Below are 44,281 nucleotides of genomic sequence, written 5' to 3' on the forward strand. Positions count from 1 at the left end.
ATTCCATCCATGAACCAATAACACAGTTGCCGGCTCGGGGGCCGGGATGACGAGGGAGGGGAAGCAGCCTTGATCTCATCCGTCACCCCGGTCCACAACCTTAAATCGTCACCCCGGGCGGAGACCCGGGGTCCACCTCGTCAAGGGCTTGTGCGTGCCAAAGCGTGGATCCCGGGTCTCCGCCCGGGATGACGTAAGAAAAGGGGGGGCGGGGATGACGAAAAAAAGGGCCGGGGTGACGCAAGTTATGAGCGCCGCGAACCGGCGTTCAAACCGGCGTTCAAATCGACGTTCAGGCCCCCAGAAGGGCGGGCAGGGCACTGAGATCCCTGATGATATGATCGGGCCGGACCGGTAAGCGTTCGATGGCATCATCCTGACGATTGACCCAGATGGTTTTGAAGCCGAAAGCCGCGGCCCCGGCAATATCCCAACCATTCGAGGACACAAGGCACAGCCGGTGGCGATCAAGATGCAGGCGATCACAGGCCAGTTGATAAACAAGAGGGTGCGGCTTGAAAACGCCGGCATCGCGGGCCGAGAGCAGGGCTTCAAAATGATCAATGATCGCGCAGGATGTCAAAACCGATGTCAGCATGGCGGGGCTGCCATTGGATAAAACGGCCCGGCGCAGGGCAAGGGATGCGGGCAAATCCGCCAAGGCGCACAAAGCAGGGGCCACATCATCAAAAGCCGAAAGCTTTTGATAGCTGGCCATCATTTTATCGCGCCAATCGCCGGGCAGGCCCAATGCCGCCAGGGCATAATCAAGGGCATCTTTGGTGACATCGGAAAAATCGGCAGGCCGGTTCATCAGGCTGCGCAGCCAGCTATATTCAAGCTGCTTGCGTCGCCACAGATCGGCAAGCTCTTGCGCGCCACCCCCAAGCTCTGCCTGCGTTTCCAACAAAGCGCTATCATGATCAACCATGGTGCCGAAAACATCGAACAGGATTGCATCAACGGATAAAGCTCTGCTGGCCATGATGTGCTTCCTTTTGAAAAAGCTTCAGAACCGGCCGTTTAGCCCTTTTTTTCGCTGCTGCTGCGGCCCTTGCCAATCCATCTGAGCAGCCAGCGCGCGGGCCACAGCCATAAAAGCCCGGCAAAGACATAAAAGGGTGTTTGCAGCCAAAGCGATGCCAAAGACAGATGCACCCCGATCTGGATGACCCCAAGAGCATAGATCACCAGCCCGAGCACCAGCCCCAAAATGCCCACAAGGCTGCGATAGGAGGCGCGTTCTAAAGCCATGATGTTTGTGCTGCCTGCTGTTGCATCACATGCCCCATTGCACGCTTTTATCATTGGATCGGCTCAACACCCGATAGCGCGACAGCGCCCAGATCGGGAAATAATGACTATAGCCATGATAGCGCAGATAAAAAACCCGGGGAAAGCCAACGGCATTATACCAGGGTTCTTCCCAACGGCCATCCTTGGTGCGGGGATGATCCAAAAGCCAGCCAATGCCGCGGGCAACGCAGGCATCTTCGGTTTCACCAGCAGCCATCAGACCCAAAAGGGCCCATGATGTTTGGGACGGTGTGCTGGGCGCGGGATCGCGTTTTTTATCATTATAATAGCTATCGCCCGATTCACCCCAGCCGCCATCGGGATTTTGCCGGGCTTTCAGCCACTCCACGGCTTTGCGCACATAAGGTGCGGTCATATCCTCGCCCACGGCATTGAGCGCCGCCAGAACCGACCATGTGCCATAGATATAATTGGTGCCCCAGCGCCCATACCAGCAGCCATCATCTTCTTGCAGCTTTTTGAGATAGGCCACACCGCGCGCCACGGCTTCATGGTTTTGATCATGGCCAAGCTGGCCCAAAAAGCTGAGGCAGCGGGCCGAAACATCCTCGGTCGGCGGATCGAGCAGGGCCCCATGATCGGCAAAGGGAATGTGATTGAGATAATGGTCATCATTATCGATATCGAACGCGCCCCAGCCGCCATTGCTGCTTTGCATGCCGATGATCCATTCTTCGGCGCGATCAATGGCCTCCTTATAGTTTGGATCTTGAGTGCGATGCAAAGCCATGGCCACCACGGCGGTATCATCCACATCGGGATAATGATCATTATTATATTGAAAAGCCCAGCCGCCGGGGCGCAGATCGGGGGCCTTCAGCGCCCAATCGCCCTTCACATCCAGAATCTGTTTGGAGGTCAGCCAATCGCCTGCCGCTTTCACGGTTTCACCCGCCGGGGCTTCCCCGGATTCGAGGAGGGCATGAAGGCTCAGGCTGGTATCCCAGATCGGCGACAGGCAAGGCTGTACAAAGCTTTCGCCTTCGCCATCTGTTACCAGCAGACGGATCGATTTTTTGGCGGTGACCAGGGCTTCATGATCCTTGGGATAGCCCAAAGCCTCCATCGCCATCACCGAATTGGCCATGGCGGGGAAGATCGCCCCCAAACCATCCTCGGCATTCAGCCGTTCGGTAAAAAAACCAAGCGCCCGCTCGATGGCTTTGCGGCGGGTTTTGGCGGGGAAATGCGGCTCCAGCTTTTGCAGAATTTTATCAAGCTGCAAAAAGGCCTTGCCGGTCCAGCGCCCGGTGGGGTTCTGCTGCCAATCCCTGATCAATTCCGGGGGGATGATAAATAATTCCCGGATATGGGTATCGGTGGGATTGATGGCCCGGGGCTTTAAGGCAGCCAAAATCAGCAAGGGCGCGATCACTGTGCGCGACCAATAGGAAAAACGCCACATATTGGCGGGAAACCAGCGCGGCATCAGCATCAGTTCCACCGGCATCACCGGCACCGCACGCCATGGCACTTCGCCAAACAAGGCAAGGGCATAGCGGGTGAACACATTGGTTTTTTCGGCCCCGCCCAGGTTTTTGATCAGCGCCCGCGCTTTTTTCATATGCGGCGCATCGGGATCATCGCCGGTGAGCTTCAGGGCGAAATAAGCCTTGACGCTGGCGGAAATATCCGGCGCCCCCCCATGATAAAGCGGCCAGCCCCCGCCATCTTGCTGAATCGATCGGATATAGCGCGCCAGCTTTCGTTCCAGTTCGGGCTCGCGTTCATCCAGAAAATGATTGAGAAAGATATATTCCGCCGGAATCGTGGCGTCGGCCTCCAGATCGAAAACCAGATGCCCATCTTTTTGCTGACGGGTTTTGAGCGCGGTCAGGGCATCGTCGATCACCTGATCGAGGCGATCATCCACGGCCACTTGTTTTAATGCTTCACCCCTCACGTCGATCTTACTCCGCTTTGGATTTCAGTTGATGGCTGATGGCCCGATCCTGCACTATATCTATGTTGGTTATTTAAGGGCGGTTTGTGCTGTTGAAAAGCCCGACTTTTCTGAAGGCATATATGGGCCGCTTTATGGCCCGAGCGAATGGCCCCTTCGATGGTCGATGGCAGGCCGGTGGCCGTCCAGTCTCCGGCCAGTATCAGATTGGCCCATTGCGTGGCGGCTTTCGGGCGCAAAGCCTCGGCTTCGGGGCTGGCAGCAAAGGTTGCCCGCTTTTCCTTGATCACCCGAAAGGGCGGCAGGGGCTGATCGCCGAGCTGCAAGGCCCGGCTCACTTCACCCCAGCAGATCCGGGCGATCTCATCGGCGGGCCTGCGGGCAACCGCATTGGCCGCTGAAATGGTGACGGAGGCAAGTTCATCGCGCAGGAAAATCCACTGGGAAAGCCCGCCCACAAGGCCGATGATTTCGACCGATGCACCATCCTGCTCCGGATGGACCGCCTTTGCGGGGAGCCGGAAATGGATATTAACGATGGCCTCGCCATCGGGCGGGGTGGAAAGATCGGGCAGCAAGGTGCGGGCAATTGGGGCGGGGGTGGCGCAGATCGCCTGATCCTCGGCCCCGAGCGGGATCAGCTCATCCCCAAGAGAGAGGGCCTGAAGCCGCCCATCAGCCAGATCAAGGCGATTGATGCGGCTGTGGAAGCGAATGGTGGCACCGGCTTTTTGCAGCTTTTCCAGGGCCGGATCGATCAGGCAATGGGCAAGGCTCAGGCGCGCCATGCGGGGCTGGCAATAGGCACCGCCACGGGCAAAGCTTTCGCGTAAAACCCGGCGCAAAAGATGAGCCGAGCCGTCTGCCGGGGCGCAATTCAACACCGCCACCACCAAAGGTTCCCACAAGCGGCGATACAGGGGATGGTTGACCGACAGGCGATCGGTGATGCATTCAGACTTGCGCGCCATCAAAAGGCTGAGAGCCGAAAGATAATCGCGCGGCCGGCTGCCCGGAATCCGTCGCTTGCGATCAAAAACCCAGCCCTGCCAAAGCCCTTTATCAAGGGCGAAGGTCCAGCGTTCACCGCTTTCGAGATCGAAAAAGGGAAAGCGCGCTTCGTTGGGTCCGATCAGTTGATCCATCGCCCCGCTGATCGGATCGCGCCCGCCGATCTCATCGAGATAGGCATGCAAGGATCGATTGCCCGAAAGCATCAGATGATTGCCATTATCGATCAAAAGCCCAAGCTGCTCATCATGAAACGAGCGGCAGCGCCCCCCGGCCCGGGCAGCGGCTTCATAAAGGGTGATCTGATGCCCGTTATCAATCAGACGAACGGCCGCCGCCAGCCCCGCTAAGCCGGCACCGATTATGTGGATATGCGCCATGATCGGCCTCCCAAGGCGATTTTGGCGGCGATCCACAGCTTTTCGCCTTTGCTCATCAGGGGGCCGAAACCGGATCGGTGCGGGGCCTTGAACCCTTTATCGCGCATCCGCAGGAAGATCTGGTGATACACATGCATCATGATCGCCGCCGGGCGCAGATCGCCTTCATGGCACGCCTTGAGCGCTTGCCGGGCGGCGTTGAATTCCGCCTCGGCTTGTTTGGCCAAAGCCTGCCGGGCCAAAGGAAGGCCGGGCGCATGGGCAACGGTTTGAGGGTCGGTGTCATGAATCCCGGCTTCAATCAGCAGATCGCGGGGCAGATAAAGCCGCCCCATATCCGCATCTTCTTCCACATCGCGAATGATATTGGTCAGTTGCAGGGCCTTGCCCAGATGATCCGACAAACGCCGCCCTTCGGCTTCGGGGGCCCCGAAAACCCGCACGCATAGCCGCCCCACAGCGGATGCCACGCAATCGCAATAATCGATAAGCTGATCATAAGATGGCGCCCGGATCGGCCCTTCAGCATCCATTTCCATGCCCCGGATCACGGCGGTGAAATCGTCTTTTAAAAGCCCGAACCCGCCGATGGCGGCCAGAAGCTGGCGATCAAGGGGATCATCGCCCGCCTTGCCATCATAAAGCCCATCAATGTGCTGGCGCCAATCCTTCAGCGCGGCGATCTTTTCGGTACCCAAAAGCGGACCATCGGCAATATCATCCACATCCCGGCAAAAGGCATAGATGGCAAAAAGCGCGGCGCGGCGCTCTGCCGACATCAGGCGCATCGCCCAATAAAAAGATGATCCGGCGGCCCGCACCTGTTGGGCCAGCCGCCGCCGATCTTCCTCTATGCTTGCCTGTGCTTTCGGTGTCACGGTGCTCATGGCTTCATGTTGATCCTGCCCAGACCAAGGCAATTATCCCGTGCGGCTTTGGCAATCAAGGCCCGCCATCCGATTTATGGCTATCTAAGGTGCCATGGCGATCATAATCGCGCCCCTTCCACTGGCTGCCCTTGCCCCGCCAATGATCAAGGGCGGAATGGATCGTCATCATTGCATAAAGCCCGGCAATCAGCCAAAGGCCGATAGCTTCCAAGGGGTTGCGCCGATAATCGCGCAAGGTGGGGCGATAGGCAATGATCATCAAAAGCCAGCTTACCACCCCGCTCAGCAGCAGATCGGGCCGCCCGGTCACAATCCCGACAACTGTGGCGATGGGGGCCAGCAGAAACACCATGGCAAGGCCCAAAATCGTGCCAAGCAATAAAAATGACGAGAAATGTAATTGGCTGAAGGCGGTGCGTTTTACCATCATCCATAAAGGCTTCAAACCATCCGCACCGCGCAAAGAGCGGCTGTCATCCGCCAGCCCCAGCCATAATCGCCCGCCCGCATCGCGAATTTTGGCGGCCAGCGTGCAATCATCGATCAGCGCCCCACGCAGGGCAGCCAATCCCCCGATCTGATCGAGCCGATGGCGGCGAACGAGAATGCAGCCCCCCGCAGCCCCTGCGGTTTTTTGGCTGGGATTATTGATGGCGGGAAAGGGATAAAGCATCTGGAAGAAAAAAATGAAGGCCGGGATCAGCCAGCCTTCCCAGAAGCCTTCGGTGCGCAGCCGGATCATCAGGGAAACGAGATCGCGATCATCGCTTTCGGCCTTCTGTACCAGCCGGGCCAGCACATCGGGGCCATGTTCGGCATCGGCATCGGTGAGCCAGAAATAGCGGGCCTTGTCGCCTGCTTTGGCCACCCCATGGGATAAAGCCCATAATTTCCCGGTCCAGCCCTTGGCCAGTGGCGGTGCGCTGAGGATCGTGAGGGACCGGCCCGTGGCACATTCATCGGCGGCTTTCTGTGCCAAAGCGGCGGTGCCATCCCGGCTGCCATCATCCACCAGAATGACCCGAAAATCCCCCTCATAGCGCTGATTGAGCAGGCTTTTGATCGCACGCGCGATGCTTTGGGCCTCATCGCGCGCCGGGATGATGGCCACAATCGGGGGCAGATTGTTTAAAGGCGCGCCTGTATTTTGGGGCAGGCGCTGATCGGCACGCCAAAAGCCATGATGGCCAAATACCAGATAAGCCCAGGCCAACAGGCTGATCAGCGATAAAATGAGGAGGAGTTCCATCAGCTTCTGGGCTTTTTGGGTAAAGGCTTTTCGGGGCGCGAGACAAGGGTGGAGAGCAGCCCGCCACCGGCTGCCATGGCGATTTGCCAGCGGCTGAGTTTGATCCGCTCGGCCAAAGGATCGCGCCGGGCAAGCTCGGTGGTCAGCGACCGGGCGATATTGTGGATCACCGCCGATTCTGCGGCCAGCCTGCGGCTTTGCAGGGCTTTGGGCAGGCGCGCTGCCTGATCATTTAGTTCATGAACGCTTTCGATCAGGCGGTCGATCACCGCGCGCAAAGCCGGGCTCGTTTTCGCCCTGCCCAGATCCGTATCCACCGCACCCGCTTCGCGCAGATCGCTTTGGGGCAGATAGATGCGGTTCATCTGATGATAATCATCGCCGCAATCCTGCAGATGATTGATGATCTGCAAGCTGTTGCACAAAGCATCGCTGATCGGCCAGAAGGCCTGATCTTCGCCATGCAGATCCAGCAGATAGCGGCCCACGGGTGCGGCGGATCGATTACAATAATCGATCAGATCATCAAAGCTTTCATAGCGATTTTGCACGGCATCCTGTTTGAAAGCGGAAATGAGATCGAGACAATGGCGCACCGACACCCCGGTTTCCTCGAGGCTTTCATGAAGGCGCCGGGCGGTGAGGGGGGCCTCATCCAAGGCCTCGCCCATGACCGTGGCGGCGAAAATATCGAGCCGGGCGCATTTGTCTTCGGGGGCGAGATCGGGATTATCGGCGATATCGTCGATTGCCCGGGCAAAGGCATAAAAACGCCCCACATGGGGCCGCAAATGCGCCGCAATGAGCCGCGATCCCACGGGAAAATTCTCGGTCTCCGCCGATTTTCCCGATGGGGTTTCCAAAGAGGGTGTTTCCGATGACGGCGTTTCCCGAGGGTGGCCATTTGCGGGGGCTGCCGCCTTGTTATTTTCTGTCATCGCGCACCGATCATTTTCCGTTATGCTTGACCTTTGATTGTTCGATGCCATGAAATCCGCCCGCACTCAATGCCCCATGCGCCATAGGGGCGATCATTGAAAGCCAAGCCATGTTGCCACCCTATCAGCGGCGATCCGCCTTTCCTTCCGCCCGCGAAGATGAGGCCCGCGCCAAAAAGGTGCCCGATACCCCACAAACCCGCTCATCCGCTTATGGGCTGGCTTATAGCGATCTTGATTTCATGAAGCGCGAAGAATTGCGCCCGGTGCGCTTGCAGCTTGAACTGATGAAAGCGGAGTTGATGCTGCAAGAGCATGGGGTGGATGCCACGGTGGTGATTTTCGGCAGTGCCCGATCAAGGCCCGATGATCTTGCCCCCGATGATCCCAGATGTGCCGATTATGCGGCGGCACGGCGTTTGGGGCAGTTGATTTCATCGGCGCAAAATGGCTGCCCGGAACGCCTGCGGGTGGTGACCGGGGGCGGACCGGGGATCATGGAGGCGGGCAATCGCGGGGCCGATGATGCGGGGGCGGAAAGCATCGGGCTGAATATCATCCTGCCCCATGAACAGGCCCCCAATCCCTATATCACCCCCGAATTGTGCTTTCAGTTTCATTATTTCGCGCTTCGCAAGATGCATTTTCTGATGCGCGCCCGGGCTTTGGTGTGTTTCCCTGGTGGTTTTGGCACGCTGGATGAACTGTTTGAAACCCTGACCCTGATCCAGACCGGCAAGATCGAGGCGATGCCGGTACTGCTTTATCGCCGCGATTGGTGGGAGCGGATCATCAATCTGCCCGCCCTGGCGGAAAGCGGGATGATCGCACCCCGGGATCTTGATCTGGTGCGCATGGTGGAAAGCGCGGATGAAGCTTGGGACATCATCAGGGACTTTTGCACCGAGCGGTGCGGCGAAAGCCAGGCCTGATCCGATTTGGATTGCGGCCCCATGGCAGCTTTTATAAGCTGGGACGGGTGTTCAAAAATAATATTGATGGATCAATAAGGATCAAAGCTGATGGGCAAAGGGAAGATTTTTGCATTATTGCTGGTGGTTTTGGGGGCTGTTCTGGCCGTGTCGCCCTTGGGATCGCTGATTTATATGAATGTGCGTGGGGCCGATCCCCTGCTGGCGCAATGGCAGGATTATGAACCGGCGGCTTTTGAGAACGCATTGCAATCTGACGATGCGGTGCTGGTGCAGATCTATGCCTCATGGTGCCCCACATGCGAGGCGCAGCATCAAAGCTTCACGGCCCTTGAAAATAAAGGGCGGGTCCCCGATGCGCGGCTGTTTCGGGTTGATTTTGATCGTGATCGGGCCTTTCTCGAAAAGCATGAGGTCAAAGGCACCGGGCTGCTTTTGCTGTATCGCAATGGGGTTGAGATCGCCCGCCAAGGGGGATTGGTGGATGAGGGCAGAATTTTAAGCTTTCTTGAAAGCCAATCGGTGGATATTTAAATCCTGCCCCCGGATATGGCAGCCGTCAAAGCGCGGCTGTCAGAAACCGTTCCCGGGTTATGTCCCGGGTTTTGGGGGGCGCGATCTGTTGTTTGATCCGCTGGCGGGCAGATTGCATTTCGCTTAGCACATCGCCCGGGGAAAGCCTGTCATAGCGCATCAAGGTTTTGCAAATGGGATCAGACAGCAGATTATCGAGGCTTGCTTCGAGATAAAAGGCTTGATCATCGCTCATGGGTCTTGCTCCTTGATGGTCGGCGCGATTTTTCAAATCCATCCGGTTCAGAGATTTTTGCCTCTCCCCAAACCGGATTGTAGATGGGGTTTCATCAAGCGCTTTGCCAGAGTGGGGGGCTTGATGCTGGCGTCAATTTTTGGTTACTGATCGCAGGCCATAGGCCTTCAATCAGCGATATGTTGGGGGGTTTAGCATCGCCTTGTGACAAGAAAGCGGCAATGCGATGCCAGTTTCACGACAAAAGTTTTTTACTTATTTTTCTTGGCTAAAGGACGCGCGCCAATGGTTCATGCCACAATTTTGAAATTCGGATATCCGCAAAGCCTTGTGCGAAGCTATGATCATTGGATGGTGCAACTTCGTCCCAAACAGGCAACTCTTGGCGCTTTGGTGGTCATCGCGAAGGAGGAAGCCACGGCCTTTTCCGCCTTGTCGCAAGCGGCAGCGGCTGAATTTCATCAGGTAGTGTGCGATGTGGAGCAGGTGCTGGGGCAGGTTTTTGACTATCAAAAGATCAATTGGCTGATGCTGATGATGGTTGATCCCCATGTGCATTTTCATGTCTTGCCGCGCTATGATGGCCCCCGATCATGGGGTGGCCATGGGTTCACCGATCCCGGTTGGCCGGGCTTGCCCGATCTTTCCCATGATCAGCCCGGCGATGGGGCCATTCATCACAGCCTGATGGCCGCATTGTGTGCGGCTTTTTCTGGCCATCAGGCATCGGATGCGCCATCCTGATGCCTCAATCCCCTGATGCTCTCATCCTTTGATGCTTTCATCCTCTGATCCCGCAAATTTATGGCCTTCATGGCCTTTGTCCTTCCTTTATTTTTCCTTTGAATGGACGCCTTTATGCCTCCCTTGTCCTATCGCGCGCTGATCCTTTCGGGCCGCCGATCCTCTGGTGATCCCGTAGCCGATGCGGAAAAGGTGAGCAGCAAGGCCTTTGCCCATGTGGGCGGCAGGCCCATGATCGATCATGTGATCAGGGCGGTTGAAGGATCGGGCCGCATGGCGGATATCCAGATCAGCCTGCCCCAGGATTGCCCGATCGAAAGGGAAGCTCCCGGCCTTGCGGCGCGGCTCGCCAGGGGGGAGTTGTTGCGCCATCAATCAAAAGAGGGGCCGAGCGGCAGCGTTCTCTCGGTTTTGCAAGCGATGAAGCCCGGCGAACGGCTGTTTGTCACCACCGCCGATCATCCGCTTTTGACCAGTGATCTGGTCTGCCGCTTTTTGGATGAGGCCGATAAGCTGGATGCCGATATTGCTGCGGCTTTGGCCCCCCTCGATGTGGTGAAGGCGGCACGTGAAGCCGATCCCGCCGATCTTCCCCCGCGCCGGGGCCGCCGCACCCGGCTGGCCTTCAAGGACGGTGTTTTTTCCGGCTGCAATATGTTTGCCCTGAAAGCCCCTGCCGCCGAGCGGGGCATTGCCCTGTGGCAGCGTATCGAACATGATCGCAAAAAGCCGGTGCGGCTGGTGGCGCGTTTGGGGGTTTGGGGCTTGCTTAATTGGCTGGCCGGGCGGTTGACCCTGGCCGATGCGCTGGGGCGTCTTGGTCGTCGGGTGGATCTGCTGGCAATGCCGGTGATCATGCGCGATGCCGATGCCGCCACCGATATCGATAGCCTTGATGATCTGGCCATGGTGCGGGCGGTTTTCGCCCGCCAAAAAGCGCGGGCCGCAAGCCCTTCAATCGATTCCTCTTCAATCGATGCCCACCCAATCAATTCCTGACCCTAAACTCAGGATGCTTTGGCCTGCAGGGCTTTGATCCGGCTGCGGTCAAAGTCAGCATGGCTCCAAAGCGAGATGGCTGTGCGGGCTTTTTGCAGGTCTACCGGAAAATCCACCTCGCACCAATCTTGTGAGGGCACATCGGCAATATGTATGGCCTGCGTATGGGCGAGGCGATCAATCACCGAAAGATACCATAGCCGATCGCCTTCACCGCTCTCGATGATGCGTTCCACCGCCTCGCGAAACAGCGAAACCCCTGATTTCATGAAGCGGATCATGCCGATGGATTCGGCATCCACCGCCTTCACATCCAATGTTTTCCCGATCCGGCGCAAAAGATTTTTGTGCAAAATGACCTTCATGTCATCGGTATCATAGCGATCCTTGCGCGATGTGGTGAGGGTGATCGGCTGATCGGGCCGGGCCATCAGGCTGCGGGCCACCGGCGCACGAAACAGGGTATCGCCATTGAGCAGGATGAAATCCTCGGTCATTTCATCACGGGCACACCACACACTGCGCAAATTATCGGAACTGGCATAATCGGGATTATGGATTGCGCGAATGGAAAAGGCGGGATCGCCGGATTGATGGCGCGCTGCGATGAAATCGGCGATTTCACGCTCCACCTTCTCTGCCTTGAAGCCGGTCACCACCACGATGTCATTGATCCCGGTTTCCAGCAATTGCGCTAATTGCCAGCCAAGAAGAGAAATGCCGCCGCCCAGATTGAGCAGGCATTTCGGCGTATGTTCGGTAAAGGGCGACAGGCGTTTGCCCTGACCCGCACTGAGAATGATAGCTTTCACGGCAATCCTGTTCTTTTATAAGAGCGGCGATCCATAGGAAACTTTATGACCATTTCATGACATTTACGACAAGTCGGCCCGGTTCGACAACTCATAGAACCGTGAAACTTGTGATATCAATCCGTGATCTCAAGCCGCAAATAAACTTCTAACGCGGAGCATTGGAGGGAAAAAAGGCTTTTTTTATGGCGTCATAATGGCGATTTTCCACGTTGATCCCATCAGATTTGGCGGTGGGATCGATGGTCAGGCGGTAATAATGCCCCGGGCCCTTATGCGAGCCGATGGATGACGATGACCCGCAGCCCAAAATCGGCACCGGACCATCGGGGCCTTTGATGCTGGCCTTTAAAGCCCGATGGGTATGGCCATGAAGGATCAGCCCCGCCCCCGTGCGGGCAATCAGTGCGCGAAAGGCTTTGGCATCGCTCAGCGCCTTGCGCGGGCTTTCCGCTCCGGGCTGGGGCGGATGATGGATCATGATCAGGGTGAACTGGCCTGCCTGATGCTCGGCATTCAGCAGGGCTTCCAAAGCCATCATCTGTTTTTCCCCTAATCGCCCACTGGCCATGGCAGGCAGAGTGGCCACCGCCGACGAAGTGCCGATGATCGATAGTTTGCCCCGGCGGCGCAGATAGGGAAAGTCCATCCGGCCATCATCTCCGGTCATCCATTCGGCCCATTTCGGCAGACCCTTTTCCAAGGCGCCAGCCACATAAGCATCATGATTGCCGGGGATGATGCTGATATGATCGGCAGGGCCCGCCCGCAAAAGCCAGCGTCGCGCGGTTTCAAATTCACCCCCAAGGGCAATATTGGTGAGATCCCCGGTCACGCAGATATGATCGGGTTGATCGGCTTTAAGGTCGTTTAATAAGGCCTCCAGAACCTCGGCGCGATGTTCGTGCTTGCGCTTTCTATGCCATGAAAGATATCCAAGAATGCGCTTGCTGATCAGCTTTTGTGCCGCCACTTTGGGCAAGGGTGCAAAATGCAGATCGGATAGATGGGCGATGGTGATCATGGCTGAGGGTTCATTCCGGGCTAATCGAATAAGATGGGCGCATTGAACAAGATGACGGCGAAGATCGGGCCGCCAGGAACAGACGAAGGACATAAGAGTTTGACGACCGAAGACAAAACCCCGATCACCCTTGATTTTGTGCCTGCCCGATCCCCTGTCAAGCTGTTTGGTTTGAGCGGACGCGAGCGGATCATGAAGATGATCAAAGATCGCCGGGCCGATGGCGTGGTGATAGGGGCGGATGATCCGCAGGCCGCATCCTCAGGCGATTGGCTGATCATGGATGAAGATTGCCTTTATGATGGCCCGGTGATCGATTGGCTTTTGGCCGGGCCTGATCGGGCGGTTGATGCCGATGGCGCGCGCGCCGGGCGCGTCAGTTCAAAAGGCGAGCAACAAGATGCCGTGCGGGCCTGGATAAAGGGCGCGGGCAGCCTGCCCGAAGGTATTGATCTTGCCAGCCCGGACAGCATCGGAGCGGCCTATCGCACGGCCCTGCGCAAGCGTGAAACCCCTTATTGCCTGCGAATATCGGCCATTGGTCGGGAAAAGGCGGAGCAGCGCCTGTTTGCCGGTTCCTATAAAGGGGTGACTGATTTTGTCACCAAATATGTCTGGCCATGGCCGGCTTTTCATCTCACCCGGCTTTGTGCCGCCCTTAAAATCAGCCCCAATATGGTCACAAGCCTTAGCCTTGTTTTGGTGCTGGCGGCCTTCTGGTTTTTTTGGCAGGGCGATTTTGCGTCCGGCCTGTTGGCAGCCTGGGGGATGACCTTTCTTGATACCGTTGATGGCAAGCTGGCCCGCACCACCCTCACCTCATCGAAATGGGGGAATATTTTTGATCATGGGATTGATCTGGTGCATCCGCCCTTCTGGTATTGGTCCTGGGCGCATGGTTTGAGCAGTGGATTGGAGGCAGGCGTGGGCCCGGGGTCGTCCGCCTCATGGCTGGGCTTGTCATCGCTGGATTGGGCGCTTTGGGTGATCCTTGTGGGCTATGTTGCCGGGCGCTTGATGGAAGGGTATTTCATCGCCCGCTTCAAGCTGGAACTGCATATCTGGCGGCGGTTTGATAGCTTTTTCCGGCTCATCGTTTCGCGTCGCAATCCCAATCTCATCCTCCTTAGCCTTGGGCTTTTGCTTGGTGATCCGGCGGCCGGTTTTTTATGGGTGGCGCTGTGGACCATCGCAAGCCTTGCGGTGCATGGGGTGCAGATTGTCCAGGCCGAACGGGCGGCGCGGAATCACCCCTTATCCTCCTGGCTCGATGGGGCCTTGAGGCAGGATTCTTGAGTGATGCGCATCGGTTTTTTATTCAATCATTATGCGGGCCATCAGCTTTTGCACGCCGCCCCCACCGCCTTTGCGCTATCGCGTTTTTATCCCCGGCACCGGGTTTTCATGTTCGTGCGCGGCAAGGCTTTGGCCGATCTGGCAGACAAGATCGCCCAGCGCTATCCCGGCCATCGCGTCGAGATCACGATCATTGATGCGCCCCTGATTGCGCGCCTCGCCGATCCCCTGATCCGGCCATTTGCCTTTGCCGGAAAGCAGGCGGCGCTGGAGGCCAATCTCGATCTGTTTCAGCCTCTCGATGTGCTGGTGGTGCCTGAAAAAACCAGCCTCAGCCTGAAGCGCCATCAAAAACTTGCCCATCTCAAATTCGTTTATACCCATCATGGGGCAGGGGATCGGGCGGATGCCTATTACCCCCAATTGGCGGATTTCGATCTGGTTCTCGCCCCGGGTCGAAAGATCGCGGACCGCCTGATCAGTTCGGGTTTGGTGAAGGCGGAAAACTGCGCCATCGTCGGCTATCCAAAATTTTCCGTGCGGCAGTCTTTGGGGGTCACGCCGCCCGCCTTTGCGCAAAAGCGGATCACCGTGCTTTATAATCCGCATTATAGCCGCCGCGAATCCTCATGGGCGCCATGGGGGCGGGATATCCTTGATTTTTTCCGTCAATCAGATCGCTATAATCTGATTTTCGCACCGCATATCCTGCTGTATCAGCGCTGGCTGCGGCATCGGGCCCGGCCTTTGGGGCGCTGGCGGGGGCAATCGCACATGCATCTTGATACCGGCAGCGATGCGATGATCGATATGACCTATCTGGATGCGGCGGATCTTTATCTGGGGGATGTGAGCAGCCAGATCTATGAATTTCTTCTTCGCCCCCGACCGGCGGTTTTTCTTGATCCCCGTGCGATTGCGGCATGGCATAGGGATGAAAGCTTTGTTATGTGGCAGGCGGGGGACGTGGTGACCCATCTTGCCGATCTGCCCAATGCCCTTGCTCAGGCCCATGATCGCCATGCACGCTATGAAGCCGCGCAGCGCCGGTTATTTGAGGAAACTTTTGATCATGGTGATCAACCCGATGAAGAACGCGCGGCACAGGCCATTGTGGCGCATTTTACAAAGAAAAGCCCCTGATCGGGGGTGGCGGGAAAAAGGATAAAGATGATGCTTCCAGATCATAACCCCCGGAAAAAGCCCTTGCGCCTGATGGATATTGGCCCGGCTGTTTTTGCGCAGATTCGCGGCCATGCCGAAGCTTTTGTGCTGTTTGTGGTATTATGGGCGGTGCTCAGCACCATCGTGGCTTCGCCCATGATGGCCGATCTCGCTTTATGGCAAAAAACCATGGAAACCGATCAGGAAGCGGGGATGGCGATGCTGTCTGATCTTGCCCCGAAACTGATCGTGCAATCGGGGGTGAGCCTGTTTCTGGCGGTAATCATTCCGGTTTTATGGAGCCGCCTGCTGCTGATGGGGCGGGGCATGGTTTTATCGAAAGGCCTGCTGGCGGCTTATGGCAAGGCCCTGATCCGCACGGCGGCGCTTTTGGGCTATCAGTTTCTGGTGGTCATCGGCCTGCTCATCGCCTCGATTCTGGTGATGGCGGTGGCGGGGCTTTTAGGCCTTGGCGAAGGGGCGGCTTCCACCTTGATGGTGATGCTGGTGGTGGCCGGGATGCTGCCGGTTTATCTGGCTTATTGCCTGTCGGTGGTGGCAGTCTCGGTAGGGGCTGCGGATGGCGGGATCGCGGGCTCTTTCAAACGGATGAAAGCGTACTGGAAACCCTATGTGGCGCTGTCGGTGATCGTGCCTTTGGGCTTGTCCCTGCTGGGTGGGGTGATCAGCATTCCGCTGATCGGCGAAGATGGCACGCCGGGGCGGTTGGCCCTTTTGGTGGGGGCGGTGTTCAATGGCATCAGCCTGCTGTTCATCTTTACGGCGGCGGTGGTGCTTCATCGCCATGATCATGCCGATCCCCTTGCCGACTGATGGCGACCTTAAAGCGCCCGCTGATCGGCATTGGCGTCGTGGTTTTGAAAGAGGATTGCGTGCTTTTGATCCGCCGGGGCAAGCCCCCCAAGGCCGGGGAATGGAGCCTGCCCGGTGGCGCGCAGGAATGGGGCGAAACCACCCATGAAGCCGCCCGGCGCGAGGTTTATGAAGAAACCGGCATCGAGATCGAGATTATCGGGCTTTTGGATGTCGTCGATGGCCTGATGCCCGATGGTAAAGGGGATTACGCCTTTCATTATACGCTGATCGATTATCATGGGCGCTGGATGGCCGGCACCCCGAAGGCCGCCAGCGATGCTGCGGATGCCGCTTGGGTCAGGCTCGATCATCTGGATGATTATGGCTTATGGGATGAAACGCGGCGGGTGATTGCGCTGGCGCAAAAAGCCTGAAAAAGCCTGAGCTGGCAGATGGGGTTATAGCCTCAACCGGTGCTTTTGATGGCGGCGGCGATCAGGGCTCTTGCCTCTTTGCTGTTCCAATCGGCCGGGCCGTTGAGCCGTCCCAATTCGCGCCCTTCGCGATCGATCAGCAAGGTGGTGGGCAGGCTGATCACCCCCAGATCGCCCATCAGTTTCATGCTCGGCTCGGCCCATGTTTCAAGGCTGCCCGCTTTGAACTTCACCAAAACATCCTGGGCCTGGCGCACCGGGCTGCGATCGATCGAGATCGGTAATACCCGGAAATCGGGGCCGCCAAAATGCGCATCCAAAGCCGCCAAGGTGGGCATTTCCTCGATGCAGGGGGCGCACCATTCCGCCCAGAGATTGATCAGCAGAACCCGCCCGCGCTCATCGCTCAGGCTTTGGGGGCCATCGGGGCCTTCCATCATCAGATCGGCGGGCAGGGGCACAGGCTCGGTTTGGCCCTCGAATGTTGCCATCTCGCCTGTGGTCAAACGGGCAAGCTGCGATGAAAAAGACACAGAATCTGCATTTTCATTGATCGCGGCGCTTTCGCCCCGCGTGATCATCTCATATGCTGCCCATCCGCCAAGGGCCAAAGCCCCGGCGATCAGAATAAGCCACAAGCCCAGTTTGCTCATCATAACCGATCACAGTTGAAATCCATGGCCTCAGACATTAGCAAAAAAACCGGCACCAATCAAAGCCCTCTCGCAGCATCGACCGCCAGCCAATCCAATGCCTTATGGGGCGGGCGCTTTGCGGGCGGGCCATCGGATATCATGCAAAGGATCAATGCCTCTATCGAGATTGATCAGGCCCTTTTCCGGCAGGATATCGCCGGATCGCGCGCCCATTGCACGATGCTGGTGGCCTGCGGCATTTTGCACGAGGCCGATGGCGCAGCGATCCTTGCCGGGCTCGATCAGGTGGAAAATGAGATTGCGCGCGGCGAGATGCGCTTTGATCCGGCGCTTGAAGATATTCACATGCATGTGGAACACCGCCTGAAAGAAATCATCGGTGAGGCCGCCGGGCGCCTGCATACCGCGCGATCCCGCAATGATCAGGTGGCCACCGATTTCAAATTATGGACCCGCGAAACGCTGGATCGGCTCGATCAGGATCTGGCCGCCTTTCAAACCGTGCTTTTGGATCGCGCCGAAGAACACAGCGCCACCCTGATGCCCGGCTTTACTCATCTGCAATCCGCCCAACCGGTGACCTTTGGCCATCATCTGATGGCTTATTATGAAATGATCCGCCGGGATCGCGGGCGTCTCGGGGATTGCCGGGCGCGGCTGAATGAATGTCCTTTGGGCTCGGCGGCTTTGGCGGGCACGTCCTTTCCCATCGACCGCAGCATGACGGCCGAGGCTTTGGGCTTTGATCGGCCCACGGCCAATTCCCTTGATGCCGTATCGGATCGCGATTTTGCCCTTGAAATGATGGCAGCGCTCAATCTGGCGGCCATGCATTTAAGCCGTTTGGCGGAAGAACTGGTGATCTGGACAAGCGCCGGTTTTGGCTTTGTCAGGCTGTCCGACAGTTTTTCCACCGGCTCTTCGATCATGCCGCAAAAGCGCAATCCCGATGCCGCGGAACTGGTGCGGGCCAAGCTTGGGCGGGTGAATGGGGCTTATCAAAGCCTGTTGATGGTGATGAAGGGCCTGCCTTTGGCCTATTCAAAAGATATGCAGGAAGATAAAGCCCCGGTTTTTGATGCGGTCGAGGCTTTTACCCTGTCCTTGGCCGCGATGACCGGGATGGTCGGTGATCTGAACGTGGTTGAAGATCGGATGAAGGCGGCCGCCGGGGCCGCTTATGCCACCGCCACCGATCTGGCCGATTGGCTGGTGCGGGCCGCCGGATTGCCCTTTCGCGATGCCCATCACATCACCGGCCGGGTGGTTTTTTATGCCGAAAAAAAGGGCGTGGCTTTGGAAGATTTAAGCCTTGATGAACTGCGCGCGGTGGATGCGCGGATCACCGCCGATGTGCTGGATGTTTTGGGGGTTGAGGCTTCAGTGGCTTCGCGCACCAGCTTTGGCGGCACCGCACCGGTGCGGGTGCGCGCGGCTATCGATCTGGCGCGGCGGGCATTGGCCGCAGACAAGGAATGAGGGCGATGGGCCAAGGGATGAACAGGGTGCGCTCCGGGGTGATCGGCCGGGGCGGATTATGGGGGCTGCTGGTGCTGAGCCTGATTTTATCAGGCTGCGGTCGGCGGGGTGAAATTCTGCCCCCCGATGGGGCCCCCGAAGACCCCCGGATCGAGCGGTTTCGCAACGATATGGACCGCGAAGAGCCGCGCCGCGCGCCCCGTCGTTCGCCCCGACCGTCTGTGCCGGAAACGCAAAAGCCCTTGTCGCCCGATAGCGCTGATCCCGATAGATCTGATCCCAATCCCGCCGATCCTGATGCGGCGCTCGAAGATCAGCCCAATTTTGAAAGGGCGCACTGATGGATCATTTTCAGTATAAAAAGGGCGGTCTTCATGCCGAAGATGTGCCCTTGGCGCGCATCGCGGCCGAGGTGGGCACCCCGGTTTATGTGTATTCCACAGCCACTCTTTGCCGCCATTATCAGATTTTCGACGAGGCCCTTTCAGGGACCGATCATCTCACCTGTTTTGCGGTGAAGGCGAATTCCAATCTTTCGGTTCTGGCCAGTCTGGCGCGCCTTGGCTGTGGTGCCGATGTGGTGAGCGGTGGCGAATTGGCGCGGGCTTTGGCGGCGGGGATTCCGGCCCGGCGGATCGTTTTTTCCGGGGTGGGGAAATTGCCGCAGGAAATGGATGCGGCCCTTGATGCGGGCATCCACCAATTCAATGTGGAATCGGAACCCGAGCTTGAAGCCCTGTCGGCGCTGGCCAGTGCCAAGGGGATGAAGGCCCCGGTTTCTTTGCGGATCAATCCCGATATCGATGCGAAAACCCATGCCAAAATTTCCACAGGGCGGGCGGAAAACAAATTCGGCATTGCCTGGAGCCGGGCCCATGAAGCCTATGCCCATGCCCAAAGCCTGCCCGGCATCGCCATTGTGGGCATTGATGTGCATATCGGATCGCAGCTCACTGAGTTGGGGCCTTTTCGTGCCGCCTTTGATCGGGTGGCCGAATTGGTGGCCAGCCTGCGTGCGGCGGGCCATGGGATCGAGCGGATCGATCTGGGCGGCGGCCTTGGCATTCCCTATCAGCCCGATCAACCCGCCCCGCCCTTGCCCAGTGCCTATGGCGCGATGGTGAAAGAGGTGGCATCGGATCTGGGCTGCCAGATTATCACCGAGCCGGGGCGGCTGATCGCGGGTAATGCCGGTGTTTTGCTGACACAGGTCATTTATGTGAAAGACGGCGAGGATCGGCGTTTCGTGATTTTGGATGCGGCGATGAATGATCTGCTGCGCCCGGCTATGTATGATGCCTATCATGGGATTGCGCCGTTGATCGAACCCGGGCCTGATGCCGGGCGGATGACCGCTGATTTTGTTGGCCCGGTCTGTGAAACCGGGGATCGCTTTGCAAAGGATCGCCAAACGACGACGCTGGCGGCTGGCGATCTTGTGGTTTTGCGCTCTGCCGGGGCCTATGGCGCGGTGATGGCATCAAGCTATAATACCCGGCCCCTTGTGCCCGAAGTTCTGGTGCATGGGGCGGATTATGCGATCATCCGGCCCCGGATTGATGTGGCGGCTTTGCTGGCGCAGGATCAACTGGCACCATGGCTTGCCTGACGATTGCTTTCGAGAACCGCTTGAATATCGATTGTTCATGACCGACATTCTATCTGAAATGATAGAAGGCCAACCATAAAGAAGGCCAACCCTATAGAAGGCCAAGCCTAAAGAAGGAATGCCTCGCCGCATGGCACCATCGGCCCACATGAAACGGACCCGCGAGATCCGGGCGCATTTGCGGCGGCGGATCGCCCTGACCCGTGGCTGGCTCTTGCTGGAGGGTTTGTGGCGTGGCCTGTGGCCGGCTGTGGCACTTTTGGGGCTTTATGCGGCCCTTGGCCTGTTTGGCTTATGGCAGCATCTGGGGGGCTGGCTGCATCTGGGGGCTTTTGCCCTGCTTGTGCTGGCCATGCTGGCCCTTGCATGGGGGCCGATCCGCCAGCTTGCCCTGCCCGGTGAACAGGCGGCGCGCCGTCGGCTGGAAGATGATGGAAAAGTGCGCCATCGCCCGATCGATGCGGTGTTTGATAGCCCGGCGCTGGTCACGGGTGGGGCACTTTTATGGCAGCGCCATCGCGAAGCCATGGCAAGGGTTGCGATGGGGCTGAAGGTGCGGGGCCCGCGCCTGTCTTTGGTGGCGGCCGATCCGTGGGCCTTGCGCTCGCTTGTGCTTTTGGCCCTGTTCATCGGCTTTCTTTATGCCGGGTCTGATAGCGGGCGGCGGCTGACGGCGGCTTTTCAGCCGCCCTTATCGGGCGCAGTGGCGCAGGTGGCGATTGATGCCTGGCTCACCCCGCCCGCCTATACCGGCCAAAGCCCGGTGATGCTGGCTCAGGGTGAACTCTTTCCTGTTGGCGGTCCTCGAACCGCACCATCTCAGCCGATCAGCATAGCTGAGGAGGCGGTGCTCACCGTGCGGCTCAATGGCGGGCGGCAAAGCCCGGTCTTGCGGCTGGGGGATGCGGAAAGCCGCTTTGAGCGCATGGGCGAAACCGATCATCAGATCGAAAAAACGCTGGATGGGGCGGATTTAGAGGCCATCGAGATTATGCAGGCCGGGCGACTGCGGGCGCGCTGGCCTTTGGCGATCATCGCCGATCAGCCACCCGGCATTGCTTTTGTCAAACCCCCGTCCCAAAGTCGGCGGCAGGCTTTGCGCATCGATTATCAGATCACCGATGATTATGGGGTGGCGCAGGCCTTTTTGCGGCTCACCCCGATGGGGGGCGATGAAGCCAGCAGCCTCAAGATCGATCTGCGTGGCGGGCAAACCGTCGATGGCCCGCAAAAGCTGGTGGCTTATGAGGATCTCACCGCCCATGCCTTTGCCGGGCAATTGGTGACCGGGATTTTGCAGGCCGAAGATGCCGCAGGCCAGATCGGGGAGAGCGATCCCCTGATTTTCCGCCTGCCCGAGCGCCAGTTCAGCCATCCCGTGGCCAAAGAATTGGTGGCCATTCGTAAAGATATGCTGGCCGCGCCGCCCTTGGCTTTCAAGGAAGCGGATCGGCTTGATCGGCTTTCGCGGGCGGTGGATGCTTTTGAGGGGGATTTCACCGTTTTTTCGGCTATGCGCAGCGCCTTCTGGCGGCTGGCATCGGATCGCAGCGCGCAGGCCGTGGATGAGATCGCCGCCATCTTGTGGGAAACCGCCTTGCGCCTTGAAGATGGCCGGATGTCTTTGGCCACCCGCTCCTTGCGCGATGCTTTGGATCAATTTGAACAGGCTTTGGATGGCGATTTATCCAGCCTTGATGAATCAGCCGATGCCCTGGAAGCGATGATGCAGCAGTTTCTATCGCAAATGGCCCGGCAGCAGGCTGAAACCGCCCCCATGCGCACGGATGGCCGCCAGCAATCGCAGGTGATCGGCAGCGATATGCTGCAACAGATGATCCAGCAGATGCGTGATCTGGCCGCTGCCGGAGATCAGGAAGGGGCGCGTAAGATGCTGGAGCAATTGCGCGATATCATGGAAAATGCGTCGGTCAATCAGATGTCGGCCGAAGATTATGAGCGGATGATGGCCGCCAGCAAAGCCGCCGATACCCTGAAGGGCTTGAGCGAGGATCAGCGCAATCTGCTTGATGAAACAAGCCGCCAGACCATTCGCAATCGCCTGCGCAGCACCTTGGGCCAGCCGGAACAGGATTTCGGTGATCTGGAACAGGCGCAACAGGCGCTTTCAGACCAATTATCCGAAATGCTGAGCATGATGGGGGAACAAGGGCTGGAAGCTCCCAAGGGGCTTGGCCCCGCTGGCCAATCCATGGGTGAGGCGCAAGAGGCTTTGGCTCGGCAATCGGGTGCCGAGGCGATCAAGGGGCAGGCGGAAGCCCTGCAAAAGCTGGAAGATGCCGCCGATGCCATGCAAAAGATGCTGGATCAGGCTTTGGCCCAAATGCCATCGGGCAATGGCCTTGATCCTTTGGGGCGGCCCCAGCCGGGCTTTAATACGCGCGGCTTTGATCTGCCCGATGCCCTTGATGCCCGGCGCGTGGAAGAAATTCTTGAGGAATTGCGCAGGCGAATCAGCGATCCCGATCTGGGGGAAACCGAACGCCAATATCTGCGTCGGCTGTTGCGCCGCTTTTAACCGCGTTTTTCCGGCCTAAGACTTAAAAATTGCGGGCTCAGCGTGTGGGGGTTGGCTCTTCGGTGCTATAATCATAAAAGCCACGTCCAACCTTGCGGCCGATCCAACCGGCTTCCACATATTTCACCAGAAGCGGGCAGGGGCGATATTTGGTATCGGCCAGCCCTTCATACAGCACCTGCATGATCGACAGGCAGGTATCAAGCCCGATGAAATCGGCCAGTTGCAATGGCCCCATGGGGTGATTGGCCCCCAGCCGCATGGCTTTATCGATGGCTTCCACCGATCCCACCCCTTCATAAAGGGTATAGATGGCTTCATTGATCATCGGCAGCAGAATGCGATTGACGATGAAGGCGGGGAAATCTTCGGCGATGGCAACATCCTTGCCCAGATCAGAGACGAATTCCCGCGCGATCTTGTAGGTTTCTTCGGATGTGGCAATGCCCCTGATCACTTCCACCAGCTTCATGATCGGCACCGGATTCATGAAATGCATGCCGATGAATTTTTCCGGTCGGTCGGTGGAAGATGCCAGACGGGTGATGGAAATGGATGAGGTATTGGTGGCCAGCAGGGCTTCGGGTTTCAGCGTTTCGCACAGTTCCTTGAAGATGGCGACTTTGATATTTTCTTTTTCCGATGCCGCTTCAATCACCAGATCGGCATCTTTCATATGGGCAAGATTATCGGTGATGCTGATGCGGGCAATGGCTTTGTCCATCTCATCCTGGGTGATCAATTCACGATTGACCTGTCGTTCCAGATTATGACGAATGATGCCCAGCGCCTGTTCGGCGCGTTCTTTGGCAATATCGGACAGCACCACTTCATGACCGCCAAGCGCAACCACATGGGCAATACCATTTCCCATCTGACCCGCGCCAACGACACCCACTATACGCATTCTGACATCCATTCCTTTGAAACGATGGGCTTCATAAGTCCTGCCCGATCCTGAACCGTTCGGGCTATGAAAACACCTGTTTCCGGTTCTTTCAAGACAAACGCCCCGATAACAAGGTCACCGGGGCGTTATGACTGATTTTTCAGATTCAAGACAGTTCTTTTTCAAGTTCGGGAAGGGCCGTGAACAGATCGGCGACCAGCCCATAATCGGCCACCTGAAAGATCGGCGCTTCCTCGTCTTTGTTGATGGCGACGATGATCTTGCTGTCTTTCATCCCTGCCAGATGCTGGATGGCTCCGGAAATGCCCACCGCGATATAAAGCTCAGGCGCGACGATCTTGCCGGTTTGGCCCACCTGATAATCATTGGGCACATAGCCCGCATCCACGGCGGCGCGGCTGGCCCCGATGGCGGCCCCCAGCTTGTCGGCCACCTTTTCAACAAGGGTGAAATTCTCACCCGAGCCCATGCCCCGGCCCCCGGAAATGATGATATCGGCGCTGGTCAGTTCCGGCCGATCGGATTTCGAGAGTTCCTGGCTCACAAAAGAAGACAGGCCCGGATCGGCGGCGGCATCAAGGGTGACGATTTCTGCCGAACCGCCGCTGGCCTCGGCCTTTTCAAAGGCCGTGCTGCGCACCGTGATCACCAGACGCTGATCCGTTGTTTCCACCGTGGCGATGGCATTGCCCGCATAGATCGGACGCTTGAAGCTGTTTTTGCTTAAAACTTCGACGATTTCGGAAATCTGCGCCACATCAAGGGCAGCGGCCACCCGGGGCATGACATTCTTGCCCGCCGTGGTGGCAGGCGCGATCAGCACATCATAATCATCGGCCACTGCCAAAATCACCGCCGACAGGGATTCCGCCGTGGGATGCTCCAGATGTGCGGCATCGATGTGCAAAACCTTGCTCACGCCATCCACAGCGGCGGCGGCTTTCGCCACATCGCCCGCGCCGTGGCCTGCCACCAGCACATGCACATCCGAAAGGGCCTTGGCGGCGGTGATGGCCGAACGGGTGGCATCATTGAGCGCCGCATTATCATGTTCGGCAAGAACCAGAGCTGTCATTTGATCACTCCTTTTTCCCGCAATTTGCCCACCAGTTCGGCAACGCTTTCAACCTTCACACCGGCTTGGCGTTTGGGCGGTTCTTCAACCTTGGTGATGCTGATGCGCGGGGTCATATCGCAGCTGAAATCATCGGGGGTTTTGGCATCGATGGGCTTGCGCTTTGCCTTCATGATATTGGGCAGAGAGGCATAGCGTGGCTCATTGAGGCGCAGATCGGTGGTGATGATCGCGGGCAAATTGAGCCTGATGGTTTCAAGCCCCCCATCCACTTCGCGGGTCACATCCACATGTTCGCCATCGATCACGACTTTCGAGGCAAAGGTGCCCTGCGCCCAGCACAGAAGCTGCGCCAGCATCTGCCCGGTTTGATTGGCATCATCATCAATCGCCTGCTTGCCCAGAATGACCAGCCCGGGCGCTTCGGCATCGATGATGGCTTTGAGGCATTTGGCCACCGCCAGCGGCTCGGTGGGGCCATCATGCTCGATATGAATGCCGCGATCAGCACCCATGGCCAAGCCCGTGCGGATCGTTTCCTGCGCCTGTTTGGGGCCGATGGAGACAATGACGATCTCTTCGGCTTTGCCCGCCTCTTTGAGGCGAATGGCTTCTTCCACGGCGATTTCATCGAATGGGTTCATCGACATTTTGACATTGGCGAGTTCGACACCCGACTGATCGGATTTCACCCGCACCTTGACATTATAATCAACCACCCGCTTGACAGGGACCAGCACCTTCATGATCGATCAAAGCTCCTTTATTTGGCCGCATCCAAAGGAAGAAAGCGGCCCGGTATCATTCACGCGATCGCGCTTCATATCAACTTTAAAAGCGGCGCACCCAAAATTGTGATGCAATGCAAAAAGATGATCCGGCTTTCCCCGAGACATAGGTGAAGGCCTGGTTCAAGTCAACGCGCCCACGGATGCGTGCGCCTAGCCCTTTTGCCGCGTGGCGCCGGGTTTCCACAAAACATCCTGAGCGCCATTTTCGTTGGCAATCCGCGATAAAACAAACAAATGATCGCTCAGCCGATTGGCATATTTGCGCGCTGCGGCATTGATTTCGGTATCCTGCCCCGCCAAAACCATGAGGCGTTCGGCGCGGCGCACAATGGTGCGGGCCAGATGCAGATGGGCCGCTACCGGGCTGCCACCGGGCAGGATAAAGCTTGAGAGGGGCGAAAGCCGCTCGTTCATGGCGTCGATTTCCCGCTCCAGACGGGTCACCTGATCATCGGTGATGCGCAAAGCCCCGGCTTCATGGGCGTCTTCAAGGGGTGGGGTGGCCAGATCGGCCCCCAGATCAAACAACTCGTTCTGGATCCGGGCGAGCATCTCATCGATGATCCCCGAACTGTGCAGCCGCACGATCCCGAGCACGGCATTGGCCTCGTCGATACTGCCAAAAGCCTCGATCCGGGGGGCATATTTGGGCACCCGTGAGCCATCCACCAGCGAAGTTTCCCCCTGATCGCCGCCGCGTGTGTAGATTTTCGTCAGCTTGACCATAAAGCCTTCACCCTGCTGCCATGAAAAACAAAAGACCCATCAAGATCACCGCAATGAACTGGAACAAGACCCGATATTGCATCAGCTTGTTGGAGCGCTGCTGGCTGGCCTTGCCCTGCCGCGCCATATTCAAAACCCCCAAAAGAACCGCCCCAAGGGCAGCGATCATGAAGATCGGAATCAAAATGAGAAAAATGGAAGACATCGTGCTCCTGACTGGTGATCTGACGCTAAAGGGCCCCATCTGGCCATGCCACCGGGCCGCTTTTTCTATCCGTTTATACAGCATCCTTATCGCATTGGATTTTGCTGCCGTCATCCTCTCTCATATGATAAGCCTTGGCGATGAGCACAATGACGCAGGCAAAAGGAGCAGGAGCATGAACAAAATGGCGCGCCGGATGATAGCGCTTTTAGGGGTATCGTGGCTTGGCCTGTCGCTTATCGCGGCTCCGGCTTTTGCCTGGGGTAAAACCGGCCATCGGGTGACCGGGGCGATTGCCGAACGCTATTTATCGCAAGAAGCACGTGCCGCTATCAGCGCCCTCATTGGCACGGAAAGCCTCGCTCAGGCCTCAACCTGGCCTGATGAAATGCGCTCTGATCCCGATCCCTTCTGGCAGGATGTCGCGGGCCCCTTTCATTATGTTACGGTTCCGAAAGGAACATCATATCACCTAAAAAATGCCCCAGAATCAGGAGATTCGTTCACCGCCCTTGCGCAATTTTCTAAGGACCTCACCGATCCTCAATCCCCCCTTGCGATCAAGCAGCGTGCCTTGCGTTTCATCGTCCATATCATTGGCGATCTGCATCAGCCTTTGCATGTGGGGAATGGAACCGATCGAGGCGGCAATGATGTGAAGCTCAGCTGGTTTCGGGACGAGAGCAATCTCCATCGGGTGTGGGATAGCGAGATGATCGATGGCGAGTTATTATCCTATAGCGAATGGACGGCGTGGCTGACGGCACCCCTGAGCGATGCGGATGTGGCGGCGCTGATGATCAGCGATCCCAAAATCTGGATTGCGGAAAGTGCGGCAATCCGGCCGGGCCTTTATCCGGATAAGTCAGAACTTTCCTATGATTATCTCTATCAGAACATGCCCATTGTAAAAGATCAGCTGACCAAAGGCGGGCTAAGGATCGCTGCCTATCTCAATCAGCTTCTGGCGCAATAAAAGCTCTCAGAACGGTTTGATGAGGCTGCGCTTGGGTGCGATCATGGCGCGCGGGCAAATACATGAGAGACGGTGCGAAAACCTGACGCCTTAAAAAAGCCGTGGGCTGCGCTGTTGTGCAGGCCGCTTTCAAGAAAAAGCCAATGCCCGTGGCTTTTGGCCATGATCTCATCCAGCAAGGCCCGGCCGATGCCCGCGCCGCGCGCATCCGCGCGCACCACCATATCTTCCAGAACGGTGTAAATCGGGCCGCCCTCGTCATGCCAGGTTAAAACGGCCGCCGCCATCAGATCCTTCTTTTGATCATAGGCCGCGCATAAAAAAGGCCGTTCGGGCTGATTGGGGGATGCTTCATAAAGCTTATGGAGCCAGGCCCGGGTTTTTTCCGGGGTATCGCTGGCCCATTGGCAGCCATCGGGGCTCAGCCCGGCCATGATTTCGCCATGCGAGATATAGGCTTTGTCGGCCATCATGGTTTTGGCCAGAAAATCGGCGATGCTGTCGATATCCTGGGGTTGATGCTGCCATGATAATTCATAGTCGATCTGTTTTTTCCGGGTCTTTTTCGCTACAACGCCTGCGGCTTTGAAGCTTTTGGCCAGTGCGGCGATGGTCAGGCAATCCAGCGTTTTGGCCACATGCAGATAAAAATCCGTCTTTTGCTGCGCAAAAGGCACGTCATCATCATGATCGGCCACCGGCTGATCAAAGATATGCCGAAGATCGGATGTATAATTATCGCAGATCGTGGGCCAAACCGCCCGGAAATACCAGTTTTGCAACAGATCGAATTGCCAGGCCACCCAGCTTGCATAAACATCGGGCTCGAAAAATCGTTTGCGGCGAAACCGGGTGGCGATTTCAAACAGATTAAGGATTTGAAACAGCCGATTGTCTGCGATCAGCCGGTCGCTGGCGGGCAGGGTTTCGCTGGGCGGCGTCTCCTGAAGAAAAGGCGCAAGGCGATCGGCATGTTCGGCTTCAAAGCGAAAAACCTCGTTCGAGGCGACTTCGAGTTCCTGATAGATTTCACCCAGCCGGGTGCGATTGGCAAGCCGGGTCTGGATGATGAAGGTGATCAGGGTGAGAAACAATCCCGCCAGTATCAACCAGCCCTGAACATTCATAGCTCTGCCCCCTTTTTCCGATCATGAGAAAAGAAGAAGGCCAAAGGGATCGGCATGCGTCAAGCCCAAAGCCTTTTCAGCCCTGCTCTAAAAGCCGGGTGGCAATGACATTGGCCTGAATTTCGGCAGCACCTTCAAAAACATTGAGGATACGGGCATCCACCAGCACCCGGCTGATGGGATATTCCATGGCATAGCCATTGCCGCCATGGATTTGCACCGCATTATCCGCCGCCGACCAGGCGATGCGGGCAGCCAGCAATTTCGCCATCCCCGCTTCCAGATCACAGCGCTTGCCGCTGTCTTTTTGATGGGCGGCGGCATAGCATAATTGCCGGGCCATCATGATTTCCGCCGCCATCATCGCCACTTTGCCATAAATGCGCGGAAAAGCCAGGATGGGTTGGCCGAACTGCTGGCGATCCAGCGCATAGCCAAGCCCCAGATCCAAAGCCGATTGAGCCACCCCCACGGCGCGTGCCGCCGTTTGGATGCGGGCACTTTCAAAGGTGGCCATCAGATGCTTGAAGCCCATCCCCTCGATCCCGCCCAGCAGATTATTGGCATCAACCGCAAAACCATCAAAGCCCAGTTCATATTCCTTCATGCCGCGATAGCCCAGAACCGCGATTTCACCGCCCGTCATGCCCGTCGCCGGAAAGGGATCGCCTTCGGTGCCCCGGGGTTTTTCCGCCAGCAGCATCGACAGGCCCTTATAGCCGGGCTGATCGGGATTGGTGCGCACCAGAAGCGTCATCAGATCGGCGCGGGCAGCGTGGGTGATCCATGTTTTATTGCCGGTGACCAGATACTGATCGCCCCGGCGCACCGCGCGGGTGGAAAGCGACCCCAGATCAGAGCCGGTATTGGGCTCGGTGAAAACAGCGGTGGGCAGAATTTCGCCAGTGGCAATCCTGGGCAGCCAATGGGCTTTTTGCGCTTCGGTGCCACCATTGAGGATCAGTTCGGCGGCGATTTCGCTGCGTGTGCCCAATGAGCCAAGGCCGATATAGCCCCGGCTCAATTCTTCGGAAACCACACACATCGCCGCCTTGCCCATGCCCGCGCCGCCATGGCTTTCGGGGATGGTGAGGCCGAACACGCCCAGATCGGCCAGATTTTGAATGACATCGAGGGGGATAAGATCGTCGGCCAGATGCCAGCCATGGGCGGCTTCGCGATGCTCGCCGGCAAAGCGGCGGAAGGTATCGCGCACCATTTGCAGAGTTTCATCAAGGCCATCCGCGCCCCCGTGGCCCTGCGCCAGATGCTGGGCCAAAGCCCGGCGATGGGGGTCGCGCGTGCCCGCCGCGATCACCGCCTCCACATCCTCATTTAAAAATGTGGCCAGCACGCTTCTGGGCAGGCCAAGGCTTTGGGGGCGGATGATCTCGCTTTGGCTCATGGCGATGCCGCCAGCCATCTGGGCGAGATATTCGCCGCAGCCAATGGCAAGGATCAGGGCTTCCGTTTCTCCAAAAAGCCCTTCCGCCTCAAGCCTGTGCGCCCAATCGAGGGTGGCCTTCAAGGTGGCCGCATAGCTGGCATACCAGGCCAGCCCATGGGCCGCTGTTTGATGGCGGGTGATCCGATTTTTATCGGGGCGCCCATCCACACACAGCCTTTCAGCCAGATGCTGGCGGATATGATCCACCAATTCCCCGGCACTGGCGATGGCGCGGGCATAGGTTTGAAGGCCGGGCAGGCGGATCGGGGCTTCGGCCGGATCGGCAGACAGGGCAGCAGCGCTAGACAGGGCAGCAGCGGCGAATTGATCAGCCATTGCCTGCCTCCACCGCATCTTCAAAGGTGCGCAATCCCGGATGGCGGGCAGAGACCAGCACCGCCATATTGCCCGGCTTATGCTGATTGGCGCGCATTTTTTCATGGGCGCGGGGAATATCGGACCAGCTGAAAACTTCCGACATGCACGGATCGATCCGCCGTTCGATCACCAGCCGATTGGCCTGGCTCGCCTGTTTGAGATTGGCGAAATGACTGCCCTGAATCCGCTTTTGCCGCATCCACACAAAGCGCGCATCAAAGGTGAGGTTAAAGCCCGTGGTGCCCGCACAAAACACCACCATGCCGCCGCGTTTGACCACAAAGCACGAAACGGGAAAGGTTTGTTCGCCGGGATGCTCGAACACCACATCCACATCATTGCCCTTGCCGGTAATTTCCCAGATGGCCTTGCCAAAGGCCCGGGATTTTTTCATATAATCGGCATAGCCAGCGGAGTCGGTTACCGGTGGCAATTGCCCCCAGCAATCGAAATCATTGCGATTGATCACGCCCTTCGCCCCCAATGACAAGACGAAATCGCGTTTGGTGTCATCGGAAATCACCCCGATGGCATTGGCCCCGGCGGTGGCGATCAACTGAATGGCCATCGAGCCAAGCCCGCCCGATGCCCCCCAAACCAGAACATGATCGCCGGGGCGCAGAATATGCGGCCGATGCCCAAACAACATCCGATAGGCGGTGGCAAGGGTAAGAGTATAGCACGCACTTTCTTCCCAAGTCAGATGCCGGGGGCGGGGCATCAACTGGCGCGCCTGCACCCGGGCAAACTGGGCGAATGAGCCATCCGGGGTTTCATAGCCCCAGATGCGCTGGCTCGATGAAAACATGGGATCGCCGCCATTGCATTCTTCATCATCGCCATTATCCTGATTGCAGTGCACAACCACCTCATCACCCACTTTAAAGCGGGTAACCCGGCGCCCCACCTTATACACAATGCCCGCCGCATCAGAGCCGGCAATGTGATAATCGGCCTTATGCACATCGAAAGGCGAGATCGGCAGGCCAAGGGCGGCCCAAACGCCATTATAATTGACCCCGGCAGCCATCACCAGAATCAGCACTTCATCCGAATCGATCTCCGGGGTTTCCACCACTTCTTCAACCATCGCCGAGGCGGGTGGGCCATGGCGTTCGCGGCGGATCGCCCATGCGTGCATTCTGGCTGGAACATGCCCCAAAGGCGGAATTTTCCCTACGTCATAAAGGTCCTTCAATGGTGCGGCGGCAGCGGCGACAGGCTGGTCGGTTTGATCCGTTTGGCGTGTTGCTGCAGGGGCTGCTGACATGGTTGTCTCCTCGTTCAGAAGGGGTCTGTGATGGCTGTTGGCCTCGATCAGGCTATTGCATCGCACAATGAAAAGATATGCCAGCGAAAAAACGCCAAAAAGAAATAATATTTTAAATTATACAATAAAATATCTAGATTATGTGTTTTTATAGCCACAGTTTTGGAATTTATGCGGCTTTTGTTCGGATATACGCGACATTTTCAATCACTCCACCTGCCATAAATGGCGCAGCGCATCATTCACTTTATTTTGGCTCAGCTTTGTTTTGGGGTGGCTCCTCGCTTTGGTTCATGAAAAAAGGCCGGTGAAAGCGAGGGGGAGGGGTGTCGATGGCTTCCACCGGCCTGATGCGGTTTGGCCCGACGGGAAGAGATCAGGCAACCGATAAGATAAGATTATCATAAAATACAACCGAATTTCCAGATAATCCGGCCTTGGTGAGGCAGGAAAGGACAGAGAGGCGGCTTTTATGGGGAAAACCCGCCGAAATGCAGGGGGTTTCTCGGGTTTATGCTGGGTTCGGCGCGACTTGTGCATTGCACAAAAAATAAATATCATGCCAAACTAGAAGGCTATGACGCAATTTTATTGCGTTCTCGGCTTCGATTTTAGGTCTTGGGCAGATGAGGCGAGGAGACAGGCATGGCGGACCGGAAAAATCCCGAGAGCAAACAGGAAAGCGATCAAGGCCGGAAAGCCATGACCGCCGGTCGGGATGACCCCTGGTTGATGCGGACCTATTCGGGGCATAGCTCGGCCGAGGCGTCGAATGCCCTTTATCGAACCAATCTGGCGCGGGGGCAAACCGGCTTGTCGGTGGCGTTCGATCTGCCCACCCAAACCGGCTATGATGCCGATCATCCGTTGGCGCGCGGTGAAGTGGGCAAGGTGGGGGTGCCGATTGCCCATCTTGGCGATATGCGCAGCCTGTTTCTTGATCTGCCCCTTGATCAAATGAATACATCGATGACCATCAATGCCACGGCCCCCTGGCTTTTGGCGCTTTATTGCGCTTTGGCCGATGAGCGGGGGATTGATCGGGCGCAGCTTTCCGGCACCGTGCAAAATGATATCATCAAGGAATATCTTTCGCGCGGGACCTATATCTTTCCCCCCGATCCCAGCCTGCGGCTGATCAATGATGTGGTGGTGTTCTGTGCCGATCATCTGCCGAAATGGAACCCCACCAATGTGTGTTCTTATCATTTGCAGGAAGCCGGGGCGACACCGGAGGAAGAGCTGGCCTTTGCCCTTGCCACCGCCATCGAGGTGCTGGACCGGGTGCGGGCCAATCCGGCCCTTGATGCGGCGGATTTTCCCCGTGTGGTGGGACGGATCAGCTTTTTCGTCAATGCCGGAATCCGGTTCGTTACGGAAATGTGCAAGATGCGGGCCTTTACCGAATTATGGGATGAGATCTGCCGCACACGCTATGGCATCACAGAGGCCCGTTATCGCCGGTTTCGCTATGGCGTGCAGGTGAATAGTTTGGGGCTGACCGAACAGCAGCCGGAAAATAATGTCTATCGCATCCTGCTCGAAGCCATGGCCGTGGTTTTATCGAAATCGGCGCGCGCCCGGGCGGTGCAGCTTCCGGCCTGGAATGAAGCCATGGGCCTGCCGCGCGAATGGGATCAGCAATGGTCCTTGCGCCTGCAACAGATTTTGGCCTTTGAAACCGATCTGCTGGATTATGGCGATCTGTTTGATGGCTCGCCGGTGGTGGCGGAAAAAGTTTCGGCCCTGAAAGCCGCAGCATATGCGGAACTGGCCCGGATCGAGGCGATGGGCGGGGCCGTGGCCGCCATCGAAAGCGGCTATATGAAGCGGCGATTGGTCGAGTCCAATACCCGGCGTTTGCGGGCCATTGAAAGCGGCGAACAGATGGTGGTGGGGGTGAATGCCTATATCGATAGCGCGCCCTCGCCCCTCACGGGCGAAGCGGATGAAGCGATCATGACCGTTGATCCCGGGGTTGAGCAGGCCCAGATCGATGCGCTTCATCTGTGGCGGGCGAACCGGGACGAGGCCGCCGTGGTCGAGGCTTTATCGGCGCTGAAGGCGGCGGCTTTGAGCGGCGACAATATCATGCCGCCGTCGATTGCCGCCGCCAAAATCGGGGTCACGACCGGCGAATGGGCGGCGGCCCTGCGTTCTGTTTTTGGCGAATATCGGGCGCCCACGGGGGTTGGTGCCGGGGCATTGGCCAAAGATCGGGGGCTGGCCATCATTCAGGCCGAAATCAGTGATCTTGCCCAACATCTGGGGCGGCGGCCGAAATTTCTGGTGGGAAAACCGGGATTGGATGGCCATTCCAATGGGGCCGAGCAGATCGCCACGGCGGCGCGGGATTGCGGCTTTGAAGTGGTTTATGAAGGGATCAGGCTGACCCCGGCGCGGATTGTCAATGCCGCTTTGGAAGAAGGGGTGCATGTGATCGGCCTGTCGATCCTTTCAGGCTCGCATACTGTGCTGGTCGAAGAGGTTCTGGCGCAGATGAACAAAGCCGGGATCGGTGATGTGCCTTTGGTGGTGGGGGGGATCATCCCGCCCAAAGATGCCGAACGCCTGATCGCTGCCGGGGTGGCAAGGGTTTTTACCCCAAAGGATTTCAAGATCACCGCCATCATGCGTGAAATCGCCGCTCTGCTGGCGCAAAAGGCGGCGGCCTGAAATGTGGCCTGAAGCTTTGTGGATCAGCCACGGGCAAAGCCGCCTGACAGGCGCTTGATGGCGGCGCGCACATCATCGGGGGTCCAGCCTTCCTGCCGCAGGGATTGCAGGGTTTGGGCCTTGTCGCGTTTTGCCAGCCGCCTGCCCCTTTCATCTGTCAGCAGGGCATGGGTCTGGTAGATGGGCGTGGGCAGATCCAGCAGGGCCTGCAACAGCCGGTGGATATGGGTGGCGTGGCGTAAATCCTCACCCCTGATGACATGGCTGATATTCTGGATGGCATCATCCACCGTCACCGCCAGATGATAGCTGGTGGGCACATCCTTTCGCGCCAGCACCACATCCCCCAACTCTTCGGGATGGGCGATATGGCGGCATCCCTCCTCATCATGAAAGGCCAGAGCACCCGGCCCGCCGCTGGCCCTGATGGCAGCTTCGCTATCAAGGCGCAGGGCATAGGCTTCCCCCGATGCGATCCGGCTTTCGGCCTCGGCGTGCGAAAGGGCTTTGCACAGGCCGGGATAAAGTGCGCCTTCCGGGCCATGGGGGGCTGTGGGGGCGCGGGCGATTTCAGCGGCAATATCCTTGCGGGTGCAAAAACAGGGATAAAGCAGGCCCTTTTCCGCCAATTGATCAAGGGCTGATTGATAATCACCAAAATGCTGGGATTGCCGGCGCACCGGCCCATCCCATTCCAGCCCCAGCCAGCGCAGATCATCGATGATGGCATCGCTATAAGGGGCGAGGCAGCGGCTTTGATCGATATCTTCAAGGCGCAGGATGAACCGCCCCCCGGCGACGCGGGCGGTCTCATGGGCCAGAATTGCTGAATAAGCATGGCCCAGATGCAGATGGCCGGTGGGGCTGGGGGCAAAGCGGGTGATCAATAAAGGCGGCATCGGTTCTTGCCTTTTCATGCGGGGGCGGGCAGATGGGGGGCATGATCATGGGAAGGTGGCTCAAAAACCAGCCACCATGCCCCAGCATAGCCGCCTCACGCGTTGTTTTCAAAGGAGCCTTTTTTGTCATGTCCAGCCTCCCCATGCTGTCCGGCCCTGAGCTAGCCCCCGCCCATGGGGCATCCCCCGATTGTCTGGTGATTTTCGCCCATGGCTATGGCTCGAACGGGGCCGATCTGATCAGCCTTGCGCCGCATTTTCAGAATAGTTTGCCGGGCGCACATTTTCTCTCGCCCAATGCGCCCCAGCCCTGCCCCGGGGCGCCACAGGGTTATCAGTGGTTTCCCCTCACATCCATCAGCCGGGCCGAGCGTGATGAGGGAACGGCTGCGGCGGCGGCGATCCTGGATCATTATATTGATCAACAGCTTGATCGGTTTGATCTGCCCGCAAACAGGCTGGCGCTCATCGGCTTTTCTCAGGGCACGATGATGAGCCTGCATGTGGGGCTGCGTCGGAAACAGGCTCTGGCCGGGATCGTCGGGTTTTCAGGCTCGCTGGCAAGCCCGGGGCAGTTGATCGATGAAATGGGGCCGCCACCCCCGGTTTTGCTGGTGCATGGCGCGGCGGATGATGTGGTGCCGGTATGGCTGATGTTTGAAGCCTTTGGGGCCATGGAAGCCGCGAAAATTCCGGTGGAACGGCATATCAGTCAGAATATCGCCCATAGCATTGCCCCCGATGGCCTGCGCAAGGCGGTTGAATTTTTAAAACAGCATCTGGCCTGAAGATTGGGCCTGCAGCCAAAATCCCGCTTGATCTGCGGCAATATGGAGTGTTGTCATAAATAGAGAACACTGTATCTTGTAAAACACTCTCGAAAGACTGGGCGGCCCGGTTTTCATTGGGAAGGGCGGGTGTCATCCGGTTCTCTTCGCAGGATAGATCACGCGATGCTGGATGGATTCTCTCTCCCCTCGCCTGAAAGCTGCCCGGCTCTGGTTTTGAATGCCGATTTTCGGCCCTTGAGCTATTTCCCTTTGTCTTTATGGGGATGGCAAACGGCCCTGAAAGCGGTTTTTCTGGATCGGGTGAATATTGTTTCGGAATATGATCGGGTGGTGCGCTCGCCCACCACTGAAATCCGCCTGCCTTCGGTCATTTCCTTACGAACCTATATAAAGCCCGCCACCTGGCCCGCCTTTACCCGCTTCAATCTGTTTTTACGGGATCGCTTTAGCTGCCAATATTGCGCTGTCGGGTCTGATCTCACCTTCGATCATGTGGTGCCCCGGGCCTATGGTGGCCGCACCACATGGGAAAATGTGACCACGGCCTGTGCGCCCTGCAATCTGGCCAAAGGCGGGCGCACGCCGCAGGAAGCGGGAATGCATCCGATGATCAAACCCTTCCGCCCCAATAGCCATCAACTCATTGAAAATGGCCGCCGGTTTCCGCCCAATTATCTGCATGATAGCTGGCGTGATTATCTTTATTGGGATAGCGAACTGGAGCCCTGATCACGCCCCCGACAATGGGGCGAGCCCGGCACACCGCAGGACACACAGCAGGGCTTGGGGCATCAAAGCTTTCTGGCCATGGCAATCGCCAAACGGCAGCCGCTTTTGATGGCCCCTGCTAAAAGCCCATAGCCGGGTGTATCCTCGGCCCCATGGGCAAGGGCGGTTTCACGATGTTCGGCTTCCTCGCTCTGAAAATCGGCGATGGTCTCGGCCAGTTCCGGTTCTTTGTCGCCCAAGGCGCGGCGCTGGCTTTCATAATGATCGTCGATCACCTCTTCAACGGCGGCGGTGCAGGCCATCAGGGCGCGTTCACCCATCAGGGCGGTTCCGGCCCCTAAAGCATAGCCCGCCACATGCCAAAAGGGCGATAAAAGCGACGGGCGCACCCGGCGTTCAATCAGCAATTCATCAAAGCGCTGCAGATGCCGCGCTTCCTGCTTGGCCATATGCCGGATCAGGGGGCTGAGCCGATGCCCATGGCCCAGAACCGCAAGCTGGCCGGCATAGATGCGGGCGGCCCCATATTCCCCGGCATGATCCACGCGGATCATCTCGTCGATGCTTTCCCCGCGCTGGCGATCCCCAGGCAGGGGCCGTGGCGGCACCATTTTCGCGGGCGCTGCGCTTTTCGTAGACGGCACGATGCGGGACGTTTCTATGGATTTCGTGGGATCAGCCATGGCTTTGCCCTTTCTGGATGATGTGCCGCCGATAAAGAGCATAGCCTGAAAATCCAGCCAGCCCCAGGGCGATCAGCATGTTCCATACTGCCATGGAAAGCCCCAGAAAGGACCATGAAATATCGTCGCAGCGCACCAGCTTGGCTTTCATGATCTGCTCCAAAGCCGCCGCCGGATCGGTGGGCAGGCTTGCCCCCGAACAGGTGGATGGCCCCGCCCAGAAACCCTGCTCCACCCCGCCATGAAAGCCGCCGACGAAAGCCGTGGCAAGGAATAAAAGCAGCCCGCAAAACAGCGCCAGATCAAGCCCCCTGCGCCCCGGCACAAAGATCAGCAAGGGCAGCAGCAAAGCGAGATAATAAGGAATGCGCTGCCAGTGGCACAAAGTGCAGGGGGCATAGCCCAGATATTCAAAAAAATGCGCAGCCCCCAAAATGATCGCACTGGCAAAGGCAAGAAGGCCGGGCAGCAGGATCTGCGGGCCGCTGTTGATCAACTGATCCAGCTTTTGGGTGCGTGTCATTCAGGCTTCCGTTTCAATCTGCCAAAAGGATGGGATCACAGATAGCGCATCGCGATGAACCCGCCCGCCAGCAAAAGCGCAAAAAGGCTGGCCAGAAGGCTCAGGCGCTTTTCGATGAAGGCTTCGATGGGGGCTCCGTATTTCCACAAAAGCGCCGCTTCGATATAAAAGCGCGGGGCGCGGGAAAGCAAGGCCGCCAGCAAAAAGGCCACAGGGTTCATCGCCACCACGCCGCTGGCAAGGGTGATGACCTTGAAGGGGAAAAAGCTCAGTCCAAACAGGAAAACCAGCCAGAAACCATGATCCTTGAAGCGCTCCTGAAAGATCTGGAACTGGGCCTCATAGCCATAAAAGGCGATCAGCGGCGCGCCGATCAGATCCCATAGATAATAACCGATGCCATAGCCCGCCAGCCCTCCCAAAACCGAGGCAAAGGTGCAAATAAGCGCAAAACGAAAGGCTTTCTGCCGATTGGCCAAGGTCATCGGCAGCAGCATCACATCGGGGGGAATGGGAAAGATCGAGCTTTCGAGGAAAGACACAAGCCCCAGCCAGCGCTCGGCATGGCGGTGGCGGGCTTTTTCCAATGTCCAGCGATAAAGCCGCGAAAGCATGATCAGATCATCCAGAGTACAATGGCCATGAGGGTGGCATGAATATCCATTTGATCTGGCAGATTGCCACCTGAAAAGCAATGCGGTGGCTTGTCAGATGGTAAGGCGCGCAGAAAATAATCGACAAAGCGCCCCTGTTGCACAGGTCGGGCTTGACGTGAGATCATTTCCCCCTAATATGCGCCGACCTGAAGGCAGACCACACAGAGCCCCTGTGGCGGAACTGGTAGACGCGCCAGACTCAAAATCTGGTTCTCGCAAGGGAGTGTCGGTTCGAGTCCGACCGGGGGCACCAATCTCATGATCCGGCTCATGAGCCGGCTTTTCAGGCTTTCTCAATCCAATGTGCCGCCCACCGGGGGGAAGGGATCGATGAAGCCTTCCACGCGCGCCAGTTGATCCATCACGCCTGTGGCATTCATCCGCACCCAGGCATCAAACTGATTGAGCGCGCGAAAAGAGTCCACCTTGCCCAGATCCGCTGCGATCAGATCGGCGGCCTTTTCAGGCGGCGTGCCCGCCACCACATGCTCCATGCATAAATCGCGCAATTGGGTGATATAGGCGAGGTAATTGCGCACCTCTGCCTTTCCGCCCATGCCCGCATGGCCCGGGGCCATCAATTCCCAGTCCATATCCAGCACCTGTTCGGTGCTATGAACCATGCCATCGATCTGATAGCGGGCCAGATCCATGAAGGGCATGCGATCCACCAGCACCCAATCTACGACGCTGAGCAGGGCCTGATCGGGCACCCTAAGGCTGATCGATCCACGGCCATCATTGGGGCCATGATAGCGCAGTTCCACCCGCCGGTCGCCCAGATCGATATCCAGTCCTTCATGAAAGGTCGTATCGGCATAGCGGGTTTTGAGCCGCGAGCGCATCTGACTATCGCGCGCCAGTTCGTGGGAGATATAGCGCACGCCATCGGCTTCCAGCATCTCTCCGCCCGAGACATGATCAGCATGATTATGGCTATAGACGACATGGCTGATCGGCTTGTCGCTCATCTGGCCGAGCTGTGATTTCAGCCAGCCCGCAAATCCCTGATCGATGCTATCAAACACCAGGAGGCCCTTTTGGCCTTCGATCACGAGGCCATGATGCCTGTTTTGGCGGGTTCGCCAGAGGCCCCGGGCGATCTCGACGATCTCGCGCTCGGGATTGGCGGCTTCCTGCGCTGATGCCGCCCCGCAGCAGCCAAAGGAAGCAAAGCCCGTGCTGCCGGAACTGCCCGCGCCGATCCCCATGCCAAGACCTGCGCCTATTCCGGCTCCAACTCCGGCCCCAATGGCTGTCAGACCGCCCCCCAAAGCAAGGCTGCCTCCCAGAATCTCCCTGCGGGAAAAATCAGACGATTTTTTAAATATCTGTGGCATGCGGTCTCTCCTTTTCTCGGAATCATGGGCTGATCATAGGAAGGTTTGAAGTTTGCAGATAGGGGATGATATCGGAAATACCCGAAGATAAGGCGCCGCCTCGATATCGCCCTTGGGGAAGGCCCATTCCTTCACAAAACCTTCGCCCGAACGGACAAGGCCCGGGGTGCTGCGGGCAAAATCGCCATAATAAACATCGCCATTGCGCAAAACCGTAATGCGCCGGGGCAGGGCATCTTCAGCCGGCACTTTATATTCGGTGACCGCCATCGTTTCGGGGTCGACCTCTGAGATCATATTGGTCCCGAAATGGGCAATCCACACTGTGCCATCAGGCGCTTCCTCGATGCCATAGGGGCGGGATGCTTCGACCGAATAGGGCTTTGTATAGCGCAGTTTGCGGGTTGCAATATCCATCGAGCCCACCATGTTGGAATGCCGGATGGTGAACCAGATCCGGCTTTCGTCCTCATTAAAAATTATGGTGTGGGGAACGGCCGATTATTTTATGATAATGCCAGCCTTGAAGAGATGGTGAAAGATTTTAACAGATATTATGATGGCAAAATCGAGCTTGCAGATGACACAATGAAAGATCTCAAAATATCCGGGTCATTTAAAATCGATACGATTGAGAAAAAAATATTTTCTTTAGAAAATATACTTCCGGTCAGTGTCGTGAAAAAAGATGATAAATTGATTATAATTTATCAAAAGAAAGAGAATTAAGATGATAGAAACAATGGCAGTCCTATTTGCATTTCTTATTGTCGCGAATACGCAATATGCTTTCTCACAAGAAGAAATGGATGCTGTTGATACAATCATTTATTGCGGTAGTCTTGAAGATAACGAAAAAAAACTGGCTTGTTTTGATGCAGCTTATCATCACTATAGCCAGGAAAGAACAGCGAAAAAAGCTGATGCGGGCGTGATGTCGTCTTCAGCTAAAAACACAAAGCCAGCGCAAAGCATTGAGCAAGAGGGGGTGCGGTCGCAGCATGCTGCGAAAGCGGCGCCGTCTCAGGCCATAGCCAAAGACAATCGGCGCAAGATGATCGTGCGTGAAATAACGGTCGATGATCTGGAACTGCCCCTGGAAACCACGATCACCGCCTACAACAGGAATAAAAGGGGAGATTTCAAGCTGCAAATTGCCGAAGGGTGGATTTTTGCGCGCTCGGATGGGCCAACACCCCCCAACACTGATCTCACAGGAGCTTCAGTCGTTCTGGAAAAGAACTTTCTTGGGAATTGGCGGATGACCATTCCCGATATGAAAAAGCCTTTATGGATCAAGCCCGACGAGCGTGAGTAGGGCGATTTCGCAGGATGGCGTATAATATCACATCTGAGATTAAAGGCGGCTCGTCATCTCACGAAAATTTTAGACATATTTAATATATCCGGGTAATGATATGTTTTTATAAGCCTGTCATAAACACTTACTGATATAGCATAAGCCCTAAGGTCATAATATGATGCAACCCAGAGCTGGCGATGTTTTCTTATAATCTGGGGGAATATACGCATCCCGATCTGCAATCATCGTCCGATCAGATGTTTTGCCAGAAGATCTGTGCGGCGGCTCAATTGCTGTGCCCTTCGGTGATCATCATCAATCTTGCAAAAGATGGCCGCATTTTATGGATGAATGAGCAGGCCACGGCCAATTTTTATGGCACGCTCAATGCGAATGAGACGATGCAGTTTTGCGATCTCATCTCACCGGAAGATCAGCCATCCTGGTGGGCCAATTTCCACACCCTGATCAGAACCCGGGTCAATAAAGTTCAGATTGCCTTTCATGGGCAAAGCCCGGTTGGCAAGGCGCCCCGGTTTCGAGGCCATATCATTGCCCTTGATGATGATCAGGGGGCAACTCATTATTTCGTTTCCGTGCAGGTTGTAAGCCCCTTCATCAGTGAGGAGGATCATTTCCGCCATATCACTCAGCAGGCTTTGCAGGGGATCATCGTTCATCGCCATGATCGGGTGCTCTATATCAATCAGAAAATGGCGGAAATATTGGGGCTCGATGATTATCGCAAGATCGGGAGCATCAAGGATATTGCCAATTTCGTGCATCCCGATGATCAGGACATCGTGCGGGATCGCTATGCCCAAGCGGTGCAGAAAGGCACATTTGGCGATCTGTTTGATTTTCGGTTGATCGCGGCGGATGGAAAATCCGTGTGGGTGAGCTGCCGTTTTGGCACCATTCGCTGGCATGGGCGGGCGGCGATTGTTTCGTCTTTTTTCGATATCACCGAAACAAAACGCCAAGCGTATCAAAGCAGCGAAACGGAAAAGCTGTTTACCAGAATTCTGGAAATTTCGCCCGATGTGGTGGCCATATCGCGCTTGTCGGATGGCACCTATTATTGGGTGAACAAGGCTTTTACCGAATTTTTCAAATGGGAAAGAAGCGATGTGATCGGCCGTTCGGGCATCGCACTGGGCATCTGGAAGGAACCGGATCAAAAATTGCGCTTATTGAGCGAGCTTGAACGCCATGGTGTGGTGCAATCCTTTGAAACGATCGCCTGCGATAGTGCGGGGCGCAGCTATACAACATCGCTGCATGCCACCAAAATCCGCTATCTGAACGAAGATTTCATCGTCACTGTGGGGCGGGATATCACGCCTGAGAAAGAACAGCGCAAAGCCCTCGAACACAGCATGCTGGCAGCCGAGCTTGCCAATCGCGCGAAAACCGATTTTCTGGCTAATATGAGCCATGAACTCAGAACACCGCTCAATGCGGTGATCGGATTTTCAGGATTGATCATCGATCAGAAGGATCGTTCTTTCCAGCCCGCAAAGATCATCGATTATGCCGAAAATATCCAGGCCGCCGGGCATCATCTTTTGCAGATTGTGAATGATCTTCTGGATATGTCGCGGATCGAGATCGGGGCGGTTGATCTGAAGCCCGAAGATTTTGATCTATGGTCGGCTTTTGATCAGGTGATCCGGCTTTTGCAGCCTAAAATCGATGAGCAAAAATTGCGGATGCAGATCGCCCCGATCCCTGACGGCTCTGAAGTGCATGCCGATTTTTTGCGGACCCGACAGATCATAATCAATCTTTTGACCAATGCCATAAAATTTACGCCCGAAGGTGGCAGCCTTGTTTTTAGCATCCACGCAGAAAGCCCCGATTTTTGCAGCTTTTCGATCAAGGATAGCGGCATCGGGATGGCGGAAGATGAAATCGCGCGGGCCATGCAGCCCTTTGGACGGGCCGATAATTCCTATACCCGCCAGCATGATGGGGTGGGGCTTGGTTTGCCGATCGTGCAAAATCTCGCCTCATTGATGCAGGGCCGTGTCGTGATATCCTCGGCGCCCGGCGAAGGCACTGAGGTGACGATCTCACTGCCCCGTGCTCAGCCGCACTGATCTTGATTATCCTCCATCGCCACCTCCCATCACCATGGCGATGGGTTGCCGCATTCTGGTGAATCAGTGAGACTATCGACGTAATACTCGAAAAATTTAGCGACTTCTGGTTTTTGGAGTGCAATCAAGATGGACAGTGGGGCTGGCTGGACATTATCGTTGGCGGTGACATTGCCCAAAGCTTTGCCAATGAGTTCTGCAATAAACTCGCACAGATTGAGCGACAGATCAGTGTAGGAAAATTTCATAAATTTAATTGCAGCCCATAATATTTTTTAAGACTGTTCCATGGATAAATACCATTCCTATATATTCGCACGCTACTTCCTGTTTGGTAGTTTATTAGTAATTTTTTCATTTTTAATTAGAAGCGAAGAGATTGAGGCTAAAGCACTCACGTGTATTGAGGCGATTGGTGATTACGTTTTTGATAGAACGGTTGACCAATCTGTGATCATTAGCCGCTGTGCACTTGCTCATCCTGGATACCAAGAGCACAGAGTTCAGGAACTGGGTAGTTTGCTTCAATACAGAAACCGTCTTGCTGATTTACCTGAATCTAAGCTAATATCTTGCCATATTCAGTGGATGAACGATTGGCAACAGGCGCACAAAGAAGCGCTTGAGGTAACGAGCGACATTTTATCTAGGCCGTAGACTCATAAAATCTAAGCCAAATACGGATTGAAGCGAGTTTGATTGCGGCCAGGAAG

General features: G+C 56.8%; 45 protein-coding genes and 1 tRNA gene. 21 read left to right on the plus strand and 25 right to left on the minus strand.

The window, feature by feature from the left end; translation table 11 throughout:
* Window positions 1-292: 292 nt before the first annotated feature.
* The 7 genes from AQ1_RS09315 to hpnC are packed head-to-tail and all read right to left on the minus strand — an operon-like array spanning window position 293 to window position 7,688.
* The gene (locus AQ1_RS09315) at window positions 293-985 is read right to left on the minus strand and encodes a haloacid dehalogenase type II (protein ID WP_042086578.1); all 693 of its coding nucleotides are present in this window, start codon (window positions 983-985) and stop codon (window positions 293-295) included.
* A gap of 38 nt (window positions 986-1,023) precedes the next feature.
* Complete coding sequence (locus AQ1_RS09320; protein ID WP_042086580.1) at window positions 1,024-1,254, minus strand: DUF2842 domain-containing protein; 231 nt, start codon at window positions 1,252-1,254, stop codon at window positions 1,024-1,026.
* 25 nt (window positions 1,255-1,279) lie between these two features.
* Entirely contained in the window at window positions 1,280-3,226 is a 1,947-nt protein-coding gene (shc, locus tag AQ1_RS09325; protein ID WP_042086582.1) for a squalene--hopene cyclase, read from the minus strand.
* Entirely contained in the window at window positions 3,217-4,611 is a 1,395-nt protein-coding gene (gene hpnE / locus AQ1_RS09330; protein WP_081837244.1) for a hydroxysqualene dehydroxylase HpnE, read from the minus strand. The genes shc and hpnE overlap by 10 nt, the downstream gene beginning before the upstream one ends.
* Window positions 4,593-5,498 (minus strand): presqualene diphosphate synthase HpnD, encoded by a 906-nt coding sequence (gene hpnD, locus AQ1_RS09335; protein ID WP_042086584.1) that lies wholly within the window; start codon window positions 5,496-5,498, stop codon window positions 4,593-4,595. The genes hpnE and hpnD overlap by 19 nt, the downstream gene beginning before the upstream one ends.
* Before the next feature lie 55 nt (window positions 5,499-5,553).
* Window positions 5,554-6,750, minus strand: coding sequence for a glycosyltransferase (locus AQ1_RS09340; protein ID WP_052371167.1), 1,197 nt, complete (start codon window positions 6,748-6,750; stop codon window positions 5,554-5,556).
* Window positions 6,750-7,688 (minus strand): squalene synthase HpnC, encoded by a 939-nt coding sequence (gene hpnC / locus AQ1_RS09345; RefSeq protein WP_081837233.1) that lies wholly within the window; start codon window positions 7,686-7,688, stop codon window positions 6,750-6,752. The genes AQ1_RS09340 and hpnC overlap by 1 nt, the downstream gene beginning before the upstream one ends.
* A gap of 110 nt (window positions 7,689-7,798) precedes the next feature.
* Between hpnC and AQ1_RS09350 the strand changes: the two genes are divergently transcribed.
* Both AQ1_RS09350 and AQ1_RS09355 read left to right on the plus strand, forming a co-directional pair.
* Window positions 7,799-8,620, plus strand: coding sequence for an LOG family protein (locus tag AQ1_RS09350; protein WP_042086589.1), 822 nt, complete (start codon window positions 7,799-7,801; stop codon window positions 8,618-8,620).
* A gap of 90 nt (window positions 8,621-8,710) precedes the next feature.
* Window positions 8,711-9,154, plus strand: a complete 444-nt coding sequence (locus tag AQ1_RS09355) for a thioredoxin family protein (RefSeq protein WP_052371168.1) — start codon at window positions 8,711-8,713, stop codon at window positions 9,152-9,154.
* A gap of 25 nt (window positions 9,155-9,179) precedes the next feature.
* Here the strand turns inward: AQ1_RS09355 and AQ1_RS09360 are convergent, their stop codons facing one another.
* The gene (locus AQ1_RS09360) at window positions 9,180-9,389 is read right to left on the minus strand and encodes a hypothetical protein (protein ID WP_042086591.1); all 210 of its coding nucleotides are present in this window, start codon (window positions 9,387-9,389) and stop codon (window positions 9,180-9,182) included.
* Window positions 9,390-9,674: 285 nt separating this feature from the next.
* Here AQ1_RS09360 and AQ1_RS09365 point away from each other — a divergent pair, with 285 nt between their 5' ends.
* Window positions 9,675-10,133 carry an HIT family protein gene (locus tag AQ1_RS09365; protein WP_042086593.1) on the plus strand — a complete coding sequence of 153 codons (459 nt, stop codon included), beginning with the start codon at window positions 9,675-9,677 and terminating at the stop codon, window positions 10,131-10,133.
* 114 nt (window positions 10,134-10,247) lie between these two features.
* Entirely contained in the window at window positions 10,248-11,132 is an 885-nt protein-coding gene (locus AQ1_RS09370) for a nucleotidyltransferase family protein (protein ID WP_042086639.1), read from the plus strand.
* A gap of 8 nt (window positions 11,133-11,140) precedes the next feature.
* Here the strand turns inward: AQ1_RS09370 and AQ1_RS09375 are convergent, their stop codons facing one another.
* Window positions 11,141-11,944, minus strand: a complete 804-nt coding sequence (locus tag AQ1_RS09375) for a phosphocholine cytidylyltransferase family protein (protein ID WP_052371170.1) — start codon at window positions 11,942-11,944, stop codon at window positions 11,141-11,143.
* A 148-nt stretch (window positions 11,945-12,092) separates the two neighbouring features.
* The gene (locus tag AQ1_RS09380; protein WP_052371171.1) at window positions 12,093-12,968 is read right to left on the minus strand and encodes a metallophosphoesterase family protein; all 876 of its coding nucleotides are present in this window, start codon (window positions 12,966-12,968) and stop codon (window positions 12,093-12,095) included.
* 99 nt (window positions 12,969-13,067) lie between these two features.
* Here AQ1_RS09380 and AQ1_RS09385 point away from each other — a divergent pair, with 99 nt between their 5' ends.
* From AQ1_RS09385 to AQ1_RS09400, 4 genes are read left to right on the plus strand one after another with little or no spacing between them, the layout of a single operon-like run.
* The gene (locus AQ1_RS09385; RefSeq protein ID WP_313982364.1) at window positions 13,068-14,264 is read left to right on the plus strand and encodes a CDP-alcohol phosphatidyltransferase family protein; all 1,197 of its coding nucleotides are present in this window, start codon (window positions 13,068-13,070) and stop codon (window positions 14,262-14,264) included.
* Window positions 14,265-14,267: 3 nt separating this feature from the next.
* Window positions 14,268-15,407, plus strand: a complete 1,140-nt coding sequence (locus AQ1_RS09390; protein WP_042086595.1) for a hypothetical protein — start codon at window positions 14,268-14,270, stop codon at window positions 15,405-15,407.
* A 27-nt stretch (window positions 15,408-15,434) separates the two neighbouring features.
* Window positions 15,435-16,262 (plus strand): hypothetical protein, encoded by an 828-nt coding sequence (locus tag AQ1_RS09395; RefSeq protein WP_042086597.1) that lies wholly within the window; start codon window positions 15,435-15,437, stop codon window positions 16,260-16,262.
* Complete coding sequence (locus AQ1_RS09400; protein WP_042086599.1) at window positions 16,262-16,678, plus strand: NUDIX hydrolase; 417 nt, start codon at window positions 16,262-16,264, stop codon at window positions 16,676-16,678. The genes AQ1_RS09395 and AQ1_RS09400 overlap by 1 nt, the downstream gene beginning before the upstream one ends.
* Before the next feature lie 32 nt (window positions 16,679-16,710).
* Here the strand turns inward: AQ1_RS09400 and AQ1_RS09405 are convergent, their stop codons facing one another.
* Complete coding sequence (locus tag AQ1_RS09405) at window positions 16,711-17,334, minus strand: TlpA family protein disulfide reductase (protein WP_081837236.1); 624 nt, start codon at window positions 17,332-17,334, stop codon at window positions 16,711-16,713.
* Window positions 17,335-17,355: 21 nt separating this feature from the next.
* On the opposite strand from AQ1_RS09405, the gene argH reads away from it, so the two are divergent.
* From argH to AQ1_RS09425, 4 genes are all read left to right on the plus strand, one after another.
* Window positions 17,356-18,813 carry an argininosuccinate lyase gene (argH, locus tag AQ1_RS09410; protein ID WP_081837237.1) on the plus strand — a complete coding sequence of 486 codons (1,458 nt, stop codon included), beginning with the start codon at window positions 17,356-17,358 and terminating at the stop codon, window positions 18,811-18,813.
* A gap of 5 nt (window positions 18,814-18,818) precedes the next feature.
* Entirely contained in the window at window positions 18,819-19,154 is a 336-nt protein-coding gene (locus AQ1_RS09415; RefSeq protein ID WP_042086600.1) for a hypothetical protein, read from the plus strand.
* Entirely contained in the window at window positions 19,154-20,422 is a 1,269-nt protein-coding gene (gene lysA, locus AQ1_RS09420) for a diaminopimelate decarboxylase (protein WP_042086602.1), read from the plus strand. The genes AQ1_RS09415 and lysA overlap by 1 nt, the downstream gene beginning before the upstream one ends.
* 130 nt (window positions 20,423-20,552) lie before the next feature.
* Window positions 20,553-22,961 (plus strand): DUF4175 domain-containing protein, encoded by a 2,409-nt coding sequence (locus AQ1_RS09425; protein ID WP_161760534.1) that lies wholly within the window; start codon window positions 20,553-20,555, stop codon window positions 22,959-22,961.
* 37 nt (window positions 22,962-22,998) lie between these two features.
* Here the strand turns inward: AQ1_RS09425 and AQ1_RS09430 are convergent, their stop codons facing one another.
* The 5 genes from AQ1_RS09430 to AQ1_RS15320 all read right to left on the minus strand — a co-directional run bounded on the left by AQ1_RS09430 (window position 22,999) and on the right by AQ1_RS15320 (window position 26,668).
* Window positions 22,999-23,880 (minus strand): 3-hydroxybutyryl-CoA dehydrogenase, encoded by an 882-nt coding sequence (locus AQ1_RS09430; protein WP_042086607.1) that lies wholly within the window; start codon window positions 23,878-23,880, stop codon window positions 22,999-23,001.
* Between the two features lie 136 nt (window positions 23,881-24,016).
* The gene (locus AQ1_RS09435; protein ID WP_042086609.1) at window positions 24,017-24,946 is read right to left on the minus strand and encodes an electron transfer flavoprotein subunit alpha/FixB family protein; all 930 of its coding nucleotides are present in this window, start codon (window positions 24,944-24,946) and stop codon (window positions 24,017-24,019) included.
* Window positions 24,943-25,692: an electron transfer flavoprotein subunit beta/FixA family protein gene (locus AQ1_RS09440; RefSeq protein ID WP_042086612.1), complete on the minus strand. Its 750-nt coding sequence runs from the start codon at window positions 25,690-25,692 to the stop codon at window positions 24,943-24,945. Before AQ1_RS09440 ends, AQ1_RS09435 begins: the two co-directional genes overlap by 4 nt.
* 195 nt (window positions 25,693-25,887) lie before the next feature.
* The gene (locus tag AQ1_RS09445) at window positions 25,888-26,463 is read right to left on the minus strand and encodes a cob(I)yrinic acid a,c-diamide adenosyltransferase (RefSeq protein WP_042086613.1); all 576 of its coding nucleotides are present in this window, start codon (window positions 26,461-26,463) and stop codon (window positions 25,888-25,890) included.
* 7 nt (window positions 26,464-26,470) lie between these two features.
* Window positions 26,471-26,668: a twin transmembrane helix small protein gene (locus tag AQ1_RS15320; RefSeq protein ID WP_042086615.1), complete on the minus strand. Its 198-nt coding sequence runs from the start codon at window positions 26,666-26,668 to the stop codon at window positions 26,471-26,473.
* Window positions 26,669-26,843: 175 nt separating this feature from the next.
* Here AQ1_RS15320 and AQ1_RS09455 point away from each other — a divergent pair, with 175 nt between their 5' ends.
* The gene (locus AQ1_RS09455; protein ID WP_313982302.1) at window positions 26,844-27,644 is read left to right on the plus strand and encodes a S1/P1 nuclease; all 801 of its coding nucleotides are present in this window, start codon (window positions 26,844-26,846) and stop codon (window positions 27,642-27,644) included.
* A gap of 41 nt (window positions 27,645-27,685) precedes the next feature.
* On the opposite strand, the gene AQ1_RS09460 is transcribed toward AQ1_RS09455, so the two are convergent.
* The 3 genes from AQ1_RS09460 to ccrA form a co-directional block, all read right to left on the minus strand.
* A complete protein-coding gene (locus AQ1_RS09460) occupies window positions 27,686-28,771 on the minus strand; it encodes a GNAT family N-acetyltransferase (protein ID WP_042086617.1) in 1,086 nt (361 codons plus the stop codon).
* A 76-nt stretch (window positions 28,772-28,847) separates the two neighbouring features.
* Window positions 28,848-30,554 carry an acyl-CoA dehydrogenase family protein gene (locus tag AQ1_RS09465; protein ID WP_042086618.1) on the minus strand — a complete coding sequence of 569 codons (1,707 nt, stop codon included), beginning with the start codon at window positions 30,552-30,554 and terminating at the stop codon, window positions 28,848-28,850.
* On the minus strand, window positions 30,547-31,866 hold the full coding sequence (gene ccrA / locus AQ1_RS09470; RefSeq protein WP_081837240.1) for a crotonyl-CoA carboxylase/reductase: 1,320 nt from the start codon (window positions 31,864-31,866) through the stop codon (window positions 30,547-30,549). The genes AQ1_RS09465 and ccrA overlap by 8 nt, the downstream gene beginning before the upstream one ends.
* Before the next feature lie 702 nt (window positions 31,867-32,568).
* Here ccrA and AQ1_RS09475 point away from each other — a divergent pair.
* Window positions 32,569-34,542 (plus strand): protein meaA, encoded by a 1,974-nt coding sequence (locus AQ1_RS09475; protein WP_042086654.1) that lies wholly within the window; start codon window positions 32,569-32,571, stop codon window positions 34,540-34,542.
* A gap of 23 nt (window positions 34,543-34,565) precedes the next feature.
* Here the strand turns inward: AQ1_RS09475 and gluQRS are convergent, their stop codons facing one another.
* The gene (gene gluQRS, locus AQ1_RS09480; RefSeq protein WP_042086655.1) at window positions 34,566-35,441 is read right to left on the minus strand and encodes a tRNA glutamyl-Q(34) synthetase GluQRS; all 876 of its coding nucleotides are present in this window, start codon (window positions 35,439-35,441) and stop codon (window positions 34,566-34,568) included.
* A 128-nt stretch (window positions 35,442-35,569) separates the two neighbouring features.
* On the opposite strand from gluQRS, the gene AQ1_RS09485 reads away from it, so the two are divergent.
* On the plus strand, window positions 35,570-36,229 hold the full coding sequence (locus AQ1_RS09485; protein WP_042086656.1) for an alpha/beta hydrolase: 660 nt from the start codon (window positions 35,570-35,572) through the stop codon (window positions 36,227-36,229).
* 165 nt (window positions 36,230-36,394) lie between these two features.
* The gene (locus tag AQ1_RS09490; RefSeq protein ID WP_042086619.1) at window positions 36,395-36,961 is read left to right on the plus strand and encodes an HNH endonuclease; all 567 of its coding nucleotides are present in this window, start codon (window positions 36,395-36,397) and stop codon (window positions 36,959-36,961) included.
* A gap of 62 nt (window positions 36,962-37,023) precedes the next feature.
* Here AQ1_RS09490 and AQ1_RS09495 read toward each other — a convergent pair whose 3' ends face one another.
* Genes AQ1_RS09495 through AQ1_RS09505 form a run of 3 tightly spaced genes read right to left on the minus strand, consistent with a single transcriptional unit; the run spans window position 37,024 to window position 38,781 of the window.
* The gene (locus AQ1_RS09495) at window positions 37,024-37,644 is read right to left on the minus strand and encodes a demethoxyubiquinone hydroxylase family protein (protein ID WP_081837241.1); all 621 of its coding nucleotides are present in this window, start codon (window positions 37,642-37,644) and stop codon (window positions 37,024-37,026) included.
* Window positions 37,637-38,167, minus strand: coding sequence for a disulfide bond formation protein B (locus tag AQ1_RS09500; protein WP_042086620.1), 531 nt, complete (start codon window positions 38,165-38,167; stop codon window positions 37,637-37,639). The genes AQ1_RS09495 and AQ1_RS09500 overlap by 8 nt, the downstream gene beginning before the upstream one ends.
* Window positions 38,168-38,202: 35 nt before the next feature.
* On the minus strand, window positions 38,203-38,781 hold the full coding sequence (locus AQ1_RS09505) for a YqaA family protein (RefSeq protein ID WP_042086621.1): 579 nt from the start codon (window positions 38,779-38,781) through the stop codon (window positions 38,203-38,205).
* A gap of 208 nt (window positions 38,782-38,989) precedes the next feature.
* Between AQ1_RS09505 and AQ1_RS09510 the strand changes: the two genes are divergently transcribed.
* Window positions 38,990-39,076, plus strand: a tRNA-Leu gene (locus AQ1_RS09510).
* 40 nt (window positions 39,077-39,116) lie between these two features.
* Here the strand turns inward: AQ1_RS09510 and AQ1_RS09515 are convergent.
* Both AQ1_RS09515 and AQ1_RS14890 read right to left on the minus strand, forming a co-directional pair.
* Window positions 39,117-40,163, minus strand: coding sequence for an MBL fold metallo-hydrolase (locus AQ1_RS09515; protein WP_042086622.1), 1,047 nt, complete (start codon window positions 40,161-40,163; stop codon window positions 39,117-39,119).
* Between the two features lie 33 nt (window positions 40,164-40,196).
* Entirely contained in the window at window positions 40,197-40,592 is a 396-nt protein-coding gene (locus tag AQ1_RS14890; protein WP_052371174.1) for a Vgb family protein, read from the minus strand.
* A 6-nt stretch (window positions 40,593-40,598) separates the two neighbouring features.
* Between AQ1_RS14890 and AQ1_RS09525 the strand changes: the two genes are divergently transcribed.
* The 4 genes from AQ1_RS09525 (at window position 40,599) to AQ1_RS09545 (ending at window position 44,225) form a co-directional block, all read left to right on the plus strand.
* Complete coding sequence (locus tag AQ1_RS09525; RefSeq protein WP_042086624.1) at window positions 40,599-40,892, plus strand: FecR domain-containing protein; 294 nt, start codon at window positions 40,599-40,601, stop codon at window positions 40,890-40,892.
* Window position 40,893: 1 nt separating this feature from the next.
* Window positions 40,894-41,481 (plus strand): hypothetical protein, encoded by a 588-nt coding sequence (locus AQ1_RS09530; protein WP_042086626.1) that lies wholly within the window; start codon window positions 40,894-40,896, stop codon window positions 41,479-41,481.
* A gap of 182 nt (window positions 41,482-41,663) precedes the next feature.
* Window positions 41,664-43,568 (plus strand): PAS domain-containing sensor histidine kinase, encoded by a 1,905-nt coding sequence (locus AQ1_RS09535; protein ID WP_042086628.1) that lies wholly within the window; start codon window positions 41,664-41,666, stop codon window positions 43,566-43,568.
* Between the two features lie 288 nt (window positions 43,569-43,856).
* Window positions 43,857-44,225 carry a hypothetical protein gene (locus tag AQ1_RS09545; RefSeq protein WP_042086632.1) on the plus strand — a complete coding sequence of 123 codons (369 nt, stop codon included), beginning with the start codon at window positions 43,857-43,859 and terminating at the stop codon, window positions 44,223-44,225.
* Window positions 44,226-44,281 lie beyond the last annotated feature (56 nt).

This window comes from Iodidimonas nitroreducens (assembly GCA_000710935.1).
Taxonomy (GTDB): Bacteria; Pseudomonadota; Alphaproteobacteria; order Sphingomonadales; family Rhodothalassiaceae; genus Iodidimonas; species Iodidimonas nitroreducens.

What these genes read in the sequence shown, in the direction of transcription:
- AQ1_RS09495 (WP_081837241.1), bottom strand. Translation starts at nt 37,644, where the DNA reads ATGGCTGATCCCACGAAATCCATAGAAACGTCCCGCATCGTGCCGTCT.
- AQ1_RS09415 (WP_042086600.1), top strand. Translation starts at nt 18,819, where the DNA reads ATGGGCCAAGGGATGAACAGGGTGCGCTCCGGGGTGATCGGCCGGGGC.
- AQ1_RS09505 (WP_042086621.1), bottom strand. Translation starts at nt 38,781, where the DNA reads ATGCTTTCGCGGCTTTATCGCTGGACATTGGAAAAAGCCCGCCACCGC.
- argH (WP_081837237.1), top strand. Translation starts at nt 17,356, where the DNA reads ATGGCCTCAGACATTAGCAAAAAAACCGGCACCAATCAAAGCCCTCTC.
- AQ1_RS09390 (WP_042086595.1), top strand. Translation starts at nt 14,268, where the DNA reads ATGCGCATCGGTTTTTTATTCAATCATTATGCGGGCCATCAGCTTTTG.
- ccrA (WP_081837240.1), bottom strand. Translation starts at nt 31,866, where the DNA reads ATGTCAGCAGCCCCTGCAGCAACACGCCAAACGGATCAAACCGACCAG.
- AQ1_RS09445 (WP_042086613.1), bottom strand. Translation starts at nt 26,463, where the DNA reads ATGGTCAAGCTGACGAAAATCTACACACGCGGCGGCGATCAGGGGGAA.
- AQ1_RS09320 (WP_042086580.1), bottom strand. Translation starts at nt 1,254, where the DNA reads ATGGCTTTAGAACGCGCCTCCTATCGCAGCCTTGTGGGCATTTTGGGG.
- AQ1_RS09535 (WP_042086628.1), top strand. Translation starts at nt 41,664, where the DNA reads ATGTTTTCTTATAATCTGGGGGAATATACGCATCCCGATCTGCAATCA.
- AQ1_RS09455 (WP_313982302.1), top strand. Translation starts at nt 26,844, where the DNA reads ATGAACAAAATGGCGCGCCGGATGATAGCGCTTTTAGGGGTATCGTGG.
- AQ1_RS09405 (WP_081837236.1), bottom strand. Translation starts at nt 17,334, where the DNA reads ATGATGAGCAAACTGGGCTTGTGGCTTATTCTGATCGCCGGGGCTTTG.
- AQ1_RS09440 (WP_042086612.1), bottom strand. Translation starts at nt 25,692, where the DNA reads ATGAAGGTGCTGGTCCCTGTCAAGCGGGTGGTTGATTATAATGTCAAG.
- AQ1_RS09525 (WP_042086624.1), top strand. Translation starts at nt 40,599, where the DNA reads ATGCCGGATGGTGAACCAGATCCGGCTTTCGTCCTCATTAAAAATTAT.
- AQ1_RS09340 (WP_052371167.1), bottom strand. Translation starts at nt 6,750, where the DNA reads ATGGAACTCCTCCTCATTTTATCGCTGATCAGCCTGTTGGCCTGGGCT.
- AQ1_RS09365 (WP_042086593.1), top strand. Translation starts at nt 9,675, where the DNA reads ATGGTTCATGCCACAATTTTGAAATTCGGATATCCGCAAAGCCTTGTG.
- AQ1_RS14890 (WP_052371174.1), bottom strand. Translation starts at nt 40,592, where the DNA reads ATGGTGGGCTCGATGGATATTGCAACCCGCAAACTGCGCTATACAAAG.
- hpnC (WP_081837233.1), bottom strand. Translation starts at nt 7,688, where the DNA reads ATGACAGAAAATAACAAGGCGGCAGCCCCCGCAAATGGCCACCCTCGG.
- AQ1_RS09395 (WP_042086597.1), top strand. Translation starts at nt 15,435, where the DNA reads ATGATGCTTCCAGATCATAACCCCCGGAAAAAGCCCTTGCGCCTGATG.
- AQ1_RS09530 (WP_042086626.1), top strand. Translation starts at nt 40,894, where the DNA reads ATGATAGAAACAATGGCAGTCCTATTTGCATTTCTTATTGTCGCGAAT.
- AQ1_RS09430 (WP_042086607.1), bottom strand. Translation starts at nt 23,880, where the DNA reads ATGGATGTCAGAATGCGTATAGTGGGTGTCGTTGGCGCGGGTCAGATG.
- AQ1_RS09360 (WP_042086591.1), bottom strand. Translation starts at nt 9,389, where the DNA reads ATGAGCGATGATCAAGCCTTTTATCTCGAAGCAAGCCTCGATAATCTG.
- AQ1_RS09485 (WP_042086656.1), top strand. Translation starts at nt 35,570, where the DNA reads ATGTCCAGCCTCCCCATGCTGTCCGGCCCTGAGCTAGCCCCCGCCCAT.
- AQ1_RS09500 (WP_042086620.1), bottom strand. Translation starts at nt 38,167, where the DNA reads ATGACACGCACCCAAAAGCTGGATCAGTTGATCAACAGCGGCCCGCAG.
- hpnD (WP_042086584.1), bottom strand. Translation starts at nt 5,498, where the DNA reads ATGAGCACCGTGACACCGAAAGCACAGGCAAGCATAGAGGAAGATCGG.
- AQ1_RS09400 (WP_042086599.1), top strand. Translation starts at nt 16,262, where the DNA reads ATGGCGACCTTAAAGCGCCCGCTGATCGGCATTGGCGTCGTGGTTTTG.
- AQ1_RS09475 (WP_042086654.1), top strand. Translation starts at nt 32,569, where the DNA reads ATGACCGCCGGTCGGGATGACCCCTGGTTGATGCGGACCTATTCGGGG.
- gluQRS (WP_042086655.1), bottom strand. Translation starts at nt 35,441, where the DNA reads ATGCCGCCTTTATTGATCACCCGCTTTGCCCCCAGCCCCACCGGCCAT.
- AQ1_RS09545 (WP_042086632.1), top strand. Translation starts at nt 43,857, where the DNA reads ATGGATAAATACCATTCCTATATATTCGCACGCTACTTCCTGTTTGGT.
- AQ1_RS09515 (WP_042086622.1), bottom strand. Translation starts at nt 40,163, where the DNA reads ATGCCACAGATATTTAAAAAATCGTCTGATTTTTCCCGCAGGGAGATT.
- AQ1_RS09315 (WP_042086578.1), bottom strand. Translation starts at nt 985, where the DNA reads ATGGCCAGCAGAGCTTTATCCGTTGATGCAATCCTGTTCGATGTTTTC.
- AQ1_RS09350 (WP_042086589.1), top strand. Translation starts at nt 7,799, where the DNA reads ATGTTGCCACCCTATCAGCGGCGATCCGCCTTTCCTTCCGCCCGCGAA.
- AQ1_RS09465 (WP_042086618.1), bottom strand. Translation starts at nt 30,554, where the DNA reads ATGGCTGATCAATTCGCCGCTGCTGCCCTGTCTAGCGCTGCTGCCCTG.
- AQ1_RS09490 (WP_042086619.1), top strand. Translation starts at nt 36,395, where the DNA reads ATGCTGGATGGATTCTCTCTCCCCTCGCCTGAAAGCTGCCCGGCTCTG.
- AQ1_RS09460 (WP_042086617.1), bottom strand. Translation starts at nt 28,771, where the DNA reads ATGAATGTTCAGGGCTGGTTGATACTGGCGGGATTGTTTCTCACCCTG.
- AQ1_RS09425 (WP_161760534.1), top strand. Translation starts at nt 20,553, where the DNA reads ATGGCACCATCGGCCCACATGAAACGGACCCGCGAGATCCGGGCGCAT.
- AQ1_RS09370 (WP_042086639.1), top strand. Translation starts at nt 10,248, where the DNA reads ATGCCTCCCTTGTCCTATCGCGCGCTGATCCTTTCGGGCCGCCGATCC.
- AQ1_RS09435 (WP_042086609.1), bottom strand. Translation starts at nt 24,946, where the DNA reads ATGACAGCTCTGGTTCTTGCCGAACATGATAATGCGGCGCTCAATGAT.
- lysA (WP_042086602.1), top strand. Translation starts at nt 19,154, where the DNA reads ATGGATCATTTTCAGTATAAAAAGGGCGGTCTTCATGCCGAAGATGTG.
- AQ1_RS15320 (WP_042086615.1), bottom strand. Translation starts at nt 26,668, where the DNA reads ATGTCTTCCATTTTTCTCATTTTGATTCCGATCTTCATGATCGCTGCC.
- hpnE (WP_081837244.1), bottom strand. Translation starts at nt 4,611, where the DNA reads ATGGCGCATATCCACATAATCGGTGCCGGCTTAGCGGGGCTGGCGGCG.
- AQ1_RS09380 (WP_052371171.1), bottom strand. Translation starts at nt 12,968, where the DNA reads ATGATCACCATCGCCCATCTATCCGATCTGCATTTTGCACCCTTGCCC.
- AQ1_RS09355 (WP_052371168.1), top strand. Translation starts at nt 8,711, where the DNA reads ATGGGCAAAGGGAAGATTTTTGCATTATTGCTGGTGGTTTTGGGGGCT.